General features: G+C 64.4%; 55 protein-coding genes (1 of these 55 running past the window's edge). 22 read left to right on the forward strand and 33 right to left on the reverse strand.

Going from position 1 to position 57671, the window contains the following annotated elements:
- Positions 1-82 precede the first annotated feature (82 nt).
- The 4 genes from htpX to ACX80T_RS05130 form a co-directional block, all read right to left on the reverse strand.
- The gene (htpX, locus tag ACX80T_RS05115) at positions 83-961 is read right to left on the reverse strand and encodes a zinc metalloprotease HtpX (protein WP_459303889.1); all 879 of its coding nucleotides are present in this window, start codon (positions 959-961) and stop codon (positions 83-85) included.
- 110 nt (positions 962-1071) lie between these two features.
- Positions 1072-2352 (reverse strand): MFS transporter, encoded by a 1281-nt coding sequence (locus tag ACX80T_RS05120; RefSeq protein WP_019481773.1) that lies wholly within the window; start codon positions 2350-2352, stop codon positions 1072-1074.
- Between the two features lie 350 nt (positions 2353-2702).
- Entirely contained in the window at positions 2703-3410 is a 708-nt protein-coding gene (locus ACX80T_RS05125) for an esterase/lipase family protein (RefSeq protein ID WP_019481774.1), read from the reverse strand.
- The gene (locus ACX80T_RS05130; RefSeq protein ID WP_162148006.1) at positions 3397-4155 is read right to left on the reverse strand and encodes an alpha/beta fold hydrolase; all 759 of its coding nucleotides are present in this window, start codon (positions 4153-4155) and stop codon (positions 3397-3399) included. Before ACX80T_RS05130 ends, ACX80T_RS05125 begins: the two co-directional genes overlap by 14 nt.
- Before the next feature lie 105 nt (positions 4156-4260).
- Here ACX80T_RS05130 and ACX80T_RS05135 point away from each other — a divergent pair, with 105 nt between their 5' ends.
- Positions 4261-4710 (forward strand): Fur family transcriptional regulator, encoded by a 450-nt coding sequence (locus tag ACX80T_RS05135; RefSeq protein WP_019481776.1) that lies wholly within the window; start codon positions 4261-4263, stop codon positions 4708-4710.
- Positions 4711-4765: 55 nt separating this feature from the next.
- Positions 4766-6259 (forward strand): catalase, encoded by a 1494-nt coding sequence (locus ACX80T_RS05140; RefSeq protein ID WP_019481777.1) that lies wholly within the window; start codon positions 4766-4768, stop codon positions 6257-6259.
- Between the two features lie 98 nt (positions 6260-6357).
- On the opposite strand, the gene ACX80T_RS05145 is transcribed toward ACX80T_RS05140, so the two are convergent.
- The 7 genes from ACX80T_RS05145 to ACX80T_RS05175 all read right to left on the reverse strand — a co-directional run bounded on the left by ACX80T_RS05145 (position 6358) and on the right by ACX80T_RS05175 (position 14404).
- Positions 6358-6954 (reverse strand): TetR/AcrR family transcriptional regulator, encoded by a 597-nt coding sequence (locus ACX80T_RS05145; protein WP_459303890.1) that lies wholly within the window; start codon positions 6952-6954, stop codon positions 6358-6360.
- Positions 6955-7014: 60 nt separating this feature from the next.
- Complete coding sequence (locus tag ACX80T_RS05150) at positions 7015-9582, reverse strand: MMPL family transporter (protein ID WP_459303891.1); 2568 nt, start codon at positions 9580-9582, stop codon at positions 7015-7017.
- A gap of 88 nt (positions 9583-9670) precedes the next feature.
- Positions 9671-10315 (reverse strand): TetR/AcrR family transcriptional regulator, encoded by a 645-nt coding sequence (locus ACX80T_RS05155; protein ID WP_459303892.1) that lies wholly within the window; start codon positions 10313-10315, stop codon positions 9671-9673.
- 123 nt (positions 10316-10438) lie between these two features.
- Positions 10439-10834, reverse strand: a complete 396-nt coding sequence (locus ACX80T_RS05160; RefSeq protein WP_019481781.1) for a DUF779 domain-containing protein — start codon at positions 10832-10834, stop codon at positions 10439-10441.
- 24 nt (positions 10835-10858) lie between these two features.
- Positions 10859-12382, reverse strand: a complete 1524-nt coding sequence (exaC, locus tag ACX80T_RS05165) for an acetaldehyde dehydrogenase ExaC (protein ID WP_024475729.1) — start codon at positions 12380-12382, stop codon at positions 10859-10861.
- A gap of 125 nt (positions 12383-12507) precedes the next feature.
- Positions 12508-13815 carry a GAF domain-containing protein gene (locus ACX80T_RS05170; RefSeq protein WP_116779112.1) on the reverse strand — a complete coding sequence of 436 codons (1308 nt, stop codon included), beginning with the start codon at positions 13813-13815 and terminating at the stop codon, positions 12508-12510.
- A gap of 169 nt (positions 13816-13984) precedes the next feature.
- The gene (locus tag ACX80T_RS05175; protein WP_459303893.1) at positions 13985-14404 is read right to left on the reverse strand and encodes a hypothetical protein; all 420 of its coding nucleotides are present in this window, start codon (positions 14402-14404) and stop codon (positions 13985-13987) included.
- Here ACX80T_RS05175 and ACX80T_RS05180 point away from each other — a divergent pair.
- Positions 14398-14526 carry a pentapeptide repeat-containing protein gene (locus ACX80T_RS05180; protein ID WP_459303894.1) on the forward strand — a complete coding sequence of 43 codons (129 nt, stop codon included), beginning with the start codon at positions 14398-14400 and terminating at the stop codon, positions 14524-14526. The two genes, ACX80T_RS05175 and ACX80T_RS05180, sit on opposite strands and share 7 nt — an antisense overlap.
- A 61-nt stretch (positions 14527-14587) precedes the next feature.
- On the opposite strand, the gene ACX80T_RS05185 is transcribed toward ACX80T_RS05180, so the two are convergent.
- On the reverse strand, positions 14588-16012 hold the full coding sequence (locus ACX80T_RS05185; RefSeq protein ID WP_024475726.1) for an FAD-dependent oxidoreductase: 1425 nt from the start codon (positions 16010-16012) through the stop codon (positions 14588-14590).
- 190 nt (positions 16013-16202) lie between these two features.
- Between ACX80T_RS05185 and rarD the strand changes: the two genes are divergently transcribed.
- Positions 16203-17177 (forward strand): EamA family transporter RarD, encoded by a 975-nt coding sequence (gene rarD, locus ACX80T_RS05190; protein WP_019481786.1) that lies wholly within the window; start codon positions 16203-16205, stop codon positions 17175-17177.
- Between the two features lie 21 nt (positions 17178-17198).
- Here the strand turns inward: rarD and ACX80T_RS05195 are convergent, their stop codons facing one another.
- The 4 genes from ACX80T_RS05195 to ACX80T_RS05210 all read right to left on the reverse strand — a co-directional run bounded on the left by ACX80T_RS05195 (position 17199) and on the right by ACX80T_RS05210 (position 22054).
- Positions 17199-18041 carry a universal stress protein gene (locus ACX80T_RS05195; RefSeq protein WP_019481787.1) on the reverse strand — a complete coding sequence of 281 codons (843 nt, stop codon included), beginning with the start codon at positions 18039-18041 and terminating at the stop codon, positions 17199-17201.
- A 120-nt stretch (positions 18042-18161) separates the two neighbouring features.
- On the reverse strand, positions 18162-19691 hold the full coding sequence (locus tag ACX80T_RS05200) for an APC family permease (protein ID WP_116779109.1): 1530 nt from the start codon (positions 19689-19691) through the stop codon (positions 18162-18164).
- A complete protein-coding gene (locus ACX80T_RS05205; protein ID WP_019481789.1) occupies positions 19688-20650 on the reverse strand; it encodes a universal stress protein in 963 nt (320 codons plus the stop codon). Before ACX80T_RS05205 ends, ACX80T_RS05200 begins: the two co-directional genes overlap by 4 nt.
- 3 nt (positions 20651-20653) lie before the next feature.
- The gene (locus ACX80T_RS05210) at positions 20654-22054 is read right to left on the reverse strand and encodes a flavin monoamine oxidase family protein (RefSeq protein ID WP_116779108.1); all 1401 of its coding nucleotides are present in this window, start codon (positions 22052-22054) and stop codon (positions 20654-20656) included.
- Between the two features lie 262 nt (positions 22055-22316).
- Here ACX80T_RS05210 and ACX80T_RS05215 point away from each other — a divergent pair, with 262 nt between their 5' ends.
- Complete coding sequence (locus tag ACX80T_RS05215; RefSeq protein WP_019481791.1) at positions 22317-22979, forward strand: TetR/AcrR family transcriptional regulator C-terminal domain-containing protein; 663 nt, start codon at positions 22317-22319, stop codon at positions 22977-22979.
- A 216-nt stretch (positions 22980-23195) separates the two neighbouring features.
- Here ACX80T_RS05215 and gabT read toward each other — a convergent pair whose 3' ends face one another.
- On the reverse strand, positions 23196-24572 hold the full coding sequence (gene gabT / locus ACX80T_RS05220; RefSeq protein ID WP_019481792.1) for a 4-aminobutyrate--2-oxoglutarate transaminase: 1377 nt from the start codon (positions 24570-24572) through the stop codon (positions 23196-23198).
- A gap of 15 nt (positions 24573-24587) precedes the next feature.
- Positions 24588-26027: a gamma-aminobutyraldehyde dehydrogenase gene (locus tag ACX80T_RS05225; RefSeq protein ID WP_459303895.1), complete on the reverse strand. Its 1440-nt coding sequence runs from the start codon at positions 26025-26027 to the stop codon at positions 24588-24590.
- 161 nt (positions 26028-26188) lie between these two features.
- Here ACX80T_RS05225 and ACX80T_RS05230 point away from each other — a divergent pair, with 161 nt between their 5' ends.
- The 4 genes from ACX80T_RS05230 to ACX80T_RS05245 all read left to right on the forward strand — a co-directional run bounded on the left by ACX80T_RS05230 (position 26189) and on the right by ACX80T_RS05245 (position 30151).
- Positions 26189-27619, forward strand: a complete 1431-nt coding sequence (locus tag ACX80T_RS05230; protein ID WP_459303896.1) for a PucR family transcriptional regulator — start codon at positions 26189-26191, stop codon at positions 27617-27619.
- Between the two features lie 161 nt (positions 27620-27780).
- The gene (locus ACX80T_RS05235; protein ID WP_459303897.1) at positions 27781-28785 is read left to right on the forward strand and encodes a hypothetical protein; all 1005 of its coding nucleotides are present in this window, start codon (positions 27781-27783) and stop codon (positions 28783-28785) included.
- Positions 28758-29453 carry a class F sortase gene (locus ACX80T_RS05240; protein ID WP_459303898.1) on the forward strand — a complete coding sequence of 232 codons (696 nt, stop codon included), beginning with the start codon at positions 28758-28760 and terminating at the stop codon, positions 29451-29453. The genes ACX80T_RS05235 and ACX80T_RS05240 overlap by 28 nt, the downstream gene beginning before the upstream one ends.
- 5 nt (positions 29454-29458) lie before the next feature.
- Positions 29459-30151: a 4'-phosphopantetheinyl transferase family protein gene (locus tag ACX80T_RS05245; protein ID WP_459303899.1), complete on the forward strand. Its 693-nt coding sequence runs from the start codon at positions 29459-29461 to the stop codon at positions 30149-30151.
- 34 nt (positions 30152-30185) lie between these two features.
- Here the strand turns inward: ACX80T_RS05245 and ACX80T_RS05250 are convergent, their stop codons facing one another.
- On the reverse strand, positions 30186-30545 hold the full coding sequence (locus tag ACX80T_RS05250; RefSeq protein WP_116779101.1) for a TraR/DksA family transcriptional regulator: 360 nt from the start codon (positions 30543-30545) through the stop codon (positions 30186-30188).
- A 587-nt stretch (positions 30546-31132) separates the two neighbouring features.
- Between ACX80T_RS05250 and ACX80T_RS05255 the strand changes: the two genes are divergently transcribed.
- Both ACX80T_RS05255 and ACX80T_RS05260 read left to right on the forward strand, forming a co-directional pair.
- Entirely contained in the window at positions 31133-31510 is a 378-nt protein-coding gene (locus tag ACX80T_RS05255; RefSeq protein ID WP_459303900.1) for an ANTAR domain-containing protein, read from the forward strand.
- 17 nt (positions 31511-31527) lie between these two features.
- The gene (locus tag ACX80T_RS05260; RefSeq protein WP_116779099.1) at positions 31528-32241 is read left to right on the forward strand and encodes a GAF and ANTAR domain-containing protein; all 714 of its coding nucleotides are present in this window, start codon (positions 31528-31530) and stop codon (positions 32239-32241) included.
- A gap of 412 nt (positions 32242-32653) precedes the next feature.
- On the opposite strand, the gene ACX80T_RS05265 is transcribed toward ACX80T_RS05260, so the two are convergent.
- On the reverse strand, positions 32654-33628 hold the full coding sequence (locus ACX80T_RS05265; RefSeq protein WP_459303901.1) for an alpha/beta hydrolase: 975 nt from the start codon (positions 33626-33628) through the stop codon (positions 32654-32656).
- A gap of 131 nt (positions 33629-33759) precedes the next feature.
- On the opposite strand from ACX80T_RS05265, the gene ACX80T_RS05270 reads away from it, so the two are divergent.
- From ACX80T_RS05270 to ACX80T_RS05290, 5 genes are all read left to right on the forward strand, one after another.
- The gene (locus ACX80T_RS05270; protein WP_459303902.1) at positions 33760-34392 is read left to right on the forward strand and encodes a putative glycolipid-binding domain-containing protein; all 633 of its coding nucleotides are present in this window, start codon (positions 33760-33762) and stop codon (positions 34390-34392) included.
- Positions 34393-34515: 123 nt separating this feature from the next.
- Positions 34516-35157, forward strand: coding sequence for a trimeric intracellular cation channel family protein (locus tag ACX80T_RS05275; RefSeq protein WP_459303903.1), 642 nt, complete (start codon positions 34516-34518; stop codon positions 35155-35157).
- 60 nt (positions 35158-35217) lie between these two features.
- Positions 35218-35646 (forward strand): hypothetical protein, encoded by a 429-nt coding sequence (locus ACX80T_RS05280; RefSeq protein WP_019481804.1) that lies wholly within the window; start codon positions 35218-35220, stop codon positions 35644-35646.
- Positions 35643-36113 (forward strand): HIT family protein, encoded by a 471-nt coding sequence (locus tag ACX80T_RS05285; protein WP_116779009.1) that lies wholly within the window; start codon positions 35643-35645, stop codon positions 36111-36113. Before ACX80T_RS05280 ends, ACX80T_RS05285 begins: the two co-directional genes overlap by 4 nt.
- A gap of 27 nt (positions 36114-36140) precedes the next feature.
- On the forward strand, positions 36141-36992 hold the full coding sequence (locus ACX80T_RS05290; protein ID WP_459303904.1) for a fumarylacetoacetate hydrolase family protein: 852 nt from the start codon (positions 36141-36143) through the stop codon (positions 36990-36992).
- A 34-nt stretch (positions 36993-37026) separates the two neighbouring features.
- Here ACX80T_RS05290 and ACX80T_RS05295 read toward each other — a convergent pair whose 3' ends face one another.
- From ACX80T_RS05295 to ACX80T_RS05305, 3 genes are read right to left on the reverse strand one after another with little or no spacing between them, the layout of a single operon-like run.
- Positions 37027-38130: a polyprenyl synthetase family protein gene (locus tag ACX80T_RS05295; protein ID WP_459303905.1), complete on the reverse strand. Its 1104-nt coding sequence runs from the start codon at positions 38128-38130 to the stop codon at positions 37027-37029.
- A gap of 9 nt (positions 38131-38139) precedes the next feature.
- A complete protein-coding gene (locus ACX80T_RS05300; protein WP_459303906.1) occupies positions 38140-39456 on the reverse strand; it encodes a geranylgeranyl reductase family protein in 1317 nt (438 codons plus the stop codon).
- Entirely contained in the window at positions 39457-40212 is a 756-nt protein-coding gene (locus ACX80T_RS05305) for a demethylmenaquinone methyltransferase (protein ID WP_459303907.1), read from the reverse strand.
- A 132-nt stretch (positions 40213-40344) separates the two neighbouring features.
- On the opposite strand from ACX80T_RS05305, the gene ACX80T_RS05310 reads away from it, so the two are divergent.
- The 5 genes from ACX80T_RS05310 to ACX80T_RS05330 all read left to right on the forward strand — a co-directional run bounded on the left by ACX80T_RS05310 (position 40345) and on the right by ACX80T_RS05330 (position 45755).
- Positions 40345-41685, forward strand: a complete 1341-nt coding sequence (locus tag ACX80T_RS05310) for an isochorismate synthase (protein WP_459303908.1) — start codon at positions 40345-40347, stop codon at positions 41683-41685.
- 128 nt (positions 41686-41813) lie between these two features.
- A complete protein-coding gene (locus tag ACX80T_RS05315) occupies positions 41814-42608 on the forward strand; it encodes a transporter substrate-binding domain-containing protein (RefSeq protein ID WP_116779023.1) in 795 nt (264 codons plus the stop codon).
- 84 nt (positions 42609-42692) lie between these two features.
- Positions 42693-43478: an amino acid ABC transporter permease gene (locus tag ACX80T_RS05320; protein WP_019481821.1), complete on the forward strand. Its 786-nt coding sequence runs from the start codon at positions 42693-42695 to the stop codon at positions 43476-43478.
- A complete protein-coding gene (locus ACX80T_RS05325; protein WP_279325277.1) occupies positions 43475-44239 on the forward strand; it encodes an amino acid ABC transporter ATP-binding protein in 765 nt (254 codons plus the stop codon). The genes ACX80T_RS05320 and ACX80T_RS05325 overlap by 4 nt, the downstream gene beginning before the upstream one ends.
- A 103-nt stretch (positions 44240-44342) precedes the next feature.
- Positions 44343-45755: a D-alanyl-D-alanine carboxypeptidase family protein gene (locus tag ACX80T_RS05330; protein ID WP_459303909.1), complete on the forward strand. Its 1413-nt coding sequence runs from the start codon at positions 44343-44345 to the stop codon at positions 45753-45755.
- A gap of 40 nt (positions 45756-45795) precedes the next feature.
- Here ACX80T_RS05330 and menD read toward each other — a convergent pair whose 3' ends face one another.
- The 4 genes from menD to ACX80T_RS05350 form a co-directional block, all read right to left on the reverse strand.
- Positions 45796-47547 (reverse strand): 2-succinyl-5-enolpyruvyl-6-hydroxy-3-cyclohexene-1-carboxylic-acid synthase, encoded by a 1752-nt coding sequence (gene menD / locus ACX80T_RS05335; RefSeq protein WP_459303910.1) that lies wholly within the window; start codon positions 47545-47547, stop codon positions 45796-45798.
- Positions 47548-47703: 156 nt separating this feature from the next.
- A complete protein-coding gene (locus tag ACX80T_RS05340) occupies positions 47704-49872 on the reverse strand; it encodes a PhoX family protein (protein WP_459303911.1) in 2169 nt (722 codons plus the stop codon).
- Between the two features lie 181 nt (positions 49873-50053).
- Complete coding sequence (locus tag ACX80T_RS05345) at positions 50054-51046, reverse strand: o-succinylbenzoate synthase (RefSeq protein ID WP_459303912.1); 993 nt, start codon at positions 51044-51046, stop codon at positions 50054-50056.
- Positions 51047-51115: 69 nt separating this feature from the next.
- Positions 51116-51772, reverse strand: a complete 657-nt coding sequence (locus ACX80T_RS05350; RefSeq protein WP_459303913.1) for a hypothetical protein — start codon at positions 51770-51772, stop codon at positions 51116-51118.
- Between the two features lie 94 nt (positions 51773-51866).
- Here ACX80T_RS05350 and ACX80T_RS05355 point away from each other — a divergent pair, with 94 nt between their 5' ends.
- Positions 51867-52778 carry a phosphatase PAP2 family protein gene (locus ACX80T_RS05355; protein WP_243400632.1) on the forward strand — a complete coding sequence of 304 codons (912 nt, stop codon included), beginning with the start codon at positions 51867-51869 and terminating at the stop codon, positions 52776-52778.
- Here the strand turns inward: ACX80T_RS05355 and ACX80T_RS05360 are convergent.
- The 6 genes from ACX80T_RS05360 to ACX80T_RS05385 all read right to left on the reverse strand — a co-directional run.
- Positions 52775-54004, reverse strand: a complete 1230-nt coding sequence (locus tag ACX80T_RS05360; RefSeq protein ID WP_459303914.1) for an MFS transporter — start codon at positions 54002-54004, stop codon at positions 52775-52777. The two genes, ACX80T_RS05355 and ACX80T_RS05360, sit on opposite strands and share 4 nt — an antisense overlap.
- Positions 54005-54045: 41 nt before the next feature.
- Positions 54046-54477: a hypothetical protein gene (locus tag ACX80T_RS05365; protein ID WP_459303915.1), complete on the reverse strand. Its 432-nt coding sequence runs from the start codon at positions 54475-54477 to the stop codon at positions 54046-54048.
- On the reverse strand, positions 54474-54935 hold the full coding sequence (locus ACX80T_RS05370; protein ID WP_459303916.1) for a cupredoxin domain-containing protein: 462 nt from the start codon (positions 54933-54935) through the stop codon (positions 54474-54476). Before ACX80T_RS05370 ends, ACX80T_RS05365 begins: the two co-directional genes overlap by 4 nt.
- A gap of 131 nt (positions 54936-55066) precedes the next feature.
- Positions 55067-55945, reverse strand: a complete 879-nt coding sequence (locus ACX80T_RS05375) for an MBL fold metallo-hydrolase (RefSeq protein WP_050994838.1) — start codon at positions 55943-55945, stop codon at positions 55067-55069.
- 36 nt (positions 55946-55981) lie between these two features.
- The gene (locus ACX80T_RS05380) at positions 55982-56812 is read right to left on the reverse strand and encodes an endonuclease/exonuclease/phosphatase family protein (RefSeq protein WP_459303917.1); all 831 of its coding nucleotides are present in this window, start codon (positions 56810-56812) and stop codon (positions 55982-55984) included.
- Between the two features lie 16 nt (positions 56813-56828).
- Positions 56829-57671: the 3' portion of a dihydrolipoamide acetyltransferase family protein gene (locus ACX80T_RS05385; RefSeq protein ID WP_459303918.1), read on the reverse strand. The gene runs 618 nt beyond the window's last position; the window shows 843 of its 1461 coding nt (coding positions 619-1461); the start codon falls outside the window, past its right edge; the stop codon is at positions 56829-56831.

Below are 57671 nucleotides of genomic sequence, written 5' to 3' on the forward strand. Positions count from 1 at the left end.
AAACCCAAAAACACCCACGTTCACGATAACGACACCCCCCCCCATCTAGGAATCCCCCGCCGTCGTCGTAGGTTAAGAAGAACTACCGCAGCGTCTGGCCGGCCATCCGCTCAAGTCGCTGGACGCGATCGTCCATTGGCGGGTGACTGGCGAACATCTTCTGCACGCCACCGCCCTTGAAAGGGTTGGCGATCATCAGGTGCGAGGTATTGACGAGCTGCTGGCTCTGCGGCAGGGGTGCCTGCTGCGTGCCGCGCTCCAGCTTCCGCAGCGCCGAAGCCAAGGCGAGCGGGTCGCCGGTGAGCTTGGCGCCATCCTCATCGGCGTCGTATTCGCGGGTCCGGCCGATGGCTGAGCGCACCAGCACGGCAGCGAAGGGCGCCAGGATCGCGAGGAGGATCGCAGCGATGGGGTTCCCGCCGGAGTTCCGGTTGCCGCCCATCATGCCGGTGAACGCGAACATCTGCGCCACCGAGGTGATCACACCGGCCACCGCGGCTGCCATCGAGCTGAGCAGGATGTCGCGGTTGTACACGTGCATCAGCTCGTGTCCCAGCACGCCGCGCAGTTCGCGCTCATTCAGCAGATTCAGGATGCCCTGCGTGCAGCAGACCGCTGAGTTCTCGGGGTTACGGCCGGTAGCGAAGGCATTGGGCGCCATGGTGGGTGAAACGTACAGGCGCGGCATTGGCTTGTTGGCCTTGGTGCTGAGCTCGCGCACAATGCGGTACATGGCCGGGGCCTGCTGCTCGGTCACCGGCATTGCCTTCATCGCCCGAATGGCGAGCTTGTCGCTGTTCCAGTAGCTGTACGCCACCGAACCCACGCCGATCAGCGCGAAGATCCAGATGAAGGCTGAACTGCCCGTGGCACCGGCAATAACAGCACCAAAGACCAGAAAGATACCCATAAGGGCGCCAAACAGCATTACCGTCTTGGCGCCATTGAAATGATTATGCACTGAAACTGCCAACTCCTTGAGTATCGGTCGTTCATCCCGTACAACGCACCGAATAACTGGACTGTTCCACATCCGGCGCTATTCACAGACCCTGATGTTCTGGCCCGCGGCTACGGTTCGGGGTTACGTGAATCGTACTGCGCAAAGCGTGGTTGGCGCTTCATCAAAATGATGACCAACACAATGCAGAGCAACCCGCCACAAACTGCAGTCCAGCCCTCCCCCAGCCACTCGGCGTTTCCGCCAGCCACCATGTCACCCAACCGCGGGCCACCGGCCACGACGACGATGAACACTCCCTGCAGGCGCCCCCTCATCGCATCGGGGGTAGCCGACTGCAGGATGGTGCTGCGGAAAACGCCGCTGATGGAATCGGAGATCCCGGCGAAGACCAGGCAGATCGCCGCCGGGATGATCCACGGGGACAGGGTGTCGGGCGCGGCGGCCTGGGAGTTGCCCGCCATCACCACCACCAGCCCGAAGGCACTGACCGAGGCTCCCCACCCAATCACCGACCACATCACGGCCAGTCCTTGCCGGTGAATATGGCCCAACGGCCCTGAGAACAACCCCGCGAGGACAGCGCCGACGGCAACAGAGGCCAACAGGATCCCGACTGTCAGCTCGCCGCCGCCAATGAGTACCGCCCCGATCGCTGGCAGCAGCGCCCGCGGCTGGGCCATCACCATGGCTGCGAGGTCAATCAGGAACGTCATCCGGATATTGGGCCGCGTACCCAGATATCTGAATCCCTCAAGCACCGTGGCGAGGCCAGCTTTCCGGACCTTGCCTTCCGGGGGCATCGGGGGCAGCTTGAACAGTGCCCACAGCGCTGCGGTGAAGGTGACGACGTCGACCGTGTAGGTCCAGCCGTATCCCACCTGAGCAACCAGTAACCCGGCGAACAGTGGACCCACGGTCATCGCCAATCCGAAGGTGATCATGCTGAGCGCGTTGGCGGCCGGCAGCAGTTCGGGACGGACGAGTCGCGGAATGATTGCGGTCCGGGTGGGTTGGTTGATTCCTGCGGCGCCCGAGTGGACTGCCACCAGGGCGTAGAGCAGCCACACGTTTTCGATGCCCGCCCAGGCTTGCGCGGCGATCGCCATGGTGCTGCCCCACAGGAAGAATCCGGAGACCAGAGCCACTTTGCGCCGGTCATGCGCATCAGCAATCGCACCGCCGTAAAGTCCGGCAACCACCAGCGGAACCAGGGCGAACAACCCCAGCAGGCCAACGCTCAGGCTGGACTCGGTCAGGCTGTATACCTGCAGGCTCACAGCGACGAGGGTCAGCTGGGTGCCGACCGCTGACAGCGCCATCCCGAAGAACAGTCTGCGGAACGCAGGGCTCTCTTTCAGAGGGGTGATATCGGCGAGGAGTCTGGGCACTTATGAAGTGTAACGGCGAAGTGGTTTCCTCCAGCAACCAACGATCCCGGAGCATGGAACCCGGCTGAGCAACCACTGCGTTTCCATCGCGGCCGATACCGGCAGCCGCGCCCCAAACCGGCGAACGCAGCAGATATACCGGGGGCGTTCGCCGGTATCTGCTGCGTTCGCCCGGATCGGGGGCGAACCACTCCGGCGCGGGACTCGGTCGGGCTGCGGGTCGGGAATTCGGGCGAACCACTCCGGCGCGGGACTCCGGGCGTGCCGCGGGTCGGGACACCAGGCAAACAAACCGGGCGCGGACTCTCGGCAAGGACCGGAGCGCTTAGGTCGAACGAGCTATCTGCCGCTCAGCCCGCATTGGAGCCGTGGTCGGCGATCGACTGGTCGACGACGTCGAGCAGCCGCTTGTCGCCGATGATCCGGAAGTGCCCCATGGTCGGCAGCTGAATATTCTCGGCTCCTGGCAGCTGGCTGCCCCGCGGAATGTGGGGGTCGAAGCTGCTGTAGATGGAGGTGATCCGTGCGTTTGACTCAATATTGGCCAGCTGGGTGCGGAGGAACTTGTTCCCCGGTGAGAACGCCCTGATGCTCGGCAGGATGAAGAAATTCGCGTAGATGGAACCCGAGAACGGCGAGTTGATGGCGATCAGTTGCCGCACGCGGTCTCCGCTGTCGGGCTGCGTCATCACGTACTTTCCAATAAGCCCGCCCTTGCTGTGGGCCACGAAAACAACATCGGTCAGGTCGTGGGCCGCCAGATACTCAGCAACGTACCTTCCCATGGACTGGACGGTGCCCCGGTTGTACCCGAGCTGCTGGACCACATGGACCGGGTGGCCAGCCGACGCCAGATGAGCCGCGACCGGGCGCATGAACTGCCAGGTCTCGTAGATGCCGGGAATGAGAAGCACCGGCGGACCGGCCTTACCGTTGGCACCACGGTCGGGGGTCAGGTATTTGGCTGGATCCTCCCGGAAGAGGAACCCGTGCACCTGCCAATATCCTACGTAGACGTAGTCCAGCACCCACGACCAGGCTCGTTTAGCGAGCAACACGTGATGTTTCGCCAAGGCAGAATCGGGCGGTGGGTTCGGGCGAGCGATACATCATCACATGGGGCTCCCCCTGGATTTCCCCGGTTGTCACGTCCTGACCGGTGGCCGCCAGTCGACTAAGCCAGTCGGCGGGCACAATCGGGTCGCGGCTTCCCCGCACCAGAGTGACCGGACAAGCAATTTCCGGCAGCGCGTCCTCCAGCCGGTGTTCCAGCATGGAAGGCAGAGTCTTCAGATACCACCTCATCCCGGCCCGGAAATAGTCGGAAATCACAATGTAGTTGGCCACCGGCGACTCCCGCAGGGTGTCTTGCGCCAGACGCATCATCTGCGTGGCAGCGGTCCGCTCCCGATCGTTGATGGTGGGCGCGAGCAGCACCAGCCGGCCCACCAACTCGGGGGCAGCACGCACCGCTTCCGCGGCAACCTGGGAGCCCATTGAGTGTCCGACGACGACGGCGTCGCGCACTCCGAGGATCCGCATCACAGCAGCGGCAATACCGCCAAACTCCTTGACCGTGAGTCGGCGCCGCGGCGCGGGCATCGCCCCGAACCCGGGCAGCTCAATGGCGTGCACGGTGCAGGTCCGGGCAAGGCGTTCGGCAAGCGGTTCGAAATAGCGGGTGGAGACCCCGATCCCATGAATCAGGACCACCTCGCGGCTGCCAGTTCCGACGGTCCTGACCGAACAGGAAACCCCGTCCACTACGACGGTTTGGGAGTGCTCCCAGATGGATCGGCTCATGAACATCCCTCTCAGTGATCTACTAACGGTACCCAACGCCCGGCCGCCCCAACGCCACCGGCGCGCCTATTATGAGTTTCTCAGAATAAATGGTTGACTGAGGTCATGACCGAGATGGCAACACAACCGGAAGTCGCTGAGGCGCAGTGGGCTACCGCCCTGCGTGCCAACGGGCGCCGGGTGACCCGCCAGCGCCTCGCGGTGCTGGCCGCCGTCGACCTGTCCCCCCATGCCACCACCGAGGACATCGCCGCCAGCGTCCGCGTCGATTTACCCGACATCACCGTGCAATCCGTGTACGTGGTGTTGGCCGATCTGACCGCACTGGGATTGCTGCGCCGGATCGAAACGCCCCACTCTCCCGCCCGGTACGAGACCCGCGTGGACGATAACCATCATCACGCCGTCTGCACCGGCTGCGGCCGCATCGAGGACGTCGATTGCGCCGTCGGCCACGCGCCCTGCCTGACCCCGCAGTGGCCGGAAGGCGCCAGCCCGATGACGATCCAGATTGCCGACGTCGTCTACCAGGGCCTTTGCGCCGATTGTCGCTAGTTCCACCCCTCACAGACCACCCCAAAGTCACTAACCGCACCAACAAAGGAGCCTTATGTCTTCGAACTTCAGCACCACCCAATCCGGAGCACCAGTCATTGATGACGCCAACTCGTCCAGCCTCGGCCGCGACGGTGCCATTCCCCTGACCGATCACTACCTGATCGAGAAGCTGGCACAGTTCAACCGCGAGCGTGTCCCCGAGCGCGTGGTCCACGCCAAGGGTGGCGGCGCGTTCGGTACCTTCGAGGTCACCTCGGACGTCAGCGAATACACCAAGGCGTCACTGTTCCAGCCAGGTGCTGTCACCGAGACGCTCCTGCGGTTCTCCTCGGTTGCCGGCGAGCAGGGCTCACCCGACACCTGGCGTGACCCCCGCGGGTTCGCCCTGAAGTTCTACACCGACGAGGGTAACTACGACCTGGTCGGCAACAACACCCCCGTCTTCTTCATCCGCGATGGCATCAAGTTCCCGGACTTCATCCACTCACAGAAGCGCCTGCCGGGCACCAACCTGCGCGACGCCGACATGCAGTGGGACTTCTGGACCCTCAGCCCCGAGTCAGCACACCAGGTGACCTGGCTGATGGGCGATCGCGGTCTGCCCAACTCCTGGCGCACCATGAATGGCTACGGATCGCACACCTTCATGTGGATCAACGAAGCCGGCGTGAAGTCCTGGGTCAAGTACCACTTCAAGTCCAACCAGGGCCACGAGGTGCTGACCGGAGACCAGGCCGAGGCGCTTGCTGGCTCGGACGCCGATCACCACCTGCGCGACCTGTCGGAGAACATCGCCGCTGGCAACTTCCCCAGCTGGGACCTCAAGGTCCAGATCATGCCGTACGACGACGCCAAGGACTACCGCTTCAACCCGTTCGACCTGACCAAGGTCTGGCCGCAGGGCGACTACCCGCTGATCCCCGTCGGCAAGCTCACCCTGAACCGCAACCCGGAGAACTACTTCGCGCAGATCGAGCAGGCCGCTTTCGCGCCGTCGAACTTCGTCCCCGGTATCGCAGCCAGCCCCGACCGCATGCTGCAGGCACGGATCTTCTCCTACGCTGACGCACACCGCTACCGTGTGGGCACCAACCACGCACAGCTGCCCGTGAATGCGCCGAAGAACGAGGTCCGCAACTACTCGAAGGACGGAGCAGCGCGCTACGACTTCAACTCGCCCTCCACCCCGGTCTACGCCCCAAACTCGGTGGGCGGCCCCGCGGCTGACCCGGCGCAGTACGGTCCACACGGCGGCTGGGAGAACGACGGCGATCTGGTGCGCGCCGCGCATTCCCTCCACGCTGAAGACGACGACTTCGGCCAGGCCGGCACCCTGTACCGCGAGGTGTTCGACGACGGTGAGCGGGCTCGCTTCCTCGAGACCATCACCGGTGCCGTCGGCGGCGTCACCATCGACGCCATCCGGGAACGGGCCATCCAGTACTGGACCAACGTCGACGTCGAACTCGGTGCCAAGCTTCGTGCGGCACTTGGCGCCGACGCCTCCGGTGGCAGCACCCAGGCCGAAGCAGCCAACAAGGTCTAACCGACTCACCCACTAATGGGTTTGAAAAAGGCGGGCACCTCACGGTGCCCGCCTTTTTCGGTTGGTGCGCTGCTTCAGGTCAGAAATTGTTGACTGGACTACTGTTGCTGGTCAAGTGCCCGGTCCAACCCATCGAAAAAGTAGTCCATCAAGAGCAGCAGCGCAGCCTCAGCAGCCGGCCGGTCCCGGTTGACGACGAAGTCATACTGCAATCCATAGATGCCCGAAATGTGGACCCGCGCGACGGCATCAGCCCGGTCTGCCGGCACACCCTGGTTCAACAGCCAGTCGCGAATGAAGCCATGCCAGTAGTCGAACTTCGCTACCGCGCTCTCCCTCGGCGTGGGGCTCACAGCGTCGTGCAGGGATGCTTCGAACTCCAGCCGCTGCAACTGCCGGTTGCGTTCGATCTGAGTCCACTTCCAGGACGCTAGTGACCACTCGTAGAACTCCTCCCGGCTGAGCTCAGCCGGGTCAGGCATTTTCACCGTTTCGTCGCGACGCTCAATGTGGGTGACGATCTGGTTGACCAGCTCCTCGCGATTGCCAAAATGGTAGACCAGCACGTAACTGCTGATACCAAGGCCATCTGCCAGGGTACGAAAGCTGAGTCCTGCAAAGGTCTTATCCAGCAAGTAGTCCAGGATCTGGTCAAGCAGTTCCGTCTTGCGCTCTGGGTTGGGTGGTCTGGCCATGTCTTGAATAGTACGTCGGCTTACCTCTCAGGCAAGACCAGCGCACCAAGCGGCGACACCTTACCCCTTGACTGTTACCTGATCGACATCATCCGAGGCGTCAGTTTCCGAGGCCGGTACTGACTGGGCTAGTCGGGCGCCCTCGACATCCACGTCCGGCAGGATACGATCCAGCCACTTCGGCAGCCACCAGGCGTGCCTTCCCAGCAGGTACATAGCGGCAGGCACCAGGGTCATCCTGACCACAAAGGCGTCAATCAGCACCCCGAAGGCCAGACCAAACCCGATTGGCCGGACCATGGTCAGGTGGGAGAACACGAATCCGGCGAAGACCGCGACCATAATGATGGCTGCAGCGGTCACCACCCGTGCACCGTGGCTGAAGCCCACCCGGACGGCGCTCTTGGCGCTGCCTCCGTGGACCCAGGCCTCACGCATCCCCGAGACCAGGAACATCTGGTAATCCATTGCCAGCCCGAACAGGACGCCGATCAGGATGATGGGTAGGAAGCTGAGGATTGGCCCTGGGTTGGTCACCCCGAAAATGTCACCGAACCAGCCCCACTGGTAGATCGCTACGGTGGCACCGAAGCTGGCCAGCAGGGACAGCAGGAAACCTGCCGTGGCGATCAGGGGAACCGGGATCGATCTGAACACGAGGAGCAGCAGCACCAGCGACAGCCCGACGACGATCCCCAGGTAGAGGGGCATTGCTTCCATCAGCTTCTCGGAGACGTCGATGTTGGCTGCCGTCTGACCGGTCACCGAGATCAGTACGCCGGTGTCCGATTCAATGCCCGGCGCTGAGTCGCGGAGCTCCCGGACCAGTTCTTCGGTGCTCTCGCTGGCGGGCCCCTCGGTGGGGATCACCTGGAAAATGCCGGTCCGCCCGTCGTCGCTGACGCCCGCCGGAACGGCAGCGGCCGTGTTGTCCACTGCGGCAAGGCGGTCGGCGACCTCGAGCTGTAGCTCGCTTAGCTGAGCGTCAGAGTCGGTGGCGGGAAGATTAGCCACCACCAGCAGCGGACCGTTGGTCCCCTCGCCGAAGTACTCCCCCGCCAGCTCGTACGCCTGGAACGCCGTCGAGTCCACTGGCTCCGAGCCGCCGTCGGGCAGGCCCACCCGAAGTTCAAGGGCTGGGAGTGCGATGACTACAAGGGCCGCAACGCCCGCGATGAGGGTGAGGATCGGTTTGCGGGTGGCAAAGCCTCCCCAGCCACGACCGCTGGCAGACAGCTTGTCAGCCTCGAGCTGCAACTGCTCGTGGGAGGAGTTAAGGTCGGATTCAGCCTCCGCTTTGGCCCACCGGCGGCGGGAGATCACCTTCCGGCCCATGAACCCGAGCAACGCCGGGGTCAGGGTGAGCGCCACGAGGACCGCGACAGCAACCGTACCGGCGGCTGACATCCCGAGCAGGGTCAGGAACGGCAGCCCCGGTACGGCTAGGGCCGCGAGGGCAATGATCACGGTGATGCCCGCAAACAGGACGGCGTTGCCAGCGGTACCGGTGGCCCGGCCAATCGACTCCTGCAGGTCCATGCCGCGAAGCAGCTGGGTCCGGTGCCGGTTCACGATGAACAGGGAGTAATCGATGCCGACGGCGAGTCCGAGCATCAAGGCGAGCACGGGGGTAATGGAGCTCATCGAGATGACGCCGGTCAGCGCAAAGGTCACACCCACTCCGACCCCGACGCCGACGATGGCCATCAGCAGCGGCAACCCGGCAGCAACCAGGGTGCCGAGCATGACGATCAGCACGATGACAGCGACCAGCAGGCCGACGATCTCTGCGATCCCAAAGATTTCGGAAATGTCCTGGACGATTTCCTTGCTGTAATTGACCTCAACGCCCGCTTCGGTGGCAGCGTCGGCTGCAACCTGGACCGCTTCGCGGGTTTCCGGGGTGACGGCGTCAATCTGGGAATCAAACTGGACGCTGGCTACCGCTGCGGCGCCGTCGTCGGACACGAACTTGATTCCGGAGGACGCCTCGAGGGTTCGCTCGGCGAGGTCGAGCTCCGCGAGGCCCTCCTCAAGCTGACCCCGGCCTTCTTCAATCTCGGCAAGCGACGCGTCGAGCTGGGCCTGGCCTTCCGCCAGCTGAGCCTCGATTGCTGCCGCCTGCTCGGGTGGGAGCAGATCCCGGCTCTGTTCAAACTCGGCGCGCTGGGCATCCAGCTCGGCCTGACCGGCTTCTGCCTGCGCGGCACCGGCTTCGAGCTCGGTGGTGCCCTGCTCGATCTCAGTGCGGCCCTCGTCGATGCCGGCCTGGCCCTCCTCGAGCTGTCGGGAAATGTCGAAGGGATTAATGACTGACTCGACGCCCTCAACCTGTCCAAGGTCAGCTAGCGCGTCCTCGACAGCGGTCTGCTGTTCGTCGGTCATTGCAGCATCGGGGGTCGTGAACACAATGGTTCCCATACCGCCAATGGCCTCAGGCATGGTGTCCCTCAGCTCATCCAGGACACGCTGTGACTCAGTGCCGGGAATGGTGAAGTTGTTGCTCAACGTGCCCGAGAACGCGGCCGCTGAACCTCCCACGGCCAACAGAATGGCAAGCCACGCGGAAACAATCCACCAGCGCTGTCGTGATGCAAACTTGCCTAAGCGGTACAGCAGGTGTGCCATGAAGTGTTCCTCGGTTCGTTCGGTTGTTGGAAAGCAATAAGGGTGGGCGGACCGGTCGGCGTTGATCGGCCTGGCGGTTGCGGCCGGCTTAGCTGGGGTTACTGAATCCGTCGCGCAACATCGAGAGGGCGCCGACAATCTGGTCTTCCAGTTCACTCGCTGAATCGGCGAGTGGTGCATTGGCTGCGGCGGCCCATACCTGCATTGCGGCCTTGACGCAGGAGAGCACAGCACCAACGAGCGCGAGCAGGTAGAGGGGATCGAGGTTGCCGCCCAGTCGTTCGTTGACCGCCTGGCGGATCCGGGTTTCGGCTCGCTCCCAGGCATGCAGTTGACTGCGCATCAGTTCGGGACTTTCCTCGGCCATCCGGAAGAGTTCCCCGCAGACGCTGAGATTCTCGGTCTTGGCAATGGCCGCGAGTGCCGCGATCATGGCGTCAAAGAGGGGCTCGTCCGCTGGCCTGGCCATGAATTCGGCGGCAGCCAGTTCGAGAAAGGCATCAGTGGAAGTGGTGAGCGCCTCTTCGGCGCTGTGGAAGTAGTTGAAGAAGGTGCGGCGTGACACGCCTGCTTCGGCGGCTACCTGATCCACGGTGAAGTTGCCCAGCCCGTGGGTGCGGGCAAACTCGAGCGCGGATACGGCGATGGCCCTTCGGGTGTCGAGCTTGTTTTGCTCGCGCCGGCCGGGCGTACCCGCGAGGACGGCACTCATCGCTATGGTTGGATCATTCACATTGTTACACTAAGTGCAATTTTGCATTCTGTGCAACCAAATTCGGTGTGCAACTCATCACGTTCACCCGTGATGGGCCTGCTGAAGCTGTCCGGCCCACGTGAAGATGGGCCGGACAGCTGGTCAGGACATCAGCCGGGACCGGATCAGGAACCGGACTCCTTCCGGAGCTTCGACGGAGAACCCGCTCCCCCGCCCTGGGACCACATCGACCGTGAGGTGCGTGTGCCGCCAGTACTCGAACTGTTCACGGGACATCCAGAACTCGATCAGCTGGGCGGCTTCGGCCCCCTCACCGACGTTGAGGACTCCGAGCAGCACATCGGCTTCCGCCGTAATAAAGTCATCCGCCGGGTAACACATTGGCGAGGACCCATCACAGCAGCCACCCGATTGGTGAAACATCAGGGGTCCGTGAAGATCCCACAGCTTCCTCAGCAGTTCCACCGCTGACTCCGTGAGCGCTACCCGCGAGAAATCTTCCCCGGGCAGCTCTACGGTGGCTTCGACTGTCATCATCGCTCCTTCAGGAATCGCCGCTCCTTAAAAGAAGCCCAGCTTGTCTTCGCTGTAGCTGACCAACAGGTTCTTGGTCTGCTGGTAGTGGTCAAGCATCATCGTGTGGTTTTCACGGCCGATGCCCGAGGACTTGTAGCCACCGAACGCAGCCCCGGCAGGGTAGGCGTGGTAGTTGTTCACCCAGACCCGTCCGGCCTGGATCTCGCGGCCGGCACGGTAGGCGACATTCCCGTTGCGGGACCAGACACCAGCGCCGAGCCCGTAGAGGGTGTCGTTGGCGATCTGCATTGCTTCGGTGTAGTCGCTGAAGCGGGTGACCGACACAACGGGTCCAAAAATCTCTTCCTGGAACACCCGCATGGAGTTGGTGCCCTCGAAAATGGTCGGCTTTACATAGAAGCCTTCCGAGAGGTCGCCGTCGAGGGTGATCCGTTCACCACCGGTAAGGATTTTCGCCCCTTCCTGCCTGCCGATATCGAAGTAGGAGAGGATCTTTTCCAGCTGGTCATTGGATGCCTGGGCGCCGACCTGGGTGTTCGTGTCCAGCGGGTTGCCCTGCACCATTTTCTCGGTCCTCGCGAGGGCGTCGGCCATAAAGGAGTCATACATCGAGTCCTGGATCAGCGCCCGGGAAGGACAGGTGCATACTTCGCCCTGGTTGAACGCGAAGAGTGCGAACCCTTCAAGGGCCTTGTCATAGAACGCGTCCTTCTTGTCGGCAACATCGCCGAAGAAGATGTTGGGGCTCTTCCCGCCGAGTTCCAGGGTGACCGGGATGAGGTTCTGACTCGCGTACTGGCTGATCAACCGGCCGGTGGTCGTTTCACCGGTAAACGCGATCTTCCGGATCCGCTTCGACGACGCAAGTGGCTTGCCAGCCTCCACACCGAAACCGTTCACCACGTTGAGCACTCCCGGGGGCAGGATATCGCTGAGCAGCTCCATCAGCACCAGGATCGACGTCGGCGTCTGCTCGGCTGGCTTGAGGACGACGGCGTTTCCTGCGGCCAGCGCGGGGGCAAGTTTCCAGGTGGCCATCAGGATCGGGAAGTTCCAGGGGATGATCTGACCTACCACGCCGAGTGGCTCGTGGTAATGGTAGGCGGTCATGTTGTCGTCCAGCTGGGACAGGCGCCCCTCCTGTGCGCGGACAGCGCTGGCAAAGTAGCGGAAGTGATCCGCTGCGAGCGGGAGGTCAGCGGCGAGCACCTCCCGGATGGGCTTGCCGTTGTCCCAGGTTTCGGCGACCGCCAGCATTTCCAGGTTCTCCTCGATCCGGTCCGCTACCCGGTTGAGGATCGCTGCACGCTCAGCCACTGACGTCTTGCCCCACCCGGGGGCAGCCTTGTGGGCGGCGTCGAGGGCCAGCTCGATGTCTTCGGCGGTGCCCCGCGCTACCTCGCAGAAGGCTTTGCCGTTGACTGGAGAGATATTTTCGAAGTACTGCCCCTTGATGGGGGCAACCCATTCACCGCCAATCCAGTTTTCGTAACGTGGCTTGAACGTTATCTTGGATCCATCTTGGCCGGGCTGGGCGTAAACAGTCATTGTTTAACTCCTTGGGTTCGAAAACAGGACGTCGTCGTCGTGTCTTCGAAGTGTAGGTACGCATAAGTTGCACGAAGGTTGCACCAGACCCCTGCACCCGGCCCGCAGACCGGTCGGTCCGTCAGTCAGGAAAGACTGAGTTCCGCCTCGAGCCGTTCAACGTGCGCGACGACGGATGCCCGCCGCGGCGACCGCGGCGGAAGCACTTTCAGGGCGGCAGTCCACGCCTCGGCGTCGTCGGCGGCCTCGGGCAGCTGAAGATACTGCAGGACGGCGTCGACGGCGCCATCGGTCAGGACGGCTTCGCGGAGCAGGGAACTGACTTCGGTACGGAGCCTCACGATAAACGGCGCCTCGGACCTTGGCAGGACTGGCCCTCGGTACAGGTTGAGTGCCATCCGGTGGGCGCCGCGTTGCAGGTAATCCAGCACCTGCGATGCATCGACGGGCAACTCTCGGGGTAGCCGGTACGGCCGGGAGCGCGGAACCAGCGACGGTAGGTGGGAGGAGAGGGCGCGCCGCAGCCGCAGCATCTCAGCGCGCACGGTGGTGACTGACACATGCTCCGGGTAGGCCATTACGGCGAGCTGTTCGGCGCTGAGGCCAGCCGGATGCAGGGCGAGCAGGGTGATGAGTTCCGCATGCCGTGCACTGAGTTCCACCGATTTACGTCCCAGGTGGACAACCCCGCGGTCCTGTCCCAGTATCTGCAGGCCCTCCCGGTCGACAGCATTCGTTTTTGTTGCGGGGAGTTTTCGCGCTGGTTGCTGGTCCTGCAGCCGGTGCAGGCTCAGATGCGCCTCAGCGGCAGCGACAGTCGCTTCGACCAAAGACAGCGTGTGTACTGCCACAGCGTCGTCGGTGCCGGTAATGTCCACAACGCCGAGCACCATCCCCGAATCCGGATCGTGGACGGGGACCGCCGTGCAACTCCAGTGGTGAGCCTGGGGACTGAAATGCTCCGCCCCAGCAATCTGGACGCTCCTCCCGAGGGCCAGCGCCGTGCCCGGGGCGCTTGTGCCTACGGCAGCCTCCGACCAGTCCGACCCCGCGACGAACATCATTCCCTCAGCACGACGGCGCAGGTCCCGATCGCCCTCGACCCAGAGCAGCCGACCATTTGCGTCGCCGACCGCCACCAGCAATCCGCTGTCAGCGCTGGGTTGCACCAGCAGCTTCCGGATAATCGGCAGTACCGCCGCCAGGGGGTGGCCTCTGCGGTACGCATCAAGCTCTTCATCGCTGTAAAACAGGGGCGCCTGAGCGGCGTCCGGATCGGGAAAGTGTTTCAGGGAACGCAGCCAGGATTCGCCCACCAGTGTGCGCACGCCCGAGGGCGGCGCGCTGCCGAGCCGCTCGTGAGCACGGTGGGCGCACTGCTGAAGGGATCTCGACGTGAGTCCCCCCGGAATCGGCAGTTGCTGCTGCGTCATCGACACCCCGCTTCTGGTCTCCCCGCCGGTGGGGTGGCATCAGTCTAGTGCCGTCGGCGCCCGTCTGTCGCGGGTGTTGTCGAGGAGTTTCCGGAACAGGATTTTGACACAGGGTTTGGCGGCGCATTTCGGCGTGGCGAAATGCCCCGGGGAGGTGACCGCCGGGACGTTAGAGGGCGTCCCCGGGCCCGACCGTCCAGGTGGTCCACCGCGGTGAGTCATCACAGGATTCAGGAATGGTCAGCGGGTCCTCGCTGCCCTCCCAACCGCTTCCGCCGAGGCCGACGGTCTCGTCCGCCGCGTACTCCTCGCCATCGAAGACCAGGGTGCCATCACGCCACTCAGGATTGGCTTCGGCGCGAAACACGGGAACCCACCGCCCCGAGAATTCCGGGCTGATCAAGTAGACACAGCCGTCTTCCAGAATCAGGCGACCAGCGATTCCCGCACCGTCGCCGCTCGCACCCGACTGACTGTAGGTAGCGAAGGGCTGGTCACCGCTGTCGGGCTGAGGGGACGGGCCGCTGCAACCGACGGTGAGCACCACCCCGGTCAGGGCGAAGGCGAAGCAGAGGATCTGACGTGTCATTGCCACAGTCTAGGCGCGACACAACAAGGTTGGGCGGAGCGAGGCTGGTCGGAGCCAGGCTGGGCGGAGCCAGGCTGGGCGGAGCCAGGCTGGGCGGAGCCAGGCTGGGCGGAGCCAATTGAACACAGCCAGGGACCCGTCGCCGTCGTCCGATCCCGGCCGCGGCGCAGCTCTTCTGCGGACCTACTCGTCCCGAGAGATGGCTATCATCTCGTCCCGGGGGACCACCTTGACACGTTCCCTGACGAGCTCCGCATTGGCGCCGCCGTCGTGCACAAAGTTGGCGCCCAACTTCAGTTCATGGGCGTCGAGCTTGAGCCAGCCGTCCCAGGTGGTGTAGCGAATCCCCCGCTCGGTGAGGAGGTCGATGATGGCCTGCTCCGATGGGTCCTGGGCCGGTGGGAGGTTCAGGCGGTCCTCGAGGAGGAACCCGATCGTCTCCAACGCGTCGCCCTTGGTGTGGCCGATCAGGCCCACCGGTCCGCGCTTGATCCAGCCAGTGGCGTAGATGCCGGGAACCGGGTTGCCCGCCTGGTCGATGACCCGGCCGCCTTCGTTGGGAATGACACCGCGCCGACTATCGAATCCAACTTCAGGAAGCTCGGACCCGAAGTAGCCAATCGCACGGTAGACCGCCTGCACGGGGTAGTCGATGAACTCGCCGGTGCCGCGAACTGTGCCTTCGCCGGTGAGCTCGGTGCGTTCGAACCTCATGTTGGCGACCTTGCCGGGGGTTTCCGGTGAATCGGTGATCTCGACAGGCGAGTGCAGGAAATGCAGGTGCAGCCGTCGGGAGGCACCTGTTGGTTCGTCGTCGACCAGCCAATTGGTGAGGGTCTTCACCATCGTCTTGGTCTGGTTGTTGCTGGCGATCTGCTGTTCGGAGGCGGCGTCGAAGTCGAAGTCCTCCGGGTAGAGCACAATGTCCACGTCTCGGGAATGGGACAGTTCGCGCAGCTCCAGCGGCGTGAACTTCACCTGGGCTGGACCACGGCGGCCGAACACGTGCACGTCGGTGACGGGTGAGGCTTTCAACCCCGCGTACACGTTGTCGGGGATCTCGGTGGTCAGCAGGTCGTCGGCGTGTTTGGAGAGCACCCGTGCAACGTCGAGGGCAACGTTGCCGTTGCCGATCACCGCTATCTCCGTGGCGTTCAGTGGCCAGTCGCGGGGCACATCGGGATGACCGTCGTACCAGGAGACGAACTCGGCGCCGCCGAAGGACCCGTCAAGGTCCACTCCGGGGATGTCCAGTTCCGCGTCCTTGATCGCGCCCGTGGAGAAAATGACTGCGTCGTAGAACTTGCGGAAGTCGGACAGCGTGAGGTCCCGCCCGTAATTGATGTTTCCCAGGAACCGAATGTCGCCCCGGTCCAGCACCTTGTGCAGCGCGTTCACGATGCCCTTGATGCGCGGGTGATCCGGCGCTACGCCATAGCGAATCAGGCCATAGGGGGCGGGGTGCTGATCAAAGAGGTCAATGCTGACCGCGAAGTCACCGCCCTGAACCTCCTGGGACTTCGTCAGAATGTCGGCAGCGTAGACCCCTGCCGGACCGGCACCGATGATCGCTACCCGCAGCGGACGCCCCGCAGCTGAGGTGGACACTGATTGGCCTTCTTCCCTAGTGATCAACCGAAACGTACATTTAGCGCACAGTTTCCTATTCTAAATGCAGCGGCTGATGCAGTCTAAACCTGTGATGCCCGTCTCCGTCGACCGGTGCCGCGCGGCGAGGAATCAGGCTGGAAGTGTAAGAGCGTGGAATAAAAACTGAGACAGCGGCGTTTGAGCCCACGTGACCCCCACCGATATCACCAGCCCGCGCCAGCCCCGAAGCGAAAACTCGACGGGCATCCTTTACGGCATCGGCGCCTACGGTCTTTGGGGTCTCCTCCCGCTGTACTTCATGATCCTGCTGCCTGCGACGGCAATCGAGATTGTCGCGAACCGTGTGCTCTGGTCCCTGGTGTTCTGCGCGCTGCTGCTGACCGTGATGAGGTCCTGGCGGACGATGTGGTCCGCCGCGTCGAACCCACGGATCCTCGGCACTCTGGCAATCGCAGCGCTGTTGATCGCTGTGAACTGGTTTGTGTATACCTACGGGGTCACCAACGGCCACGCGATTGAGGCGGCCCTCGGCTACTTCATCAACCCGATCGTGTCCGTGTTGCTCGGCGTCGTCGTGCTGCGGGAGAAGCTCCGCAGGCTGCAGTGGGCGGCGGTCGGCGTTGGCATCATCGCGGTGGTGGTGCTGGCCATCGGCTACGGCAACGTGCCGTGGATTGCTCTGACCCTCGCCTTTTCCTTTGGGTTCTACGGGTTCGTCAAGAAGCGGGTGGGTTCCAAGGTTGGAGCACTGTCCAGCCTGAGTATCGAAACCGCGGTTCTCACCCCGATCGCGGGTGCCGTGATGATCTGGCTGACGGTGTCGGGATCCGCGACAGTGCTCACCGAGGGCCCCGCACACTTCTGGATCATGGCCGCGGCGGGCATCATCACCGCGGTCCCGCTGCTCTTCTTCGGCGCCGCAGCCCGGAGGCTGCCGCTGACCACGATTGGGCTTCTCCAATACCTCGCGCCAGTGCTGCAGTTCCTGTTGGCGCTCTTCGTTTTCCAGGAAGAGATGCCGTTGGAGCGTTGGATCGGGTTCGGGCTGGTCTGGATTGCCCTGTCGATGCTGACCGTCGACATGCTGCACACCGTGCGAAAGAACTCCCGACCGCGCCGCTCCCGTGATGCCACGCCGGTCGAGGAGACCGCCGCGGTCTAGCCCGGTTAAGGCCAGGAACTCCTAGGCTGCCGGAAGGTTCCAGTCCCGCGGCACAACGATCATTGGCACAGGCAACGCCCGTAGCATCTTGTTGGCTGTCGATCCCAGGAACAGTTGGCTGCGCTTCGCGAGCCGGCTCGATCCGACGAAGACGATCTCGCCTGGATCCCACTCGATGTCGTCGATTGCCTGCTCGATGGTACGCCCGTGGGCAACCGTGATGGTGGTTTCGTGGCCTTCGGGAAGCTGCTCCCCCGCCCGAGCCAGCACTGAGTTGGCGTGCCGGTGTGCAAGATTAATTGCTTCACCGGTGTCCGACTGCTCGTTGACGTCCAGCGCCACCAACGAGATCAGGCGCAGCGGCATCCCGCGGCGCGCGGCGGAGTCGACCGCTACATCCAGGACAGCCTCGGCACCCGCACGGGTACCGACGGCGCAGGTGAGTCTGGTCATCCGGTCGCGGTGCCGGTACCCGCGCGGAGCCAACCCGACAGGCACTGGCGACGAGTGCAGGACCGCGTTCGCTACGCTGCCGACGGTGAATCGACGGAGCAGGCCGTTGCCGGCGGCTCCAATGACGATCAGCCCCGCATCGAGGTCATGGGCGACCTCAAGGAGTCCCTCCGCGAAAGAGTCGGCAAGTTTGACGTGCGGCACTACTTCGACGCCCCCTGGAATCCCCTCGATCGCCTCATGCAAAGCGGCAAGGGCCCGGTTGGTGCCGGCGCCTACGCTGCCGTCCTGAGGGCGGTCGAGAACGGTTACCAGATCGATGCTGGCTCCCTGCGTCCGAGCCAGCGAGGTGGCCAACGCCAGCGCGTCACGGCCACGATCATTGTTTGTAAAGCCAACTACATAACGCATACGGCGTGCCTTCCGGATCGGATTCTGACCGGCGCCCGGGGTTACCGCCGCAGATCTGCTCAGGCAACCTTATCGTGGACGGCGGGCACCGAAGTGCCCGCCGTCACACGGCACAGAGGGTTACTGCACCACGTTGGCTGAAGCACTCCCCTGCTTCAGTGTTTCACCGCGGAAGAAACCAGGGTTGACCCGGTACATGATGAACATCAGCACAGCCCCGAGGAGGATGACCCCGGTCCCGAGGATGAACACCAGCCCCACCCCTCCGATGGACGAGCCGGAACCGTAGCCCGGGTCCATCGAGTCGGTGGCTGTCTTCACGAACATGACCAGCAGGATGACGCCGCCGAGCAGCGGCGCGAGGAACTTCAGCCCGAAGTTGCGGGCGCTGCTGAACGCGACAGCCCTGAAATACCAGACGCAGGCCATCGCCGTGATCCCGTAGTAGAAGCAGATCATCATGCCGAGCGCCGTGATGGTGTCATACAGGGCGTTCTCGGATACCACCCTGGTGACTACGTAGAACCCGGCAGCTGCGACCGCGGCGGCGATAGTGGCGTAGCTGGGCGACTTGTAGGTGGGGCTGATCTTGCCGTAGCTGGCAGGCAGTGCGCGGTAGTGACCCATCGACAGCAGGGTGCGGGCAGGTGACACGAAGGTCGACTGCAGGGACGCGGCGGAACTGCTGAGAACTGTCAGGGACATTAGGATGGCGAAGGGGCCCATCACGGGGCCTGCGAGGACCGCAAAAATGCTTCCCTGGTTGTCAACATTTCCGGCGCCGAGTTCGCCGTCACCCACACCTGCATAGGTGAGGGTCGCCAACGCAACCGTCAGGTAGATCACCACAATGACCAGGACGGTGAGGGTTGCTGCCCGGCCGGGAGTACGTTCGGGGTCTTTGGTTTCCTCATTCATGGTCAGGGTGACGTCCCAGCCCCAATAAACGAAGATCGAGAGGGACACACCAGCGGCGAAAGCAGAGAAGGATTCCACCGCAAACGGGTTGAACCAGTCGGGGCTGATGGCCGTCGCGTCGAAGGCTGTCCCATTGGCGACGTGGGCAAAGGCCGCGATGGCGAACCAGCCCAGGACCAACAGCTGGAAGCCGACCAGCACGTACTGCACGGCTTTGGTGGTTTCCATACCGCGGTAGGAAACCCAGCAAGCCAACGCGATGAACACCAGGGTGGTGACGATGTTCAACGGCAGGTTAAGCGTCAGATCGGCCAGCGAGTCGTTTCCGGTCAGCTGGGCGAGCATCAGGTAGAAGAAGTCGACGGCAACAGCTGCCAGGTTCGACAGGACAATAACTGTCGCGGCGATCAGACCCCAACCACCCATCCAGCCGATCCAGGGCCCAAAAGCCCGGGTGGCCCAGGTGAAGGAGGTGCCGGCGTCGGGCATTGAATTGTTCAATTCGCGGTAGCCAAGGGCCACCAGCAGCATCGGGATGAAGCCGACCAGGAAGATGGCAGGCAACTGCACCCCCACCTCTGCAACGGTGGGACCGAGCGCCGCGGTCAGCGTGTACGCGGGAGCGATGCACGATACACCGATCACCACCGCGCCCAACAGGCCGACCGACCCGGAGTTGAGACCTTTCTGGCTGAGTCCGGTGGAGGGATCTTTCGTTGGTATGGTGCTCACTGCTTCACCTCGGTGGATTGAACGTCCTTGCCTTCACCGGCATCGGACCGCTTGGTAACAGACCGCTCCGGCTGGTGCGACTGGTCCTCAACAGCTGTGTAACTTCGTGGCACCACAACCATGGGCACCGTCAATGCTCGAAGGATCTTGTTTGCAGTAACGCCGAGGAACAGGCGGCTGTGCTGCGCCAGACGACTGGAACCGACCAGGAGGACCTCGCCCTCGTCCCAGGCCAGCGCTCCGATCGCTTCCTCGACGGTGGCTCCCTGCGCCACTTCCACGCTGACCTGCCCGCCGGCGGCGAGTGACGACGCCGCCTCGGCGAGACGCGTGTTGGCGTGCTGGTGCGCGGAATCCACCGCGGCGGCGTCCGCTCCCCCATCGGTGCCCGTTGCCGGGTCAAGCGCCACGAGCGAGACCAGCCTGAGTGGGAGTCGACGTCGGGTGGCTGAGTCGACGGCCACCGCGATCACCGCATCCGCACCCTCCCTGGTGCCCACCGCACAGGTGAGCCGGGTGATTGGATCGAGGCGTCGATAGCCCTGGGGTGCCAGGGCCACGGGTACCGGCGATGCATGCAGGAGGGTTCCGGCGACGCTACCGACGTTGAATCGTTTTCGCAGGCCTCGTGAGCTGGCACCGATGATGATCAGCGAAGCGCCCGAATCAACCGCTGCGTCGATGAGCCCGCCCGCCTGCGAATCTGCGCTGATGACGTGCGCGCGGGCGGTTACGTCGTCGGGGATCAGGGCGAGCCCTTCAGCCAGCCATTCCTGCAACTGGGCCGAGAGGATGCTCTCGAACCCTTTTTCTGGTGGATAGACCGCATTGAATGGGGAATGCTCGGGCATCACCATCACCAATTGGAGGTTCGCATCCTGGCGTCGAGCCAGGGCGACGGCGAGGCTGACGGCATCGCGTCCGCGTTCATCTGCTGTGTACCCGACGATGTAGTCCATCGGTCATGCTCCTTCGGTTGCCGAGAGGCCCACGATGTTCCGGGCTGTGATTTGACCCATCCGGACGGCACCTTCGACGTGCTGATAGCCCTCGGCAGCCAGATCCGAGCAGGACCAGTGGATCGGCCCGACGGGGGTGAGCTGGTCAGGGCCATAACGGTGCAGGCCGCCGAGGTCATAGCTGGTGGCGTAGGCGCCCCTGGTCCATTCCTCGGAGCCCCAGTCCGATTCGTAGTACACCTCGGGGGTGAGTGCCTCGGAGCCGAGGAAACCGGCAATGGACTCGAGGATCATCTGCCGACGGGCTTCGGGTGACAGCCTGAACACGGCGTCGGCCTTTTCGTCCGAGACGAAACCGACCAGCGTTCCGCGGGAATCCTCGTGGTTGGTGTTGTCGTACACCTCCTGCACGATCGAGGAGGCACTGAACCCGGTCCCGGAGAGACCATCGGCGCGCCAGAACGGTGTCGCGTAGACGGCATGGACCTTGATGACGAGCCCCAGGGACTGGTGCTGGTGCATCTGATGCTGGCGGCGAGGCAGCGGTGGCTCATAGGACACCCGCGAGTACAGGTTCGGCGGAACCGCCATGATTGCGTAGCGCGCCTTGACGGTGACGGTGTCGGACACCGCGGTGACGCCGCCGCCGTTGCTGCCGCTGCTGTTGTTGCCGCCGTCTTCGTGCCAGCGCAGCGTTCGGACTGGGCTGCTGAGCACGACGTCATCCCCCAGACGATCCGCGAGGCGTTCCGACACCTGCTGCATGCCGCCGACCACCCGCTGGTCAAGGATGAAGTTCTCATCGACCAGGTTGGAGAAGGATCCTGCCGACGCAGCCATCAGCACAGCCTGCAGGGCTGAGAAGGCATGAGCGGGTTTGGTGAGCATTCCGCCAGCGATGAAGAGCCCAATATTGTTGCAGGCTTCCTCGTCGCTGGACTGCTGCCGTAGCCAGTGGTGGAAGGAGATCGTGTCCAGTGCCCGGGCTTCCGGGTGGTTCCACGGGGTTTCCGGGCCGGCCTCTGCTGCGAGGCGGTCCAGCAGTTCGATCAGCCGATTCATTTCCCCTTCAGTGGCGGCCGAGACGGGGAACATGTCTCCGGTGTAACGGGTGCGGGCGCCATCGGCTCCGATGTAGACAGAGTCCCCCTCCCGGTACCTGTCGTAGGTTTCCAGTCCCAGCTCGTCGAGCATTCCTTTGAGAGCGGTCTGGTCTGGGGATACCCATTGGCCCCCAATCTCCAGGAGCGCGCCGTCGATGGTGTCGGTCCAGGTGCGTCCGCCGACCCGGTCTCGTGCCTCCAGGACAGCGACGCTCAGCCCTGCCCTCTTCAACTCCCATGCCGCGGTGAGGCCCGAGGGGCCCGCCCCGATGATTACGACGTCGCGTTCTAGATTCTCCACTGTTACCTTTCAGACAATATGGTCCACGCCACAAAATGAACGCCATTCATTTATTAGGGATACTGTAGCGATAGCCGGCAGTTTTGGAAAGGGCACACCCCGCACTCTCCGGGCTGAGTCAACAGATATGACGTGTTCGGCGACGGAAACTTGTCATTGGTGTTGACTCGATCCGGGCGGGTTCTGGACCCACCGGCAGGGACGACAGCAATGGCGGGGCAGTAGAATGAATCCGCAGCGAAGAGACGGTGAAGGGGCGGTCATGGGAAGTGTGGGAGCGCCGGTCAGCCGCCGTCGGGCGGGTCGTCCGCCGCGCGGACTGCTGTCACGGGACCTCATTACTGATGCAGCACTTGCCCTGATTGCCAGCCAGGGCTACGAGGGTCTCACCATGTCTGCACTAGCCCAGCGCCTGCGAGTGGCGCCGTCGGCCCTGTACAACCACGCTGAATCCAAGCAGGAAGTGCTGCGTTGGGTCGAAGACGAGGTGATGGCGAAGGTGGACTTCAGCGCTTTCGCCGCGGCCCCCTGGGATGAGGCGGTTCGCTCCTGGGCCTGGTCCTACCGCGGTGTCTTCGCAGCTCATGCACCGCTCATCTCGGTCATCGCCATTCTGCCCGTGACAGGCGCACCCGAGACGCTTGCCATGTACGAAGCGGTCACCAAAGGATTCCTCGACGCCGGTTGGCCGGCGGATCGGATTATCCCCGCCATCGTCGCCCTTGAGTCCTTCATCTTCGGATCAGCGTTCGACGTCGCCGCCCCCGAGGACATTTTTGAGTCAGGCAGCCTGGGGCCTGACTACCCTCTATTCACGGCTGCCGTCCGCCTTCGGGGCGGGTCCCAGGCCGACTCAGCCGACGCCGCGTTCACCGTCGGGCTCGAAGCCCTGATCACCGGACTGAAAGCGCAAGTGGCGGGCTGACGCCGTCGAACCCTGCCGCACAGCCCTTGCCCTACGCGCCGAAGCAGTCGTTCCCGCCGTCGTCCCCGCCAAACGCAGCAGAAACCGGCAAACGCGCCATATATTATTGGCGCGCTTGCCGGTTTCTGCGGCGCTGGCGGTTTTCTGCTGCGCTAGCGGGTTACTGCGGCGCAGACCGGGGTCGACGGCGCCGACCCCGGCGCAACAGCGTGTGCTCTACTTGGCGGCGCGGATAGCAGCCTCGAGGACGTCCAGCCCGTCGTTCAGCAGCTCATCACCAATCACTAGCGGCGGGAGCAACCGGACCACATTGCCGTACGTGCCACAGGTCAGGATGATGACACCCTCCTGCAGGCACGCGGCAGCAATGGCCTTCGTCGCATCCGGGTTTGGTGTCTTGGTCCCCGGCTTCACGAACTCGATGGCAAGCATCGCGCCCCGGCCGCGGATCTCACCGATGATCGACTCGGCCCCAAGATCCTCCTGCAGGCCCCGAAGCCGTGACGTTGCCAGCTCCTCGATAGCCTGAGCTCGGGCAACGAGATCCTGTTCCTGCATCGTCTCGATAGCGGCCAACGCGGCAGCGCAGGCCACCGGGTTGCCACCGAAGGTGCCGCCGAGACCGCCGGGGTGAACGGCGTCGAGCAGGTCGGCCCGGCCGGTGATTGCCGAAAGCGGCATGCCGCCGGCGATTCCCTTGGCCATGGTGATGATGTCGGGCACAACGCCCTCGTGGTCGACGGCGAACCAGGCGCCGGTGCGGCAGAAGCCGGACTGCACCTCATCGGCGATGAAGACCACTCCATTGGCCTTGGCCCACTCGGCCAATGCTGGCAGGAATCCTTCGGCGGGGACGATGAAACCGCCCTCCCCCTGGACGGGTTCGATGATGATGGCGGCCAGTGAACTGGCCCCGATCTGCTTCTCCATCATCGTGATGGCGCGCTGAGCCGCTTCAGCCCCGGTGATCGAGGGGTTTTCCTCGCGGAAGGGGTAGCTCATTGGCAGCCGGTAGACCTCGGACGCGAACGGGCCGAAGTCACCCGAGGGCCCACCCTTGTACGGCAGTGACTTGGCGGTCAGGGCCATCGTGAGGTTGGTGCGGCCGTGGTAGGCATGATCGAAGGCGGCGACGGCGGTGCGACCGGTCGCCAGGCGAGCCACCTTGATCGCGTTCTCGACAGCCTCGGCACCCGAGTTGAACAGCACAGTCCGCTTCTCGAAGTCGCCGGGGGTCAGCTCGGCCAGCTTCTCAGCCACCGCAATGTAGCCCTCGTAGGGCGTGACCATGAAGCAGGTGTGGGTGAAGTGCTCCACTTGCTCCTTGACGGCGCCGACGACGGCGGGATCCGACGCGCCAACGCTGGTCACCGCAATGCCGGAGCCGAGGTCGATGAACGAGTTACCGTCGACGTCGTGAATGATGCCGCCGTCGGCGTCGGCAACATACACCGGCACGCTTGAGGCAACGCCCTTGGCCACCACTGCCGCCCGACGAGCGGCAAGCTCGGTGGACTTGGGGCCTGGGAAGTCGGCGATGATCTTGCGCTTTTGCTCGAGCCGGAATTGCGGCTGGATCGCTTGGGTGGTCATAGTGAAACTGCCTTTCTAAACATCAAGCGCGCTCATGACGTGCTTGATCCGGGTGTAGTCCTCAACGCCATACATCGAGAGGTCCTTGCCGTAACCGGAGCTCTTGAAGCCTCCATGCGGCATCTCGGCGGTGAGAAGAATGTGGGTATTGATCCAGACTGCGCCGAAGTCGAGGTCCCGGGACACCCTCATGGCGGTGCCATGATCGGTGGTCCAGATGCTCGACGCCAGCGCGTACTCGACGTCGTTGGCCAGCTCGACCGCCTCGTCCTCGGTAGTGAACTTCTGCACGGTGATGACCGGGCCGAAGGTTTCCTGCTGGACAATGTCGTCGGTCTGGCGGGCACCGGTGACGATGGTCGCCTCGTAGAAGTAGCCCTTGTCCCCGGAGCGCTTGCCCCCAATCTCGACCTTGCAGTGCTCAGGAAGGGCGTCCAACACCGCATTGACCGAATTGAAGTGGTTGATGTTGTTCAGCGGGCCGAAGTAGTTCTGGGAGTCGTCGGCGTTGCCGGTCTTGAGCGTTTCGGTGTGCGCCACCATGGCGGCCACCAGGTCATCGTGGACCGAATCCTGAACCAGCACCCGGGTGATCGCCGTGCAATCCTGGCCCGCATTGAAGAACGAGAACTCAGCGATCGCTGCTGCGGTCTTCTTGATGTCGGCGTCGGCGAAGACGACGGCGGGGGCCTTGCCTCCCAACTCAAGGTGAGCTCGCTTGAGCGACTTCGCCGCTCCGGTGGCGACGGCGATACCGGCGCGGACCGATCCGGTGATTGAGACCAACCCGGGCACGGGATGGTCGACCATCGCGGCCCCGGTTTCCCCGGTGCCCAGCACCACGTTCAACACCCCCGGTGGAAGGATTCCCTGGGTCAGCTTCGCCAACACCAGGGTGGACTCGGGTGTGGTGTCGCTGGGCTTGAGGACCACCGTGTTGCCGGCGGCGAGCGCAGGACCGATCTTCCAGATGGCCATCAGCAGCGGGTAGTTCCAGGGTGCAACCTGGGCGACTACCCCAATGGGCTCGCGACGGATATAGGAGGTGTGGCCCTCGACGTATTCGCCAGCGGACTTCCCTTCCAGCAGGCGAGCGGCGCCGGCGAAGAACCTCAGCTGGTCGGCGCCCACGGCCACTTCCTCGGCGGCAATCAGATCGCGCACCTGCCCGGTGTTGCGGTGCTGCGCATCGACCAGTTCATCGCTGGCCGCCTCAAGCGCGTCGGCGAGCTTCAGCAGCATGAGCTGCCGCTGGCTCGGGGTGACGTGCTTGAACGTCCTGAACGCTTGAGCGGCCGCCGTCATGGCGGCGTCGACATCCGACTTCAGCGATACTGGCGCCCTCGCCACGACCTCGCCATTGGTGGGGTTGACGATGTCGAGCAGCTCGGTGCCGGCCGGTGTGACAAACTCGCCGTTGATAAAGTTTTGGAGGGTGGTTACCACGGTATTCATCCCTTTTCTATGATGGGCTGACGGATCACTGCGGATCCATCACAGCGTAAATCCATTGCTGACCCTACGCCTCCTCTTATTCCCCGGCCTAGGGTGATGCGCACAACAACCTGGGGCGCCTGTCATGCACCCGCACAGTGTCACGGTCCTATAGTTGAGGCATGGCCATCACCCTTCCCACCCTGCTTACGGCCGCCGGCCTCGGTCTCCACACCGTGGGGGCCGCCGTCGTGCCGGACATCCCCATCCAATGGGTCGCGGTAACCGAGCTCGAGGATCCTCTTCCATTCCTCAGCGGCGGCGAGGTGGTGCTGACCACCGGCCTCCGGCAGAAAACGACGACGGCGCAGCGCTCCTTCGTGCGCCGAGTCCATGAGTCGGGGGCGCTGGGGATCGGCTTCGGCACTGGGCTTGGGCACCGGCAGGTCCCCGCCGCACTGGTCGACGAGGCAGATTCCCTGGGGCTGCCCGTGTTCCGCGTCCCCTACGAGACCCCGTTCATCGCCATCGGGAAGATTGTCGCTGACTCACTCTCAGCCGACCACTACTCCAGGCTCGAAAGCCTGTTGAAGGGTCATCAGATTCTCGCGTCGGCCCTGCTCGGGGAGGGTGGCCTCCCCCAATTGCTGCGGGAGCTTGCCACGATGCTCAGCACCGACGTCGTGCTGTCCCAGTACGGCGCCCAGCTGTTCAGTACTGAGACGACCGGAGGAGCCGGGTCTGGCGCCCCCGGCGGCCACTGGCATCGGCTCCCGGTGGCCACCGGCCTGAAAGACCGCTGCACGCTTGCCATCGCGGAGCCTTACAACCCCAACGCCATCGTCGCCTATGCGCAGAGCCTGATCAGCGTCGAGTTGAGCAACCAGGCCCGACGGCGGGCCAGTGAACGCGCAGTGGTTGGGCAGCTCTGCCAGGACGTGGTCCGCGGCACCCTGGCAGGTCCCGACGCCGTCGCGCGCCTGGGTGGCGCCGGCATCGACACCGCACTGCGCCAAGTGGTGGTGATCGTCGAAGTGGCCTCCGGGCAGCGTCGGGCGCTGCGAACCCTGCCGACACCGGCAGGGTTCGCGTCGGGAGTGGAAGCGCTGGTTGACGAGCGGTTGGTCATCGCCGTTCCTGACGGTGATGGACCCGTTCTCAGTCAGCAGATGGGCGCCTACCTCCACGGCGCCGGGCTGACCGCGAAGGTGGGATATGGGGGTGCCTATGCGCAGGCCAGCGGCTTCCGCTGGAGCTATTTCGAGGCGCGGGAATCGTTGACCAGGGGCTTGCCCGTGAACACCCCTGACCGGCTGAGTCTGACCTCCCTGCTAATGGCCAGCGAGGATGTGCCACTCGCCGATCTCGCTGCTGAAGCGTTGGATCCGGTCGTGGCGTTTGACCAGCGCCATCACGCCGAGTTGATGGTGACGCTTGAGCGGTACCTGATGCTGAACGGGTCGGTCGCCGCGGTCGCTGAGGCGTTGCAGCTTCATCGGAACACCGTGCGTTACCGGTTGCAGCAGATCCAGGACCTGAGCGGCTACGACCCGGGAGTCACCGCCGACCGGGTTCACCTGTACCTCGCCCTGAACGTGCGGGGACTCCGATAGCCGGGCAGCGGTGACACGAATTGTCCGAAAAGTGCTGGTCTTTCGTCAGACGGCGTGGTCAAATTACGTCAGCCAGACAGCACCGCTCCCAGCGTCGCGCATCCGGCGGATGCCGCTCAAGGGGGACTTGAGGGCCTTTCTCAAGGAAGAGACGTGGTCTCATGACGCACCGTAATCGACTGATGACCTTCGGCACGTGTGCCGCACTCATCGCTGGTTCTACCTTTCTGGCTGCCTCACCCGCAGTAGCCGCGCCCGCCTCGGCCTCCTGCGTTGCTGCTCAGTCTGCGCTGGGGGCTGCCCTGGACTCCGCGTCAGTGGACATCGGCCTGGCCTACGATCTGAAAACCGCGCTGGCCGCCATCGAGGCCGCTTCCGAGGCACTCGATCAGGCCTGGATAGACGCCGACATCGCAGCAGTTCATGAATACGCAGCGTACGACGCCGCGATTGCGGCCTTTGACACGGCGGCGATGGCCCTGGAAACAACCCAGGCTGCTCTGGACGCGGCACAGACCGCGAAGTTCCTCGCCGATGACCGTGTTGTGGCCGCCGCGCTGGCGCTCGCTGACGTGGCAGACGGCGACGACGTCGCTCGCCTCGCCGCTGAAGCAGAGCTCGCCGCCGCCCGGGCCTTCCAGGTCGAGGCGACAACCGTGCTGGCTGCACGGCAGGCGGAACGGGACACAGCACCCGAGGCATTCGCTGCGGCTGATGAAGCGCTGATGGAAGCACAGCTGGCACTGGAAGATGCGCTCTACACCGAAGCAGTAGTCGCGGCCGAGAACACCTACTACGCCGCAATCGAGACCATCGAAGCAGTTCTTGCCGCTCTGGGCGGCGCCGGCACCGGCACCAGCATCGAAGAGGTCCAGGTGCTGGTGAACGCTGCGCTCGCTGCCTGCGCTGCGCCGGGAACGGGAGAGGGTGCCGGCGAGGACTTCGAGGTGCCGGTTGTCGTTGTCGCACCCACCGCCCCGGCGGCGCCCGGCCCGATCGGCACCGGGACCACTGCGGCAGCCGGGAGGGGTTTGAACATCCAGACCGCAGCTGCTGACCCAGCACCTGACACTGCAGGCGCCCTGACCTTTGGCGGGGCGGCGGGAGCGGCGTTGGTGCTTTTGTCAGGTGCTGGCGTGTGGCTCCGCCGCTCCACCCGGGCCTGAGCATGCGCGGCTGGCGGGGCCTCCCGGCCCGGTGGACCGGTCTGGCGCTGTCTGCTGCCCTGATCGTTGCCGCTACGTCGGTGGCGGGCGAAGCCTCATCTGAACCTGTCACGTTCGACCGCCAGACCGTAGCCGCTGCCTTCGTTCCAGTCCAGCCGGCCGAACCGCCAGCGGCAACGGCAACGGCAACGGCTGCACCATCGGCTCCCGCCCCGGAACCAGCCGCGTCGCCGCCTGGCTGGCTCACTGTGGCGGCCGCAGGGATCGACCAATCAATCCTGCCCCTCACCCCCTCGACGGAGGAGTTTGCATCGCAGTCAATCGTGCCGCCGTTGACTGAGGATGCCTACTGGCTGACATCCTTTGGGACACCCGGGCTGGCGTCGGAAGACACCACCTACATCACCGGCCACAGCTGGGAGGGCCGTGACGCCCCCTTCAACCGACTGAGCACCGACGCCAACGTGGGCGATTCGATTGTGCTCACCACCGAAACGGGTGTTCTCGACTACGTCATCGATTCGGTGACCACCCACGACAAGAACACCCTGAAGGACAGCGAGATCTGGAATATCGTGCCCAACCGTCTGGTGCTGATCACTTGCTACACCGAAGACATTTGGGGCAAAAACGTGGTCATCACGGCCAACCCTGCGGGCAGCGTCTAGAAGTCGTGCCGGTTCAGTACATTGCGGTTACCGCGTCCGGCGTTGCCCGGACGCTTGAGCCGCTGGGCGGACTTGACCGATTCCTTCCGGCTACGGTCCGGACTGCTGCCGATCGCCTTCAGCATGAACAGGACCGGCTGACTTACCGTGCGGCTCACGCCGTGTTCCGGCTCATGGCGGCTCAGCTGCTCGGCGCAACCCCGTCGGAGGCCCCCGCGCTGCCGGTAACACGCTCCTGCCGGATCTGCGGCTCGGGCCTGCATGGCAAACCGGCCATCAAGGGAGTGGAGCTGAGCCTGTCCCGTTCCGCGGGCTCACTCCTGGTGGCCTCGGCTCCCGCCGGGCACCCCATCGGTGCCGATATCGAGCACATCCCCGACGCCGTCTTCGACGGGTTCGACGCCTATGCCCTCTCGGTTCCGGAGCGGGAACAGCTCCGGGCCGACGACGTCGATGCGCGGCTCCGGCTGTGGGTCGCCAAGGAGGCGGTACTGAAAGCAACCGGGCATGGGCTCAGCATCGAGCCCTCCACCTTTTCCATCGCAGGCAATTCCTGCACGGGACTGGCCGCCGCGGAGCACCTGAAACTGACCTGGGTCAGCCCACCTGTTGGGTATGCTGCGGCGATCGCTGCGCCCGCCGCTTCGGAACTGGCCGCAACGGAGCTGGTCCAGTTGACGATGCTCCAGTTGGTGTAGCCGAGCAGGAACCAGGTGACCTGCGCGCGCCCAGCTATTTACCGGTCGCGTGGTCGAGGCAGTACGGTGTCCACGGCCGGGCTTCAAGGCGTCCACCCGCAATCATTTGGCCGCAGCTGGCACACACGCCGTAGGTGCCGGCGTCGAGCCTTGCCAGCGCGGCTTCAATCTCTTCGGCCCTGCCTCGTGCGTCCCGGGCCAGAGCTGACATCTGTGAAAGTTCAGCGGCGATGGTGGTCCCCTCGGGGTCGTGTTCGTCGTCGACGTTTGAATTGTCCCGGGCCGCGCTGACCGAGCGGCTATCGGCATCCAGTGCGGCGAAACTCGCGCGGGTGCGGGCGAGCTCCGCGCGCAGACGCGGACGGTAAGGCTCAAAGTCTGTCTCGGCTGCCATGGCGCAATAGTACGGTGTCACCGGCCCCGGTCGACGACGGGACGGGCGAGTGATTCGGTTGTCAACCCACCCGGGTGGAGCTCCATCTGGTAGTCCAGTCCCCATGGAAAGGGAGAGCAGTCGACCACCGCTAATATTTGCGGGAGATCAGGACCTGTTCAATTCTTCGGAGTCGACCAGCGAATCGTCTATCCTAATAACTGCCGGCGTCCCGCTACCTGGGATTGCCGCTCGGCTGAGAACCGCCCGGCCAGCTGGCGGCGCGGCAAGAACGACAGGGACTTATGGTTGAGCGGTGCATTTCCACAGCAAACAGCAACGGTGCGACCCTGTGCACCCCGTACCTTACGGAACTCCCGATCACTGGTGCTGCCATCTCGGTTTTCGGCGGAGCCGTTCAGGAAACGATCTGCTGCAGTGATGACATTGCGCGCAGGCTCGATGAGTTGCAGTTCGAACTTGGGGAGGGTCCCCGCTGGGAAGCAGCCTCAAGTCGAGTCCCGGTACTGATCCCGGATACCGCAGAAAACTTGCACACCCGGTGGCCTGTTTTCGGTAACGCGGTCCGTGCCACAGAGGTGAAGGCGATGTTCGTCTTTCCCCTTGTTCTTGGCGCGATCGATATTGGAGTCGTCGAGCTGTACCGGACGAACCCAGGCAAGCTCAGCGGAGCGAACGCTGCGGCGGCAGCAGTCCTCACCGATCAAACCTCGTGGAGGTTGCTGCGTCGGATGTTGTCCAGGGAACCCGGCCACGACGAATCGTTTGGGGGCAATGACGACACCTCACTATCGCGCCGCGAGATTCACCAAGCCACCGGAATGGTCCTGGCGCAGGCGAACATCACAGCCACTGACGCTCTCCTTCTGTTGCGGGGATACGCCTTCGCCGAGGGGCTCCAATTAAAAGAGGTAGCAGCTGCGGTTATCGAACGCCGGCTGGACTTTACGCCGAAACCTCAATAGCGGAGTAAACTCTATTCATGGTGACTTCGACCCGCGCAGAACGCGTCAGCGCTGCTTTCGTAAAGATCGCTGACACGCTGGTCGACGACTACGACGTTCTTGATCTTCTCCATGCTCTCGTGGAGGAGTCGATCGACATTCTCAACGCGACTGCGGCCGGGCTATTGCTCGTGGACCAGCACGGCGAGCTCCAGGTCCTGGCGTCCACCAGCGAGGAAAGCCAGCTGGTCGAGGTACTGCAGCGCGAAGCTGGCGCTGGACCCTGCGTCGAGGCTTTCCAGACCGGAAAAGTTGTCACGGTTGACAATATTGCCGACCTCGGTGACCGTTGGCCCGATTTCAAGCAGGCAGCCCTGTCGCAGGGATTTCGTTCGGTACATGCCATCCCCATGCGGATACGAGGCAGGACAATCGGTGCCCTCAACCTTTTTGGTGTGAATGCTGGCGCACTGTCCGTGGAAGATGCAGCGATTGGGCAGGCACTCGCCGACGTTGCCACGATCAGTATTCTGCAGGAGCGCGCGGTACGCGAAGCCGGGGTCATCAATGATCAGCTCCAGCGCGCCCTGACCAGCAGGATCCTGATTGAACAAGCCAAGGGCGTGGTGGCCCAGTTGAGCAATGTCGATATGCATGAATCGTTTACCCGGATCCGCAACCATGCCCGCCGGAACCACCTCACGTTGCACGACACGGCGACCCAGATTGTCGATCGGTCGTTGTCGCTGTAGCCAGCCCGTAGCAGTCGCAGGTAGGCCCCAGGCAGGCGTCAGGCAGGCATAGTGCACTTTAACTGAAAATGCGTTGTCAGGTTGCCGTCAGTTTGCCGATGTACCTATCCGACTCACTGACCGCGGTTTAGCTACCATATGGTCACCTTCCAAGCGTCGTTTGACTGTCTCAGAACTCATTACTCATATACCTCCCCGAAATACCGACGATCTTGAGGATTCGCTGCGCTGCCTCAGCTTGTGAGTTGGAACCGGATGAGTAAAGAACGTCCAGAGGGAAGAACCTTTTCGCAGCGAGAGATGTTAAAAGAAATCTGCCCCGTCCGGATACTTCCATGGAATGTTTTTCCACTCAACACGGCGCCGGGGTCTGGGGCAGTACATTCACTCTAGACCCTTGCAGGCAGCGCGTCTATGGCTGCTGAGGTCTATCTGCTTCCACAGTTTCGGGGGCTGCCATTGTCCGGCGGATATCGTCGAACACCGCCCGCGACTCACGCAGCCAGGGGAGCCCCACAAATACGTGGAAGGCACCCGGGTACCGGTTGAACGCTATGACGCGGCCGGCGTCTCGCATCACCCGATCGAACGCGATGGCGTCTGCCATGCAGATGTCCCGGCTCCCCTGATAGAGCGTCACGGGCGGGAGCTCAGCCAATGCGGCGGGCGGGGCGAAGATCGGGCTCAGCAGCTGATGTTTGGGGTCCTCGCCTGCCGCCCACCATTTTCCCGCCTCGACTGCGCCTGGAACCGCAAGCATGGGATCGACCCGGTCGTACTGCGGAATGGCTGGGTTTGTGCCTGTGACGTCCAGCCAGGGCGAGAAGAGGATCAGGTGGCCGGGCTGGGGCAGGCCGAGGGCCGCGAAGTGCAAGGCCTGGCCGACCGCCAACCCGCCGCCCGCCGAATCCCCGGCCAGGACGACGTCGTCGGCGCTCGTTGTTGAGAGCACCAGTTCGTAGACGGCGGCGAGGTAGTCGTAGGTTTCCCTGAAGCTGTGTTCGGGCGCCAACCGGTAGAGCGGCACGGTCACCGTTGCCCCGGTGGCCCTGATGAGCGCTGCAATGATCCACCAGTGCGGGCGGGCCAGTTCGTTGATGTAGGTCCCACCATGGGTGTAGATGATGTGGCGTCCGGGGCCCGCCGACCGGGGACGCAGGGTGAGGGTGCGGACGCCGTCAACCGCCAGCTCCTCGACGGTGCAAAGCCGCCGCAGGGCTCGGGGCAACGGCGCCGGAGTGGGGTAGGCGCGCTGCAGGTACCGGGCCCGCATCCATTCGAGCGAGTTGTAGTGCCGTTTCGTCGAAGTCCAACCCAGCAAGGCGTTGACGACTCTCATGGGTGCGCTCGCTGCAGGTTCGGCGGCCGACTGGGGGGTAGGGCTCATAAGCTCAACTTTGCCACGAGCCCGGCCCCGGGCAGGCCTCGGAGCTCGCCCTGATTCTGGCGCTGGGGTCTGGCGCTGGGGTCTGGCGCTGGGGTCTGGCGCTGGGGTGCGCCGGTCCATAGGGTATGAGGATGGCTAACCCATCGCACACCAGCCTCCAGCACAGCTGGCAGGGCGAGGACGACCCCGGCCGGCTGGACACGGCCACCATCAACCTCGAATCCGACCGGCTTACCGCTCACGGCACCTCCAGGACCACAGATTATGCGGTGAGCTGGGCGCTCGCCACGACGTCGGGATGGGTGACCCAGCGGCTCACCGTCACCGTCCATGGCCAGGGGTGGAGCCGTCACCTGGAACTGGTGAGATCGGAGGACGGCCACTGGTCCAGCGATACGCAGAGCTCCGGTGCCGTCGATCTCCCCCCGCCCGGGATCACGGATCCCGATGGACTGGCCGCTGCGCTGGATTGCGATCTGGGCTTGTGCCCGGTGACCAACACGATGCCGATCCTCCGACTCAACCTGGTCTCGGACGACGACGCGCCGGCAGACGAAACCGAACTCACCATGGCGTGGGTTGAGGTGCCGAGCCTGCGGGTAATCCCCAGCGCTCAGGTGTACAGCCATGTGCGGCCGGCGCGACCCGACAGTCCTGCGATGGTGTTGTATAGCTCCGGCAACCGCGGATTCACTGCCGAGCTGACTGTCGACGACGACGGCGTGGTGGTCGACTACCCCGGCCTGGCCCGGCGGATACGCTAGCTCCAATCAGTCGGGGCAACGCCATTTGACTCCACATTGGGAGCCTGTGCTGGGTAAACTCAGACTGGCCGGGATTGCAGCTGGCACGGACCAACCACGCGCACCCCGGACAGTGAGGAACCCATGACCAACGCCGTCGACGTTGCCCTGATGATCGATTTACTTGGGGTCTTCTTCTTCGCGGTGTCCGGCTCTCTCCTTGCCGCACGCAAAGGCTTTGATCTGGTGGGTTCCCTGCTGCTGGCCTCCCTTGCCGGATTGGGCGGCGGGGTGGCTCGGGACCTGATCATCGATACGGTCCCTGCGGCCTTCTCCAATCCCTTCTACTTGCTCCCGCCGGTGCTCGCGACCCTGCTGGTGTATTTCCTTTTCTCCGGCGTCGAACGGGTCAGCAACCTGCTGGTGGTGTTCGACGCCGCCGGCCTGGGCCTGTTCTGCATCACCGGCACGGTGAAAGCGCTGGAGTTCGGGCTTCACCCGGTGGCGGGTATCCTCCTCGGCGTGACCACGGCGGTTGGCGGTGGCCTGCTCCGTGACGTGGTGGCCAATGAGGTGCCCCAACTCTTCGATCCCCGGGACATTTACGCGCTTCCGGCCATGCTCGGGGCCGGTCTGACCACCCTGCTGGTCAGCAACGGCTGGTTCAATGTGGCGACCGGCGGCGTCGTCGCTGCATTGGTCTTCACCCTCCGGGTCCTCGCATGGCGCTTCAGCTGGCGAGCGCCGCTGGCAGTCCTGGGCTGGAAGCGCTCGGGCACTGCATAAGCCACCGCACTGTGGGGGCTAGGATGGATGTATCCCCCAATCCCACCCCTGGAGTTTCAATTGACTGAGCTATTCCTGGACAAATTCCGTGCCCTGGTTCCGGCGTACTTCGATGACCAGTGGTCGGCGGAAGATGGCCTGTCGAAGGAAGAACTTCAGGACCTCATGGAGGACCAGGATTTCGATCTTCCCCTCGCTCTGCGCGACTTCTACCTTGCCGTCGGGGCCGTCGAAGACATCATGGAGGCGTACCACTTCTTCTGGGATCCCGATGAGCTCACGATCGAGGACGGACACCTGCTTTTCCTCGAAGACGAAGAGGAAAAGTACACCTGGGGTATCAGGGTGGATCAGTTGGATGTTCCCGATCCCATCATTTGGCGTCGGAACAACGCCCGCGGCACCTGGAAGAGTGAAGAGGGCACGTTCAGCGAATACGTTCTCGACATGTTCGAGTGGGTGTTCGAGGAAGACGCGGTCGAGGAGTGACCGAGTGGGTGCGGCATGCTCCTGACAATTACCGGTGCCCCTTCTGCGACCTCGCCGCCGGGGATTTCGCAAACCCAAAAAACCTGTGCGAGCCCGGCGACCTGATCTACTCAGACGACCTGGTGTTGGCGTTCATTGCCTCCCACGGCTTCGACCCGCAACCCGGCCATGTGTTGGTGACTCCCCGGGCCCACTTCGAGTTGCTCTATGAGCTGCCCGACGACGTCGCCGCCCGCATCATGATCGTCACCCGCGACATGGCGGTCGCCATCAAGCGGGCCTGGTCACCTGACGGCATCTCCACCCGCCAGCATAATGAGCCGGCCGGCAGCCAACATGTCTGGCACTATCACCAGCATGTGCTCCCCCGCTGGCACGACGACGGTTTCTACTTCACCCCGAAGCGACCCGTGGTTGATCCTGCGGTGCGGGCCAGGAAGGCAGCCGAGCTGCGCGCCTGCCTGTAGCGTGCACATCCGAGAAGGAGTCCCACGATGGAACTGATGAGATTGGGCGAGCCCGGCCGGGAAATCCCTGCGGTGCGCCAGGACGGGGAAACCTATGACCTGCGCGGACTAACCGCCGACATTACCGGCGTGTTCCTCGGGGAGGACGGCATCGGCCGGGTGCGTGATGCATTGGCTGCCGGCACCCTGCCACCGCTTGAGGGGGCCGCAGCGATGCGGGTGGGAGCTCCGCTGACGGGTATTGGCGCCGTCGTCTGCGTGGGCCAGAACTATGCGGCGCACGCAGCCGAGACCGGCGACCAGCCGCCCAAGGCCCCGATCATCTTCTTCAAGCATCCCAATACGGTCGTCGGGCCGAACGACGACGTCGTCATCCCGCCGGGCGCCCAGAAAGTTGATTGGGAGGTGGAGCTTGCCGTGGTCATCGGCAAGCGGGCGTCCTACCTGTCCAGCGTCGAGGAGGCCCTCGACTGTATCGCCGGGTTCACGATCAGCAACGATGTCTCGGAACGCGACTACCAGATCGGGCACTCGGGAGGCCAGTGGTCCAAGGGCAAGTGCGCGCCGACCTTCAACCCGATGGGACCAGCCTTGGTGCCGGTCGCCGATGTCGCGGATCCGCAGGCACTCCGGCTCTACTCAACCGTCAACGGTGACCCCAGACAGGATTCCACGACAGCTGACATGGTGTTCAGCGTCGCCGAGATCATTCACAACCTCTCCCAGTACATGGCCCTGGATCCCGGAGACGTGGTGAACACCGGCACCCCCGAGGGTGTTGCCCTGTCCGGCCGTTTCCCCTATCTGGCGGCCGGAGACATTATGACGATCGGCATTGACGGTCTGGGCGAGCAGCGCCAACGCGTCGTCGGGTCCTGATTGGCGCAGGTCAGGTCGACAAGAGGAGCCGGGGCTAGACGTCCCGGGTGACGACGGCCTGTGCGAAAGCGGTCAGGGCCTGCTTGACGATGCTTTCCGGCAGTGGTTCGAGGGCGGCGACGGCGTCGTCGGCCCACTGCTGAGCGACCTTCCAGGCGTCCTGGGTTGCCGGGTGGGTACTGACGGCAGCGACGGCGGTAGCGAGCGACTCGTCCGAGGTGAGGTCCCCATCGACCAGGTCGACAACATGGGCGGCCGAAGCGTCCCCGGCAGCAGCGGCCTGGCGGATCAGCAGAATCGGCAGCGTCGGGACGCCCTCGCGCAGGTCGGTGCCTGGTGACTTGCCGGAAGTGACCTTGACGCCAGTGACGTCGATGACGTCGTCGGCGAGCTGGAACGCCACCCCCACCTTCTCGCCGTAGGACAGCATGACGTCGATGACCGACTGCGAGGCCTGGCCGAACAGCGCGCCGAGCTGACCCGACGCCGCAACCAGCGACCCGGTCTTGTCTGCGATGACCGACAGGTAGTGCTCCACCGGATCTTCGTCCTCGCGGGGCCCGACCGTCTCGTGAAGCTGTCCCAGGCAGAGCCGTTCAAAGGTCCGCGCCTGGATCCCCAGGGCCCGGCCGCCCAGCTCCGACACCAGGATGGAGGCACGGGCGAAAATCAGGTCACCGGTCAGGATGGCTACCGAGTTGCCCCACACCTCGTGGGCCGTCGGCGCACCACGACGGTACGGCGCCGAGTCCATGACGTCGTCGTGATAGAGCGTGGCCAGGTGAGTCAGTTCGACGACGACGGCGGCCTGCACCACCTCGGGGCGGCTGGCATCCCCGAGGTGCGACGCCAGAATGGTCAACAGCGGCCGGATGCGTTTGCCGCCCGCTTCAACGAGGTGGCGGCTGGTCGCATCGGCGAGCGGATCGGAGCTGGCGATGGCTTCCCGGAGCTGCTTCTCGACCTTGGCCAGGCAGGTGGTGACCGCGGGCCCAAGGTGAGGATCCTCTGCGATCAAGGCAAATCCGGGCGGAAGCCGCAGACCGGTAGCAATGGCTCCGGTGGCAGTGTCGAGCTCGGCGCCATCGGACAGCGAGTGTCCAGCACGGGTCCAGCCGGGGTTCGCAGATTCTGTCACTGTCTAAGACTAACTAGTAGAGCGCGTGGAACTGGCATGCGTCCGCGCGCGCGGATGGGATTGGTTGCTGACGGCCGGCACCAGCTGCTCCAGCAGGTGAATGACGCGGTCCTCGAAACCTTTGCCACCGGAGTCGGTCAGGTTGGCGAGCATCCGCACCACAAAGCGCATCAGCACCGGGATCGGCATGCCGGTCCGCAACGCCAACCGCAGAATGGCCGGCTTGCCGATCAGCTGAGCGAAGATGGTGCCGAGGGTAAAGTGGCTCCCCCACAGCCCTCTGATGTGTGGCGCGTAACCGGCCAGGACCTGATCGCGGCCCAGGGTCGAGCCGACCTGTTCGGCGTTGATGATGAACTCGGCAGCGTACCGGGCCGACTCCATCGCGTAGGAGATACCCTCACCGTTGAACGGGGACACCATTCCACCGGCATCGCCGAGCAGCAGCATCCCCGGACTGTAGTGGGGTGTCCGGTTGAAGCCCATGGGCAGGGCGGCCCCGCGGATCTCGCCGACCTGCTGCTCGGAAACGAAACCCCACTCAGCGGGCATCCCGGCGGTCCAGTCCCGCAGCACCTGCTTGTAATCCAGCTTGCCGAACTCGGCAGAGGAATTGAGGATGCCCAGGCCCACATTGGACGTGCCATCCCCCACACCGAAGACCCAGCCGTAGCCGGGAAGCGGCTTGCCGGTCGCATCGGGGAGCTCGAGCCACCCTTCCATCCAGGGGTCCTCATGGCGCGGACTGGTGAAGTAGGTGCGTACCGCGACGCCGAGCGGGCGATCATCGCGCTTCGCCAAGCCCAGGCTGACGGCCGTCCGGGTCGAGTTGCCATCGGCAGCCAGGACCGTGTCAGCGTGAAACTGCCGGGTCTCCCCCGTCTTACGCCCGGACGAGTCCAGAATATTGACGACGACGCCGGTCACCCGGCCGGCGTCGTTGCGGATCGCCCTGGTGACGGAGTGACCCTCAAGGATGACGGCGCCCGCCGCGCGAGCGTGTTCGGCTAGTTGTTCATCGAATCCGAACCGGGTGCGGACCAGCCCGTAATCGGGGAAGTCGGTTAGCTCCGGCCAGGGCACCTCGACGGTGCGGCCGCCGGCTTTGAGCCGCAGCCCGACGTTGCGGCGCCATCCCGCCGTCTCCTCATGAGGCAGGCCGAGCAGCTGGATCTCACGGACTGCGCGGGGCGTGAACCCGTCCCCGCAGACCTTCTCACGCGGGAAGACCGATTTTTCCACCACTGTCACGTCTACCCCGGCACGCGCCAGGTAGTAGGCGGCGGTTGAGCCAGCGGGGCCAGCCCCGACAATCAGTACCGACACTTAGTGTGCTGGCCGCGTGCTGCGGCGGCTGAGGCGCGCCTGTGCGGGTGCTGTAGCAGTGTCAGCGGGCTTGGTCGCGCGATGGACGGCGACGATACCGCCATTGAGATTGCGGTAGGCCACGTCCTGCCACCCGGCATCAGTGAGCCAGCCAGCCAGTGCATCCTGATCCGGCCAGGCCCTGATGGATTCCGCGAGATACACGTAGGCGGTCGGGTTCGAACTGACCTTCGTCGCAATCGCGGGCAATGCCCGCATCAGGTACTCCGTGTACATGGTGCGCCACAGTCGAACGGTTGGTTGTGAGAACTCGGCGATCACCAGTTTTCCGCCGGGCTTGGTGACGCGCAGCATCTCCGCGAGCGCCTGCTGCGGACGGTGCACGTTACGGAGCCCGAAGGAGATGGTCGTCGCGTCAAAGGAGTTGTCGGCAAACGGCAGATCGGTGGCATCACCGGCAATGAAATCAATGTCCGGGCGACGGCGTTTGCCGACCCGCAACATGCCGAGGGAGAAATCGCAGGCGACGACGTACACCCCGTTGTCTGCGTAGGGCTCGCTGGAGGTGCCGGTTCCGGCGGCCAGGTCGAGCACCTTTTGGCCCTTCGCGGCTCCTACCGCATCCACCACAATGCGACGCCAGCGGTGGGTCTGTCCGAGGGACAGGACGTCGTTGACCACGTCGTATTTGGGCGCCACGTCGTCAAACATGGCTGCAACTTCTTCGGGACGCTTTTCCAGTGATGCACGGTTCACCCTTGTATTGTCTCAAACAATTGACAGGTCCATAATCGGGGCGCGGGCGACCGGGTTCCGGGCAACCGGGTCTCGGCAGTGGCACCGCCAGCCCGTCCCTGCCACTGCCGGGCAAGAGTAGGCTTGGAAATCATGAGCACTCCGTCCTCCATCGCGGTCGCGCCGCCGCTGACACCAGCGCGCGGTCTGCGCAGCATCACCATTCCCCGGGGACAGCTCGACGACAGTACCGGCCTGCTCGACTATGTTGCCCGCAATGACGTTCACACCTGGGTGCGCCGCGGCGATGGCCTGGTTGCCTTCGGTGAAAGCGCCCGGTTCACGACGGCGGGCCCCGACCGGTTCATTGAGGCCCAGGAGTGGTGGCGCACCCAACTCGACGCCGCCGACGTCGACAATCCGCTCGCCGTTCCCGGTTCCGGACTGGTGGCCTTCGGCTCGTTTGCGTTCTCCAAGACCTCCCAGCATCAGTCTCGGCTGATTGTGCCGCGCATTGTGGTGGGCTGCCGCGATGGTCACAGCTGGCTGACCTATATCACCGACGACGAAGGCGCGGAAGTAACCGCCGACGCCGCCGAGGCGGCACTGGCTGAATACCTCGACGAGACGGCCATCGAACGTGTTCCTGACGCCGCCGACCGGCTCACCCCGGGAATTCTCTCCGAGGAGCAGTGGATGACCGCCGTGGAGCAGGGGATCGAGCACGTTCGCAGCGGCGAGCTGAGTAAGTTGGTGCTCGCGCGTGACGTCGTCGCCGAGCTCGGTTCTCCGGTGGCGACCGCCCAGGTGCTGCGCGAGCTGGCGGTCAGGTACTCGGACTGCTGGACCTACTCGGTGGACGGGTTGATCGGTTCAACACCTGAAATGCTCATTAAAGTTGAGAACTCGACGGCCCAGGCCAGGGTCCTCGCCGGCACCCTGGACCGCAACAATGCACCGGCCGATGATCCGGACTACGCGCAGCGGGTGCTCGCTGGCTCCGAGAAGCAACTGCATGAGCACCAGATCGCCATCGACTCGCTGACCGGCCAGTTGGAGCCATTCACCAGCACCATGACATCACACAGCGAGCCGTTCGTCCTCGAACTACCCAACGTCTGGCATTTGGCTTCCGATGTCACAGCGCAACTGGAACCGGGCGCCGATGGCAGCGTACCGACGTCGCTGGCCCTGGTCGGGGCGTTGCACCCCACTGCGGCGGTTTGTGGGACACCGACGACCGTAGCGGGAGCCCTGATCCGGGAATTGGAGCATATGGAGCGCGGACCCTATGCCGGGCCAGTGGGCTGGATGGATGCCCGGGGCAATGGTGAGTGGGGCATCGCGTTACGCGGCGCGGTAATCGAGAGTCCAACCCGGGTGCGAATGTACGCGGGGTGTGGCATCGTCGCTGCATCGAATGCCGCAGCTGAGCTGGCGGAATCGTGGAGCAAGTTCAGGCCCATGATCGAGGCCCTGGGCATCCGTCGGTAGCATTCCCCGTCCTCAGTACTGTCAGGTCCCGATGGTTACCAGTACGCAATACCTGTAGCCTGTGATGCACATCTCCATGCGGCTAGAATTTGAATCGAAGTTTTCCCGTCCACCAAAGAGGTATTTGCATGTTTGCCAAGCGCTCATCCGTTCCCAAGACCCTAGCCATTGCCGCAATCGGCGCACTGGCCCTCAGCGCCTGTGGCGGCTCCGATGAGCCAGCCGCCGATGATTCGGGCCTCGGCCTGATTGCTGAGGGCGCGCTCACCGTGTGCTCGGACATCCCGTACGCGCCATTCGAATATGAAGAGGACGGCGAATACGTCGGCTTCGACATGGACCTGATGCGCGCCATCGCCACCGGCCTGGACCTCGAGCTTGAGGTGGTCGACGTCGGCTTCGACGGCCTCGCCAGTGGCGCGGTGCTTGCGGCCGGCCAGTGCGACGTCGGTGCCAGCGCCATCACGATCACCGAGGAGCGCGCGGAGAACATTGCGTTCACCGAGCCGTACTACGATTCCCTGCAGTCCCTGCTGGTTCCCGTGGACTCGGATCTTGCCTCGATCGACGATCTTGCGGGCGAGTCGGTGGGTGTCCAGGCCGGAACCACCGGTGAAACGTACACCCGCGAGAACGTCCCTTCCGACACCGAGGTTGTAGCCTTCCCGAGCGACGCGGAACTGTACTCAGCTCTTCAAGCCGGCAACGTCGCAGCCATCCTGCAGGACCTGCCGGTGAACCTCAGCCACACCGAAGACGGCACCTACACGATCGCCCAAGAGTTCGAAACCGATGAGCAATACGGTTTCGCACTGCCCAAGGAAGGCAGCGAGGATCTCCTCGAGGCCGTCAACGAGCAGCTCGCCGAGCTGCGGGACAACGGCGAGTACGACGAGATTTACAACACCTACTTCTCGGAGTAGGAATTCTGGCCCGGAACCGGTCCGGGATCCTCAGATCCTGACGGGTTCCGGGCCGACAGCCCCCGAGAAAGATTGGCTCCCGACTTGAAACGCTCAACCCGCAGACGCCTGACCCGCGGCGCCCTGTACGCACTCTTCATCCTCGCCGTCGCCGTCGTCGTCTGGCTCGCCGATTGGGAGGCGATCCAAAGCAATTTCTTCGACCTGGACGTTGCTGTCGAGGCATTCCCCGAAATACTGACCGTCGCGGCGAAGAATACAGTCCTCTACACGGCCATCGCGTTTGTCGGTGGGCTGCTCCTCGGCCTGATTCTGGCGCTGATGAAGCTCTCTCCGGTCCTGCCCTATCGCTGGGCAGCGACCGCTTACATCGAGCTGTTTCGGGGGCTCCCCGCTCTACTGGTGATCTTCGGTTTTGCGTTCGCGGTGCCGATCGCCTTTGGCTGGCGTCCACCGGGCGGTAGCGCCGGTGCTGGCCTGATCGCCCTGATCATCGTCTCTTCCGCCTACATCGCCGAAACCATCCGAGCGGGGATTGAAGCTGTTCCGCCAGGCCAGGTGGAGGCCGCCCGGTCCCTGGGGATGCATCCATCGTGGACCATGATCTCTGTCGTCCTGCCGCAGGCGTTCAGGATCATCACCCCGCCGTTGACCAATGAACTGGTCATCCTGATCAAGGACACCTCACTCCTGTTCATCGCGGGCATGGCTCTGGGCGACCGCGAGTTGACCACCTTCGCCCGTGACATGGTCTCTTCATCCGCCAACGCAACGCCGTTGGTCCTCGCTGCCCTCCTGTATTTGATCATCACCCTGCCGCTCACCCAGCTGGTGGCCAAGCTTGAACGACACAACAAGAGAGGGCGGTGAGCCCTGTGACTGAAGCAGCGCTCCGCAAGGGCGTACCGGCCATCGAGGTCCGCGACCTGCACAAGAGCTTCGGGGACAACGAGGTCCTCAAGGGCATCGACTTCCATGTGGATCAGGGTGAGGTGGTCTGCGTGATCGGCCCGTCCGGCTCCGGGAAGTCCACCCTGCTCCGGTGCGTCAACCGGTTGGAAGAGCCCACCAGCGGCACCATCCTTGTGGAAGGCGTCGATATCACGGACGACGAGACGGACCTGGACAAAGTACGCACCCGCATCGGCATGGTGTTCCAGCAGTTCAACCTCTTCCCGCACCTGAACGTAACCCGTAACCTCACCCTGGCTCAGATCAGGGCGAAGAAGCGCAGCAAGTCAGAGGCAGGTGAGGTCGCGGCGCGCAACCTCGCCAAGGTGGGTCTGGAGGACAAGGCCATGGCCTTTCCGGCCCAGCTTTCCGGCGGGCAGCAGCAGCGCGTGGCAATTGCACGTGCGCTATCCATGGACCCGGACATGATGCTCTTCGACGAACCCACCAGCGCCCTGGACCCCGAATTGGTGGGTGACGTGCTCGATGTGATGAAGCAGCTGGCCAAGGACGGCATGACCATGATGGTGGTCACCCACGAAATGGGCTTCGCCCGTGAAGTTGGGGACCGGGTGGTATTCATGGACGGCGGAGTGGTGGTCGAGCAGGGCAAACCCGAGGATGTCCTCGGCAACCCGCAGCATGAACGCACCAAAGAGTTCCTCTCGAAGGTTCTGTAACCACCCGGTTGGCGGCAATGTCCTGCGCCTTCGGTCCCCTAGCGGCGGGCCGGAGTGCGTGGGACGATAGGTCCACCAGACCCACCTACCCGCGGGAATCCTCATGCCCTCACCCATCCGGAACCCAAGGCTTCGCGCAAGACTCCTCAGCGTCGTCGTGCTGTGCTGCGCCCTACTGGGTGGGATGCTCACAGCCCAGCCCGCAACGGCCGCCGTCCCTGTGGCGAACCCGAACAGCTATCACGTGCTGGTCACCAAGTCACGGCCGCTGAACCCCCTGAACTACATCGCACCGGATCTGGTCTATTTTCCCGGCACCAACTTTGTACTCCGGCGTGCTGTCTCGGCGAATCTGGAAAGCCTTTTTGCTGGCGCGCGTAACGCTGGGGCACCACTGAGCGTGGTGAGCGCCTACCGTTCCTACGCCGAGCAGGCATCCCTCTACAACAGCTATGTGGCGCGATACGGGCAGGCAGTGGCCGACACCATTTCGGCACGCCCGGGGCACAGCGAGCATCAGACCGGACTCGCCGTCGACGTCGGCAACGCCAACGGCACTTGTGGCCTGGGTGCCTGTTTCGGGACCACCGCGGGCGGCAAGTGGGTCGCCGCCAATGCATGGCGATACGGGTTCATCATTCGCTACCCGGACGGTTACCAATCGACCACCGGTTACACCTACGAACCATGGCATCTGCGCTACGTGGGGCGGCCACTAGCCACCGAGATGAAGACCCGCGGCATCCCCACGCTGGAGCACTATTTCGACGGTTCCAACCCGACCATCAAGAGCCCAACGGACCTCACCGCAGTGGATTCCGCAGGGGTGCTGTGGAATTACCCACCCAACTGGACCGGCGGATTCGCGCAGCGCGCCCGGGTGGGCAGCGGCTGGGGCGGTCTGAAGGCCGGATTCACCACCGACTGGAACTCCGACGGCATCCAGGACATCCTCGCCCAGTGGCAGGACGGAAAACTCACGCTCTATCGGGGGCTCCGGGGCGGCGGTTTCCAGTCACCCATCCGGATCGGCAGCGGCTGGGCCAACCATGAGATCACTGTCGGCACCTGGTGGCGGGGGAGCCGGTACCCGTCTGTGGTCACCAAGGACGGCGCAGGACGGTTGTGGCACTACGCAAACAACACAGGCGGAGCCCTGTCCTCGCAGGCCCGGGGGCAGATCGGGTCGGGGTGGCAGAACCTGAAGATCACGCTGGCCGACTTTGACCGGGACGGCAACCAGGACGTGCTCGCCACCCGCGCCAACGGTGAACTGGTGCTTTACCGGTCCAATGGAAAAGCACGTTTCATCTACGAGAGTCGACGTACCATCGGCTCCGGCTGGCAACACATCGAAAGCGCACAAGCCGTCTCGGGTTTCCCGAGCCCAGGCTCCTACGGGTTGACCGCTCGAACCAGTTCCGGCGCCCTCAGGCACTACCCGATCAACTCCGGCGGCTGGGGTGGGTCTTTCACCATCGGTTCGGGGTGGCAGAACTACCGGCTCTTTCGGTAGGCCCACACCGCACGGTTCCGGCCTGCGCCCCGACCGCGGCCTACACCACCCGGGCGACGCCTGCCTTGATCGAGGCGTGCAGTGCGCGGAGGCCCGATCGGTTGGCCCGGACCTCGATCACCGAGCGGCCCTTGATGGGTGGCGCCAGTGCTGCGTCAAGGCCAGCGGCCGAGGTGACCAGTGAATGCCTGACGCCGTACCCATGGGCCAGCGCCTCGAGATCGGCGGTGTGGGGGGTGCCGAAGAGACGCTCTACGACCCTGCTGTGGCGTTCGAGGTTCTTCTCCTCCCCGTGTTCCAGGAGACCGAAGATGCCTCCGCCGGCATCGTTGAGCACCACTATCTGCAGGTCGGCCTCATCCTCGCCGGGCCCCAAAAGCAGCCCACCGGCGTCGTGCAGAAAAGTCAGGTCACCGAGCAGCAGGCGCGTGGGGATACCGGTCGCGAGCGCGATACCGGTTGCGGTGGAGATGGTTCCATCAATACCGGCGAGGCCGCGGTTGGCGTAGACCTCCAGGGGGTGCCAGCCAGGGGACGCGATGAGATCGGCGTCCCGGATGGGATTGGAGGATCCGAGCATGAGATTTCCGTCAGTGCTTTCCCAGACGGCGTCTGCCACGTGGAGCCCGGTCAGGGAGGCGCTTTCGGCGAGGGTTGACCGAAGAGCGGCATCAGCGCGGGCACTGGCCTGTTGCCACCGCCCCAACCATCCGTCCTCGCCCTGACCGGCGAACTGCAGCAACTCATCGAGGGTGGTGATGATCCGCTCCCGGCGTCGGCCTGCTTCGAACCAGGCCACCGGCCCCGGGAGGTAAAGTGCCTGCTGCACCTCCGGTCGGGACAGCAGGGCTGCTATTGGTCGTGAGAGAGTGGGCCGCCCGAACACGATCACCCGCTCGACGTCGGGCCCCAGATGTTCCAGCAGCAGCCGGTACTGGGCAACCGCATTGGGACCGAACCGGGCGTTCGAGGAGGGCTCGGCGAGCAACGGGAGGCCGAGGTGCTGGGCGAACACCGCCGCCAGTTCCCCGGCGCCGTGGCCTGCGACCACCACGGTTCGGGCGGTCAACGTCGGGAGGGCGGCGTCGTGAGTGGCGGCGTCATGGGTCGCGGTGTCGTCGTCGGACTGGCTGGTCAGCGGCAGGATGGCGTCGGTGGCAGGAGCGGTGGCTGGCGGGAACCCTACAGGAGCCCCGTCGTGGCTCACAGCACCGGGGGCCATAGCGCCGGGGACTACAGTGCCGGGGTCTACAGTGCCGGGGACCAGCGGGTCGCGGAACGCGAGGTTCAACTGGACCGGACCACGTGGGCCTGAGGCCCCCAGCGCCTCGGCCAGGGCCCTGGCAACGAATGCCGAGGGATCATTGCTCGCCGGGACGTCGAGTGCGCATCGCACGTGCGAACCGTAGAGGTTGACCTGGTTGGTGGTCTGGTTGGCGCCGCTCCCCCGAAGCTCGTCGGGCCGGTCCGCTGACAACACCACCAAGGGCACGGCCGCGTGGTTCGCCTCCATGACCGCTGGCATCAGTTCCCCCACGGCGGTACCCGACGTCGTCAGCACCGCAGCGGGTCGCTGCGATCCCTGCGCCAGGCCGAGCGCGGTGAACCCGGCAACCCGCTCGTCGATCCGGACATGCAACCGCACCGCACCCGCGGCCTCAGCCTCGGCCAGCGCATACGCCAGAGGGGCGCTTCGGGATCCCGGTGCCACGACAACGTGGCGGACGCCCGCCGCGGTCAAGGCGGCAACGGCTAGCCGGGCGGCGTCGACGGAGTTCAGCTGCTCATTCACGCTTCAATCCTCACACATCGGGTTCCGCGCTCGTCCCCACCCGGAACGCGCTCCCCCGCCCGGATCGAGTCAACACATCTGACAGGATTCCGGCGCCAAACCCGCTATCTGTGCTGACTCGATGCGAAGGGCGGGGAGTCCCGGCGGAAAGTGGGGCTAACGGTTGCCTGTTGCCTTCGCTTCCCTGCCGCCGCGATCGTCGTCACTGTGCAGCCTGCCCGCACCGCGGCCACGACCGGGACGTTTGTCTTTACCCGGAAGGACCTGTATCACCGAGGGGCGTGGCACCGCTGCGTCGCCGCGGCGCGGTTTACTGCCATCAGCAACATAGTCGGGAAACAGGGAGGTCTGGTTTCCCCAGACGCCGTTCTCCCCCGGGTGCTGGACTGCAACGAAAACGTGGCGGTCCTTGTCCCTGATGATCGGCCCACACGTCTCGCCGTCCCGTGGTACGGCGAGGAACTGTTCCACCTTGCCGCGTTCCTCCCCTTCGAGGGTGACCTGAAACAAGCCATCGCAGTACCCGATGGTGCCCGGCTGCCCGTCAGTGGAGATCCACAGATTGCCGACCGAGTCGAACGCCAGGTTGTCCGGGCATGAAATCGGCGAGACTTTCTGCGCTGGAAATCCGCTGAAGTACACGGTGGGGTCATTGGCCGGGTCACCGCAGACCATCAACAGGTTCCAGGTGAACCGAGCAGAGGTCTGGTCTCCGCCGTTCTCGGTGATCTCAACGACATGTCCCGACCGGTTAGCGGTTCGCGGGTTCGCCTCGTCAGCGGGCGAGTTGGCGCCGACACCGCGGTTGGTGTTGTTGGTGCAGGCCACGTAAACCTTGCCGGTGCTGGGGTTCGGCTCCACGTCTTCGGCCCGGTCCATTTTGGTGGGACCCACCTTGTCGGCGGCCAGCCGGGTATAGACCGCTACCTCAGCAGCGCTCATTCCCGGCACTGCCGACTTGTTGTTGACGATCAGTGGCAACCACTCGCCGACGCCGTCGAACTCCCCGTCGGTGGGCAGATCGCCGGACCCATCAATTTCGGGGGCCGAGTTGCCCTGGAACCGTGCCACGTAGAGCGACCCCTCGGAGAGGAGCGTCATGTTCTTCCGCCGAGCTGCGGGAGTGCCGGCGGTATCCATCAGGTTCAGGGAGACGAACTTGTAGAGGTAATCGAACCGCTCGTCGTCACCGGAATAAGCCACCACCCTGCCGTCGCCAGCCACGATCACGTTGGCGCCCTCATGCTTGAAGCGGCCAAGCATCGAGTGCTTCTTCGGCGTCGAGGTCCGGTCGAAGGGGTCCACCTCGACGATGTAACCGAAACGGTTCGCTTCGTTCTGGTATCCCTTGTTCCGGGTATCCAGCCGAGGTTCGTCGACCTCCCAGCCACGGGCCGTCGGAGACGCGGTGAGCCCGTATCTACGGTCCGAGGCACTGGTTCCCGGGCTGACGAAGTAGCCGTTGAAGTTTTCCTCCCCTGACAGGATAGTTCCCCAGGGGGTGGTGCCGCCGGCGCAGTTGCCGAGGGTTCCGAGAATGGTTCGGCCCGCGGGGTCATCAATGGTTTTGACCAAATCGGATCCGGCGGCGGGACCCGTCAACTCGTAGGGGGTGTCGAGCAGGAAGCGACGGTTCAGCGGTGCGCCCTGAACATACTTCCAGGCCTTCGAAGCGTTTTGACGCTCCAGTTCAACCACTGTCAGACCGTGCGCTGCGCGGCCGATACCCCGCACCTCCGCGGCCGGCAGACTGGGTGGCACCATGATGGGTTCGTTGGTGTACTCGTGATTGACGAACATCACGGCCCGTTTGCCCTTGCTTCCCGGCAGATCCAGAATCTCCGTGTAATCGCAGTTGTAGCCAAACTGCAGTTGCTGTGCGGCCTCGGACTGGTTGAAGACGTCGAACACCGGCGACTCGCGGAACAGGGGATCGCCCCAGCGGATAATCGGTTGCCAGGTGAAGCCCTTCGGCACTGTGAAATCATCTACCAGAGCATCTACCGGACGGATCGGAGTGAACTTCAGGTTGCTCCGGGGCCCCCGCTTCTGGAGGGCGACGGCGGGCGCCAACTGGGGGTCTGTCGGCACCCGGGTGCCTGTCTGTCCACCAACGATGAGGGCCAGCGCCCCGACGGCACCGACGCCAAGCACGTTTCGGCGGGAGTACTCAGAGGAGACGACATCCCTGAAATAGCTGTTGTCGGACGTGTTGCAGACTGCCGAAGCGCACGCATTGTCACACTTCAACGCGCACGTCACCGCGCTGCGCTTTCCATTCGTGTGGCCAAGCATGGGCAAAAAGCGCTTCTTCGTGTCACTCATGTGGTGCCTTCCAGCAGTGGAGCGGGGTGAGCAGCTTCCACACTGACAAGGCCGGGCTAACACTGCGGGCAGTCCAGGTGACAGGAAGGTGAACTTTCGCCTCCGCTCAGCCATTCCGCAGGACTTTCGCCGGTTTCGGTCCCCGCCACCCCGGATCCAAGAGGCGGAGGGGGTGGGAGATCTAGGCGGAGCCTAGGAGGGCCCGGGTGCGTTCGAGCCTGTCGAGCCACCAGGCGGTCCGTTCAGGATCTGCCGCATAGCGCTCCAGCAGGTCCTCGGAGACCTGGACCTTGCCCACCGCCAGCCAGCCGCCGTCGGGCACCAGCGACCGCTCGGTGACGTCGCCGCGCATGAGAGAGACGGTGCCCAGTCCGCAGGCGTACGGCAGCTCCGGCAGCGCGGCCGCGAGCGCCACCCCGGCGCTGATTCCCACCGAGGTATCCAGGGCGGAGCTGACGACGGCGGGAAGCCCGGCCTGCGCAACGATGTCCAGGGCCCGCCGGACCCCGCCAAGCGGCGCAGCCTTGATGACCAGCAGGTCGGCAGCATCCTCGCGCGCCACGCGCAACGGGTCGGATTCTTTCCGGACGGACTCGTCGGCTGCGATGAGGACGGGGATCTCCCGACGGCCTAACTCGAGCCGGACGGCGCGGAGCCCGTCAATGGTCATCACCGGTTGCTCCGCATACTCAAGGCCGTGCTCGGCCAGCACCGTGAGGGCGATCACCGCCTCAGCAACAGTCCAGCCGCCGTTGGCGTCAACGCGCAGCCCTGCAGCCGGTAGCAGCCGCCGTACCTCGGCGACACGGGCCAGGTCGTCGGCAAGGGTCTGGCCCCGTTCCGCGACCTTCACTTTGACCGCGGTGACCGGACCGAACCGGGCAAGCACCGATTCGACCTCACTGGCTGGGACCGCCGGGACCGTCGCGTTGACTGCGACCTTCCCGCGAACAGCAGCGGGGAAGCCCTCCCAGCTGGCCTCGATGGCCCCCCGTAGCCACGGCGCGGCCTCGGCGTCGTCGTATTCAGGGAACGGGCAGAACTCGCCCCAGCCGGCCGGCCCTTGCACCAGCAGCGCCTCACGATGCTGGACCCCGCGGAAGGTCACCCGCATGGGAATCGAGACCACACGGGCGACAGCGAGAAGCTCGGCGATTGAGGGAAGTGTACTCACGGGTTCAGGCTACGCGACCGGGTTCAGGCAGCGCGACGGTGCTCTTCACCATCCCCAGGACGTCGTCGCTCAGGGCACCGGCCGGAGTACCGACTGGACGATCACCGTGTCCGGCCCGAACTCGCGATCGTAGCGTTCCTGGCGGGTACCGTCGTCATAGTCGACTGCGACAACCAGATAACCGTTCGTTATCGACGAGTAGATCACCGGGTCGCCCGACGCCCGGATGTCGAGCTCGATCCCTTCAAGGGTGGCCTCGTCATTGGATCCGGGGTTCGCTGGGTCCAGCCGCGGATCGAAGTCGGCTATCGGGTCGTACAGCGAGAGCGGGATGGGTTCCTGGGTCCGGGTGAAGGCTTTGCCGTCCCAGGTTCCCTGGACGGCGTAAGTGCCCCACGTCACCCCGGAGGCGGTTTCGGACTGCTCAACGGCGTCCCAGTCCCAGTTGAGCAGGTCCACGGGGCCACCACAGTGGGGCGGATAGGACTCCCCAACCGCGCCAAGGCAAAGCTGGGGAAGACCATCGCCCTGCTGCCAGACGGTCGTTTGGGCCAGCACCTCCCCTGTCGCCGCGATGCCGCTGGACGGGGATGGATCAGGCACCACTGGATCGGCGGTGCTCGAACCGGTAGGCGCCGACGCCGGAACCCCGACCGCACCGCACGCAGACATTGCCACCGCGATCGCGGCGAGCGATGCCGCCAGAAGCCCAGTATGCGAACCCATGTTCTCATTGTGCGTAGCCGGGCCGGCATCACGGCCTGCCGGAAGATCACGATTGGATTGCAGAAGTGCAGCGCCGGTATGGAAGTCTTGCAGGGTGAGCCCACAGAAATCCGCGAACCCGACGGGGAGGAAACTTCCCGCCGCCCGGAACCCATCACTGTTCCTGATGGGTTCGCTGGTGTGTGCCGTGGCGCTGGGCTGGACCTATTGGGCGTTCGTGCGGACCAGCACCGGCCAGTTCGCGGACGAATCGGCCTGGCGTGAGGCTGGTTTCGCGGCCCCCGACTCGCAGCAACCCTTCCTCCAGTTTCTGGACAGCCTGCCGGCGCTGTCGGTGCTGTTCGCTGCGGCGGTCATCCTGTTCGTGACGCTACGCAGGCAGCGGTGGTCGGCAGCGGTGATCGCCCTGGGAACCATTGCCGGGGCCAACCTCACCACCCAGGTCCTGAAGAACCTGTTGTTCGATCGCCCTGACCGGGGCGTGCCGACGCTCGACTTCAACTCGCTGCCGTCCGGCCACACCACTCTCGCCGCGTCAGCTGCTGCAGCGATTTTCCTGGTGGTCACTCCGAGGTGGAGACCGTTGGCTGCCGCAGCCGGTGGCACCTATTCGGTGGCGGCCGGGGCCGCCACCTTCCTCAACCTGTGGCATCGTCCCGCAGACGTCATCGCGGCTTTCCTGGTGGTGGGTGCGTGGACCCTGCTGGGCGGTCTGCTGATCATGCGGTTCGGCAACGCCTGGAATGTGTGGTCCGGCTACGGCGAGCATTGGGCGGCCTCACGGTTGTGGCTCACCTTCTGCTGGGCTGCGGGAGTGGCAGGGCTCGCCCTCGGTGTCATCCTGTACCTGTACGTCCAGCTCATCGGACCAGCACCCGTCCCCGGGACAGCACGCATTCCCCTGTTCTTCTGGTCCGGGCTGTCAATGATTGTTGGGGTGGGGTTCACCCTCAGCGCTGCTGCCAGCTGTCTGTTCAGCCATCAGGCACGGCGCCGCGTGGGCTAGCTCCGGGCGAGCGACGTCGGCCGGTGCGGGGGCACCCAGAACCACAAGACTGCCGCGGCAAGGAGGCCCAGCCCGCCAGTCGCCCAGATGCCTGCGGAGAGGGTCGCGACGGCGGTGACCGCCGCAAGAACCCCCGGGCCGGTCATGGTCCCGACATCGCTGAGTAGCCGCCAGATTCCAAGGAACTGGGGCCGGCCGGGATTCGGTGAGAAGTCAGCCCCCAGGGTCATCACGATGCCCGAGCCGATACCGTTGCCGAATCCGATCAGGAGCGCCACCAGCAGCAGCCCCACTGCATCGCCGGTGAAGGGCAACAGGATCAGCGCTACGCCCATAATGAGCATGCAGGGTACGGCAACCCACCGCCGCCCCTTGACGTCCATCATCTTCCCGGCCGGGTAGAAGATCAGCATGTCGATGGCGCCGGACAGGCCATAGATCAGGGCAGTGGTGGTGGCGTCCAGACCGATATCCTGCGCCCAGAGCGGCAACACCGCCTGTCGGGTGGCCCGGATGGCGGCGATCAGCAGGACACCAATGCCCACCGTCGCAAAAACCCGGCGGTGGGATCGCAGAATGGACCGGACTGTCGGGGCCGACGACGGCGGGTCCGCTACCCGCTCGAGGGCAGTGGCTCCGTTCATGGCCAACCGCCCGGGGGCGACCGGCTCCGGCACCCTGCTGCTCAGAGCGGCGGCAGCGAGAGCGGCCCCCGCCCCCACCCAGTACGCACCAGCCAATCCAGCGAAGCTCATGGCCAGAGCCGCCGCGAAAGGGCCGAGGAAAACGCCGATCCTGGTGACACCGCCGAGCGTGGACAGCGCCCTCGCCCTGAAGTGGATGGGAACGGCTTCGGTGAGGTAACTCTGGCGGGCCAGACCGAAAACGGCACCGGCCATCCCGATCATGAAGATGGCTGCGGCGAACACGGCGAGGTTGGGGGCCAGCAAGGCCAGTACCATCGCCGTCGAGCACCAGAGTGACGCCCCGACCAGGGCCCACCGTTCACCGAACCGGGTGGTCAGGAGCGTTGCGGGCACGTTGGTGACCAGGGAGCCGATCCCGGTGAGGGTGATGATCAGTGCCGCCGTCGCAATGTCAGCCCCGAGGCTGCGCGCCGAGAGCGCTATTACTGGAAGGATCGCCCCCGTCGCCATCCCATAGAGCAGCGACGGGCCGTAAGCGCCGACAGCGATCGACTTGAGGTTGAACGATTCGCCCGGCACGCTTCTACTGTAGCCACCGGCGCTGTTCGCCCTCTTATCGATCAGGCCTCAGGGGTACGCCGCCCCACGAGTATCATCCCGACGACGGCGAGAACTCCGGCCGCCCCCTCAGCGACCGCGCTGAGGGCCTTTTCGAAGAACCAGATCGGCTCGTACATGGCGGGGATGGGCCCGATCGCGGGCAGCTGGACGTAGGACGACACCACCACAGCCGCGAATGCTGATAGAGCCACCACCGCGGCAACGAGGTAGGACAACCGGCTGCCCCTGAGCAGGACGTAGAAGGCAGCGAGCACCGCCGCGGCCGCCTGCAGCCAGAACAGGGTGCCACCGCCCATCCCCCCTGGATACGCGATCTGATAGTTGGCGGCGAGTTGCACATGGACGAACGCATCGATCGCCAGTCCGATGGCGATCACCACGCGGAGACCGACCAACACCGGGCGGTTGTGTGCGAGTGCCCGATTGCTCATTCCTCGACGACCAGTGTGCTGATCATGGCTGGGTGCGGCGTGCAGAAGAAGGAGTACTCCCCCGCGTCCTCGGGTGCCGTGAAGGTGACAGTCTCGTTGGGGCCGAAGACTGAATCGAACAGGCCCTCCTCATCCGAAGTGACAGTGTGGCCGACAGAATCATTGTTAATGACGGTTACTTCGGCGCCCGGTGCCACCGGTCCGGAAACTTCGAATTCAAAGTCTGTGATGGTGATGACCACCTCTTCGGCCGCCTCGGCCGGGGTTTCAGCTGATTCGGTGGTCTCGGCTGGCGCGGCGGCTGGGCTGGAGGCCGCTGGGCTGGAGGCCGCCGGGCTGCTGGTGGTAGTTTCCGGCTCCGGGGCCGCACTGCCAGATTCCTCCGACGCGCCACAACCGGCCACTCCCACCAGCGCCCCGGCCAGAAGTACTCCCATAACGCTCTTTCGAATATCCATGATTTGCCTTTCCAGCAGGATCCCGATCAGAGCTGTTTTCCAAAGCCCCGGGCACCGTTAGTACCATGATCCTCTTCACTATGAGGTTCGTCACGGGTGAGGGCGCGGATTGCCCGGCGGGAGCCCTGGGATCAGGACTTGGAGGCCTGATGCCACTTCCAGTGCGCGAGGGTCCGTAACCGGATGAGCAGCGCCCGGGATTGTTCGGGACCGTAGGGCAGGATGGGGATGGCCTTGGTCATGTCCACTGATGCTTCATCCATCGCCACCTTGGTGACCCGCACCGCGGTGCGCATCTTATATAGCTGCGCCGTGACAAATTCGACGCCTACCGGGTTGCCGTGCCCCGGAATGAAAACGTCATAAAGGTCCTCCAGCGCGGCGATCTTACCCAGGGTGCGGATCCAGTCCGCAGGATACGAATCTTCAAACCCCGGGTCGCCGCCTTCTTCGACCAGATCCCCGGTGAAGAGTACGTTGCCTGCGCCGATCAGGAGATCGTTATCCGTGTGGCCCGCCCCCAGATGGAACAGGGTCACGCTGATGCCGCCCAGGTCCAGGTCGACGGGGCCACCGTCCACCACCTTGTTGGCGGGGTGGATGGCTGTGTGGGGACCGGCGTCGTCGGCCATGGCTGGCTCGAGCTCTGCGACGAACTGACGCTGCTGCTCTCCTGTCTGCGCCAGGTCTTCCGCGCAGCGTGCGGTGGCCCAGATTTCCTCGACCCCCTGTGCGGCGAAATACGCATTGCCGAACGCATGGTCGAAGTGGGAGTGGGTGTTCACAGCTGTCACCGGCAGGTCCGTGAGTTCTCGGACGGCGGCCAGGATGACGGCGGCCTGCGCTGGGCCGGCACCGGTGTCGATCACGAGGGCCCGCTCGGTGCCGACGACGAGACCCGGGTTGATCCGGTATCCGGCGTCACGCAGTATCCAGGTCTGCGGTCCCACTTCCCGCCAACGGGACTCGGTCTCCTTCGACACAGTGTCTACTGTTGGCGTCTCAGACATGGATTCCTCTCAACAACGATGGATGTGCTGGCCGTTCTACGCGCCGCCGGCACCCAGCAGCAGGACAGCCTGCACTGGGGCGTGATCGGACGGCCACGCACCACCGTACCGGGTGACGTTGATTCCTGCCCGCAGGACGGTGAAGTCTGGGGTGGAAAGGATCCAGTCGATCCGCTTGGCGCCGCGCTGCGGCTTACGATAATGGGGGAAGGTGCCCCATTGTTCGGTGAGTTGACGGTGCGCGGCGGTCCAGGTGTCATGCAGCACCCCCGACCCGGTCAGGATCGTGTAGGGCCCGGACGGCGCATCAATGTTGAAGTCCCCCATGACGATGCCCGGGAGTTGAGAGTCCCGCACCAGGTGTCGCAGTGTGTCCGCCGAATAGAGGCGGGAGCGGCGGGACAGATGGTCCAGGTGGGTGTTGATCACCACGAAGTCCTTCCCCGTGCCCAGATCCTTGAACCTGGCACGGACCGCGATCCGGGGGATCCGGTTTCCCCACGACGTCGAACCGGCAACGGTTGGTTTGCTTGAAAGCGCAAACTGCTCCCAGTCGAGCAGCGTCAGCCAGCGCCGGTCGTAAAAGAGCGGGCACTGCTCACCATTGCCATCGTCGTTGCGCCCCCGACCGATGCCGGCGTAGTCGGGTCCGAGCCCGGCCCGCACCGCGTCCAGCTGGGTTGGGAGTGCCTCCTGGACGCCCAACAGGCTGGGCTGCTCATCGCGTAGGAGCCGGGTCACCAACGGCGCGCGAACCGCCCAGGAATCCCGGTTGGTAGGCAAAAGGTGCGGCATTGACCGTCGGATGTTGAAGGTCATCACGTGCTGCTCAGGGGCTGCTACCGGGCCGATGAGCGGTACGGTCACCGCTGGGCCCCTCGCTTCAAAGGTCTGCAAGCACGGTGCCCGGATTCTCGATCGCGTCCGCCACATACCGCAGGAACCCGCCGGCAACACCGCCATCACACACCCGGTGATCGAAGGTCAGAGTGAGTTCGGTAATTTTCCGCACAGCCAGGGCACCGCCCACCACCCACGGCCGGTCAATGATTCGGCCAATACCCAAAATCGCAGCTTCGGGGTGATTGATGATGGCTGCGCTACCGTCGACTCCAAACACGCCGTAGTTGTTCAGGGTGAACGTCCCCGAGGTCAGCTCGGCGGGCGTGGCCTTGCCGTCCCGCACGACGCCGGTAAGTCGGCGGATCTCCGCATCCAGCCCGCGGGCGCTCAGCGTGTCTGCGCGTCGAACGCAGGGCACCATCAGACCCCGATCGGTTTGAGCGGCGATCCCCAGATTCACCCCGTCGAAGCTGAGAATTTCCTGGCGACCCTCAGCGTCGGTGACGATTCGGGTGTTCAGGTCCGGATACTTTGCCAGCCCGGCTGTCACGAACCGGGCCACGAAAGCCAGTAACCCGGGGGTCTGGTCGGGATTTGTTGCCTTGAGTGAGGTCCTGAGGTCCATCAGGGCGGTAGCGTCCACATCGACCCAGACCGTTGCCTCGGGGATCTCCCGGCGGCTACGGGCCATGGTGTCGGCCACAGTCTTCCGCACCCCCTTCAGCGGAGTGCGGGCGGCAATCTCCAGCCCCGACTTGCGATCAGTATCCGCACCCACCGGATCAGGGGCGACGCTTTCGCTGCTGTTGTCGGTGGGCGAACCCGTGATTGTCGCGGAGCCGGTGGCACGGCTGATGGCCTGCTGCACATCCTTTCGGAGCAC

It is taken from the genome of Arthrobacter sp. Sr33 (assembly GCF_054511195.1).

What these genes read in the sequence shown, in the direction of transcription:
- ACX80T_RS05130 (WP_162148006.1), bottom strand. Translation starts at nt 4,155, where the DNA reads ATGAGCCGATCCATCTGGGAGCACTCCCAAACCGTCGTAGTGGACGGG.
- ACX80T_RS05135 (WP_019481776.1), top strand. Translation starts at nt 4,261, where the DNA reads ATGACCGAGATGGCAACACAACCGGAAGTCGCTGAGGCGCAGTGGGCT.
- ACX80T_RS05140 (WP_019481777.1), top strand. Translation starts at nt 4,766, where the DNA reads ATGTCTTCGAACTTCAGCACCACCCAATCCGGAGCACCAGTCATTGAT.
- ACX80T_RS05145 (WP_459303890.1), bottom strand. Translation starts at nt 6,954, where the DNA reads ATGGCCAGACCACCCAACCCAGAGCGCAAGACGGAACTGCTTGACCAG.
- ACX80T_RS05150 (WP_459303891.1), bottom strand. Translation starts at nt 9,582, where the DNA reads ATGGCACACCTGCTGTACCGCTTAGGCAAGTTTGCATCACGACAGCGC.
- ACX80T_RS05160 (WP_019481781.1), bottom strand. Translation starts at nt 10,834, where the DNA reads ATGATGACAGTCGAAGCCACCGTAGAGCTGCCCGGGGAAGATTTCTCG.
- exaC (WP_024475729.1), bottom strand. Translation starts at nt 12,382, where the DNA reads ATGACTGTTTACGCCCAGCCCGGCCAAGATGGATCCAAGATAACGTTC.
- ACX80T_RS05170 (WP_116779112.1), bottom strand. Translation starts at nt 13,815, where the DNA reads ATGACGCAGCAGCAACTGCCGATTCCGGGGGGACTCACGTCGAGATCC.
- ACX80T_RS05175 (WP_459303893.1), bottom strand. Translation starts at nt 14,404, where the DNA reads ATGACACGTCAGATCCTCTGCTTCGCCTTCGCCCTGACCGGGGTGGTG.
- ACX80T_RS05195 (WP_019481787.1), bottom strand. Translation starts at nt 18,041, where the DNA reads ATGCGTTATGTAGTTGGCTTTACAAACAATGATCGTGGCCGTGACGCG.
- ACX80T_RS05205 (WP_019481789.1), bottom strand. Translation starts at nt 20,650, where the DNA reads ATGGACTACATCGTCGGGTACACAGCAGATGAACGCGGACGCGATGCC.
- ACX80T_RS05215 (WP_019481791.1), top strand. Translation starts at nt 22,317, where the DNA reads ATGGGAAGTGTGGGAGCGCCGGTCAGCCGCCGTCGGGCGGGTCGTCCG.
- gabT (WP_019481792.1), bottom strand. Translation starts at nt 24,572, where the DNA reads ATGACCACCCAAGCGATCCAGCCGCAATTCCGGCTCGAGCAAAAGCGC.
- ACX80T_RS05225 (WP_459303895.1), bottom strand. Translation starts at nt 26,027, where the DNA reads ATGAATACCGTGGTAACCACCCTCCAAAACTTTATCAACGGCGAGTTT.
- ACX80T_RS05230 (WP_459303896.1), top strand. Translation starts at nt 26,189, where the DNA reads ATGGCCATCACCCTTCCCACCCTGCTTACGGCCGCCGGCCTCGGTCTC.
- ACX80T_RS05235 (WP_459303897.1), top strand. Translation starts at nt 27,781, where the DNA reads ATGACGCACCGTAATCGACTGATGACCTTCGGCACGTGTGCCGCACTC.
- ACX80T_RS05250 (WP_116779101.1), bottom strand. Translation starts at nt 30,545, where the DNA reads ATGGCAGCCGAGACAGACTTTGAGCCTTACCGTCCGCGTCTGCGCGCG.
- ACX80T_RS05255 (WP_459303900.1), top strand. Translation starts at nt 31,133, where the DNA reads ATGTTCGTCTTTCCCCTTGTTCTTGGCGCGATCGATATTGGAGTCGTC.
- ACX80T_RS05260 (WP_116779099.1), top strand. Translation starts at nt 31,528, where the DNA reads ATGGTGACTTCGACCCGCGCAGAACGCGTCAGCGCTGCTTTCGTAAAG.
- ACX80T_RS05265 (WP_459303901.1), bottom strand. Translation starts at nt 33,628, where the DNA reads ATGAGCCCTACCCCCCAGTCGGCCGCCGAACCTGCAGCGAGCGCACCC.
- ACX80T_RS05270 (WP_459303902.1), top strand. Translation starts at nt 33,760, where the DNA reads ATGGCTAACCCATCGCACACCAGCCTCCAGCACAGCTGGCAGGGCGAG.
- ACX80T_RS05275 (WP_459303903.1), top strand. Translation starts at nt 34,516, where the DNA reads ATGACCAACGCCGTCGACGTTGCCCTGATGATCGATTTACTTGGGGTC.
- ACX80T_RS05290 (WP_459303904.1), top strand. Translation starts at nt 36,141, where the DNA reads ATGGAACTGATGAGATTGGGCGAGCCCGGCCGGGAAATCCCTGCGGTG.
- ACX80T_RS05310 (WP_459303908.1), top strand. Translation starts at nt 40,345, where the DNA reads ATGAGCACTCCGTCCTCCATCGCGGTCGCGCCGCCGCTGACACCAGCG.
- ACX80T_RS05315 (WP_116779023.1), top strand. Translation starts at nt 41,814, where the DNA reads ATGTTTGCCAAGCGCTCATCCGTTCCCAAGACCCTAGCCATTGCCGCA.
- ACX80T_RS05330 (WP_459303909.1), top strand. Translation starts at nt 44,343, where the DNA reads ATGCCCTCACCCATCCGGAACCCAAGGCTTCGCGCAAGACTCCTCAGC.
- ACX80T_RS05340 (WP_459303911.1), bottom strand. Translation starts at nt 49,872, where the DNA reads ATGAGTGACACGAAGAAGCGCTTTTTGCCCATGCTTGGCCACACGAAT.
- ACX80T_RS05350 (WP_459303913.1), bottom strand. Translation starts at nt 51,772, where the DNA reads ATGGGTTCGCATACTGGGCTTCTGGCGGCATCGCTCGCCGCGATCGCG.
- ACX80T_RS05365 (WP_459303915.1), bottom strand. Translation starts at nt 54,477, where the DNA reads ATGAGCAATCGGGCACTCGCACACAACCGCCCGGTGTTGGTCGGTCTC.
- ACX80T_RS05370 (WP_459303916.1), bottom strand. Translation starts at nt 54,935, where the DNA reads ATGGATATTCGAAAGAGCGTTATGGGAGTACTTCTGGCCGGGGCGCTG.
- ACX80T_RS05375 (WP_050994838.1), bottom strand. Translation starts at nt 55,945, where the DNA reads ATGTCTGAGACGCCAACAGTAGACACTGTGTCGAAGGAGACCGAGTCC.